Genomic DNA, 54,827 nt, shown 5'->3' with positions numbered 1-54,827 from the left:
GGGTCATTGGACAAAAACAATTAAAAAATAAAAAATCAACAAGGGCATGATTTCAGTAATTAATTATGAAAAGCAAAAAATTACAATTTATCATTAAACCCGAGAAGATAAAAGAAACATTTAATCGGTTGGATCGGCTTAATAAAGGAGACAGGTCTTCTTTGGTGTTTAAAAAAATTCCCATTATTTTTTTCATGGATTTTTTCCCCGGATTCGAGGGCAAAGAAGAAGTCCACGAGAAAGAAGATGATTTTTTATGTGTAATTGAAGGCGAGGGCAATTTATTGATTAATCGGAAAAAGAAATTAAAAATAAGGCAAGGCGATTTGGTTTATATTCCGAGCAGAATGTTTCATAAATTGTCAACCAAAAAAAAAGGAATCAAATATATTGTTGTTAAAATAAAAAATTATAAATAATATTCAAAAAAACAATGTCTTCAAAAATAATATTAAACGATATTATAATAGGGGACGAGCAGCCATGCCTTGTCGTGCCCGACGGGTGCGACAATCACATGGGTTCGCTAGAACGGGCTAAAGAAATGGCTTATGCAGCAAAAATTTCCGGCGCGAAAATAATTAAATGGCAGTTGCATTTGCCGGAAGAAGAAATGGTAAAAGACGAGGCCATAGCGGCTTCGAAAGAAATGCTTGCCAAATGGGGGTCAATTTGGGATTTTGTTAATAAATTCAGATTATCGGTTGATGACCATTATCAATTAAAACAGTATTGCGACAAAATCGGAATACAATATTTTTGCACGCCTTTTTCTTCGCGAGCCGCAGAAATTCTTAATCAAATGGGAGTTTATGGTTTTAAAATCGGTTCAGGAGAAACAGAAGATTTATTAATGATAGAAGAGATTGTAAAAATGAAACGCCCTATGATTATTTCAACCGGCATGAGCGACCTTTCCGAGATTGACTTTATCGCGCAAACTATTCAAAATTCAGGTACGCCTTATGCTTTCGCCCATTGTTTATCGATATATGAAGGACAGAAAGCAAACCAATTGAATTACGGAGTAATTTCCCTGTTTAAAAAACGTTATGGCGTTCCTGTGGGCCTTTCCGACCATACTCCGCCGGATTTTATTAAATCAATAAGTGGAATTGCCGTAAGTCATGAAGCAAGAATATGGGCTGCCGTACATCAAGGTGCAAATTTTATTGAAAAACATTTTACTCTTGACAGGAAACAAGCCGACGCTGACAGTTGTTTTTCGTTAAATCCGCAGGATTTAAAAGATATTATTGAAACCGTTAAAGCAGCAGAAGAAGCATTGGGTAAGGAGCGAAAAGTTTTTAACGAAGAAAAGCCGGTGGCGGAATGGGCAAAGCGGAGCATTGTTTCTTTGGTCGATATCCCCAAAGGTTCAATTATTACAAGAGAAATATTGACTTCAAAACGTCCCGGGACAGGAATACGCTCGAAAGATTATAAACAAATTATTGGTAAAAGAACCCGAATTCTAATTCCTAAGAATACTTTAATAAAATGGGAACAAATTCAAGACTAAAACAAAAATTGCGAGTTGCTATTGTATCGGAAAGAAGAGCCGATTATTCTCGGTTTAAACCAATTTTATCGCTTATGGAAAACGATCCTTTCTTTGATTATAAATTGATTGTTACCGGAATAAGTCTTTTAAAAAATTACGGAGAAGATATCAAAATTATTAAACGCGACGGATTCAAAATTGCATCCGTTATTCCAATGTTTAGAGAAAATGCGCCTGACAGCGGCGCTGAAATGACTCGCGCTTACAGCCGCGTTATGAGTGGTCTTTCAGATGTTTTTGAAGCGTTAAAACCGGATCTTGTTTTAACCGGTTTTGATATCGGCGCTAATTTTTCCGCCGCAGTCGTAGGAGCGCACATGAACATTCCCGTTGCTCACATTCAAGGAGGAGAAATAACGGGAAGCATTGATGAGTCGTTAAGACACGCAACCTCAAAATTTGCCAATATTCATTTCGCGGCGACTAAGGAAGCGGCAAACAGGATTAGAAGGATGGGGGAGGATCCGAGATTTATTTTCGTTGTTGGTTGTCCCTCGATAGATGTTTTGGTCCAATCTCCCGTTATTTCCAGAAAGAATATCATGGGAATGCTTAAGCTTAATTCTGAGCAACCCTATGTTGTCATTGTCCAACATTCGGTAACAAGCGAAATAGACCAGGCTGGATGGCAAATAACACAAACTTTGGAAGCCGTAAAAGAAATTGGAATTCAGGGAGTCATTTTTTACCCTAATAATGATGCGGGAACAAGCGCGATTATTTCAGGAATCCGTAACTCTCATATCAGTTATATAAAAAGCCTTTCTTCGGAAATTTTTATTAATGTGTTGCGTTATTCAGAGGCCTTAATAGGCAATTCTTCCACGGGTATTCACGAAACGGCAACATTACATGTCCCAACGGTTAATATAGGAACGCGTCAACAAGGAAGAGAGCGGCCTAAAAATGTCATTGATAGTTCTTATCAGAAGGAAGAAATTAAAAACGCGATAAGAAAGGCTCTTTATGATAAAAAATTTAAGGAAATTGTGCAGAATGTTAAAAATCCCTACGGAGACGGACACTCCGCCGAAAGAATTATAAAAATTTTAAAAACCATAGACATTAAAAACATTCCGATACAAAAAAGATTTATAGATTAATTAAAATGCATAATTCTAAAAATAAAAAAAGAATATTTATTTGCGGGGGCGCCGGTTTTATTGGGCAAACATTAACAAAAGAACTTCTGAAAGAAGGAAGAAATATTAATCTTTTAATCTACGACAAAACCCCTCCGCCTTTTAAGAATAAAAACCTCAGTTTTTTAAAAGGGAGTATTTTAGATAAAAAAGCTTTAAAAAGAGCCCTTAAGAAGTCAGACATCGTGATAAACTTAGTGGGTTCTTTCAGGAAGGATTTTTACTTGATAAATGTTCTTGGCAGCTCCAATCTTTTGGAGGTTTGCAAGGAGTCCGATATAAAGAAAATAATTTTTATTTCCTCCGAGGCTGTCTATGGAGAATACACGGGCAAACCCCATATTGAATCCGATTGTCCAAAACCAATAACCGAATATGGTTTTTCAAAATACATGGCGGAAAAGATTTATAAATTTTATTCGGATAAATACAAAATCCCGATTATTATTTTGCGTTTATCAAGCACTTACGGACCTGGGCAGAAAATAGGAATAGGGGTGTTATCTGATTCTCTTAATTCAGCGCTTAAAAAAAGGCCGTTAAAAATTCATGGAGATGGAGAACAACACAGAGATTTTTTATATATTGATGACGCAGTAAAGGGAATTATAAAAAGCATTTATTATGAAACAAAAGGATTGGAAATTTTTAATATTCCGGGAAAAAAATCGTATTCTTTATTAGAGCTTACCTCTTTAATTAAGAAGAAGATTGGAAACAAAATAGAGATAAAATTTTTGGAACCCAGAAAGCAAGATATTAAGCGCATGTATTCAAATTACAGCAAAGCGAAGCGCCTTTTAAATTATGAACCAAAAGTAAGCCTGAGGGAGGGAATTACCAGAACAATTGATTATTATAAAAATATAAAAAGTTAAAAATGGAATCAGAGACTTGTCCAAAAATAAAAAAAGTTATTTTTTACACAAATATTCCAAGAGTTTTTCGAACTACCCAAATCGGGCATTTTTATGAAATTACGCATGCTTATCCGACAATTTTATTATCTGAAAAGTTAGATTCTGAAACGGAAAATATTATTGCTGATAAAAAATTATTCCCGAGATTAGAGAAAATCATACCGGTTCATCAATTTACAGGCGAAAAAAAAGGCTTATTTGCTAAAAACAGATATCTTTATAATTTAGCCAAAGACGCTATTTTAAAATGTAATCCGGATATTGTTATATCGCCAAGCGACATACATTCTCTTTTTGAAATGTATTTATTAAGATTTGCCAAGAAAATAGGCGCCCTAAGAATTATTATTCAGCCATCAAACATCGGAGACAGTAAAAACGGCGAGAAATTCGTGGACCTTACCAATGCTTATTTGAGATTTCCTTCTTTTTTGCCTCTTAAATTAAGACTTTTTTTAACAAGATGTAGAAAATATTTAGGCCACTTTCTTTATTATTGGATTTTACCTTTGCTGGTTTTGGAAAGACCTTTTTCGGGAAAAGCAAGTTATATTTTAAGAAAAGGGAATATAGGAATGGGGGACAGCGATTATTTGATTGTTTTTTCGGAAAAAGATCGGCAGTTGTTTCTTAAGGAAGGTGTTCGGCCTGAGAAAATTTATATTTTAGCCCATCCGTTGGCGAGGGAAAGCAGAAAGGTGTTTAAAAATTTTTTTATAAACATATCAGGGGGAAAAAAAGCAAAAAATTTTATTTTAGTTTTATTATCAAGCTGGGTAGAAATCGGATTCAGGCGAGATAATTGTCATTTAATTTCAAGAGAGGAAAGATACAAAAAATGGAAAGAAACAATTGGTTTGATAACCGGATTTTTTCCAGATTGGGAAATAATTATCAAGCATCACCCGAAAGATAAAGATATAGAAAGGTCTAGGTTGGAATTTGAACCGATTTCAAAAAATATTAAAATTATAAATCCGAAAGAACAGTTAGATGAGTATATAGATGGTGCAAAGATTATTATCGGTCTTCCTTTGTCGGCAAGCACAAGCTTGTATATCGCATCTTTGAAATGTCCGAGAAAACCGATATTATCCTTAGATTTTCATCGAGAGATTCTAGGGGATTATTATAAAAATTTTGAAGGAATTGAGCACATTGATAGTGAGTTAAGGTTAAGTAATATTTTAGAACTGATAAAAAAGAATAAATATCAAAAAAAGTTAATAAAAAAAAATAAAGCAAAAAAATTTAAAGACACGGTTGAATTATTAAATTATTTATACAAAATAAAACATGATAACGCTTTTTACGGTACCTAGAGCTTTTCGAGATCCGTTTAATATTCCGCAAAGAAATTCCCTTAAAAGTTGGACGTTGCTCAGACCGAAATGCGAAATTATTTTATTCGGTAACGAGGAAGGCGTAGCTGAGGTGGCAGCTGAGTTTTGCGTTAGGCACGTTCCAGAAATTGAATTGAACGAATTTGGAACTCCCGTTATTGGCGTTACGGTCAATATGGCAAGAAAATTAGCAAGTAATCCTATTATTGGACAGCTTACAAGCGATATTATTTTATTTAGTAACTTTACAAAAGCTGTTTCAAAAATAAACGCAGAAAATTTTTTAATGGTTGGTAGGCGTTGGGATTTAAACGTTGAGGAAGAAATTGATTTTAATGATGATAATTGGGAAGAAAAACTTCAAGAGAAACTTAGAAAAGAAGGAAAATTGCATGGCCCTTCGGCAATTGACTATTTTGTTTTTTCAAAAGATTTTTTCGGAGAAATTCCGCCATTTATCATCGGATCTCCAGGACCTGACAATTGGATGATTTATCACGCAAGATCTGTAAGAATACCGGTTATAGATGTAACCCACGAGGTTACTGTTATTCACCAGGACCACGATCGTCCAAGAAAAGAAACAAAATTTTATAAAATTGAAAGACAAAGAACTTTTGAATTGGCCGGCGGATTTAATTCGATGTGTTCTTTGCAAGACGCCGATTGGATTTTAACTTCCAAGGGTCTTGAAAAACCTCCTTTTCCGAGAAGAATTATTTCCGAATTGACTCTTTTTAAGCCTTGGCGGTATTTAGTCACTCTGAAAAGAAAAATTCAAAAGTATTTTAAAACGAGTTATTACTAAAATGAAAAAAATAACATTAATAATTCCTCCATTTCCCAGATTATTCGATTCCACCATATTTCCACCCTTAGGACTACTATATGTAGCCGCAATTTTAGAAAAAAATAATTTCGACGTTAAAATGTGCGACTTACGAGAGAAATTCGATTTAACTAAAATTCCGGAAGCGGATATCTATGGCACCACAGGGCACGTAACAGAAGTAAATGAGCTTAGACAAATAGGGAAATACTTGGAAGGCAAGGGACTTAGGATAATAGGCGGAGTGCATGCGACTCATATGCCCGGAGATTTTATCGGATACTACGACACTATTTTAAGGGGCGACGGGGAAATAACTATATTGGATATTATAAAGAACGGATTGACCGGTATTATTCAGGGAAAAACAGTAGAAAACATAGATACGGTACCTTTCCCCGCAAGACACCTATTGCCAAGAGATAGAGTTGTATCAAAAGATGTTTTAGGGGGATATGGATATAACAAAGAGTCTCCCGAAGCGATGGTTTTATATACATCAAGAGGGTGTCCCTTTAAATGTGCATTTTGTTCTAATATCCCACAACCAATAAGGTTTCATAGTCCGGAATATGTTTTATCAGAAATTAAATATTTAATTAAAAATTATTCAGTAAATAATTTTAATATTATGGACGATCATTTTACATTGAACAGGTCCAGATTAAAAAAACTTGCTGAATTATTAGAGCCGTTAAATATAAGATTTAAATGCATGGCAAGAATAGATGCGCTAGACGAAGAAATATGCGTATTACTTAAAAAAATGGGTTGTGTGGAAATTCAAATGGGACTTGAGTCTGCCGACGAGAATGTATTAAAGTTAATGAATAAACCCTTGGATTTGGAAAAGGCGAAAGAAGCGATTAAAAGAATTAAATCGCATGGAATCATAGCAAAAACATTCTTAATAGCCGGTCTTCCGGGTGAAACATGGGAAAGCATAGAAAAAACCAAACAATTTATAAGAGAAACTCAACCGGATAAATGCCCGGCAACTCTTTTTATGCCATTTCCGGTATGCGATGTTTGGAAAAACCCGGACAAATACGGGGTGAAGATATTGACAAGAGAATACTCTAAATATTTCTTTAGATATCCGACAGAATCCGTTATAGAAACCAAGGAATGTTCGGCAAAAGAACTGACCGAACATTTTAATCACCTGAGAGATTATATAAACTCCAATGAATGGAGAAATAAAAATTAAAAATAAAAATTATTAACAACATGGCAACAATAAATTTTAAAAAAATAATCATTTTTACGACAGTTTTAATCGGAATTTTATTAATAATAAGTGTTGCTTTTATTTTTTATTTAAAAGTTCCTTTTTTTCAAGAACAAGAAAAAAAATTGCCGGAACAAAACCAGGAAATTATTGAAGAAAAATTGCTACTTGCCATTAACTATGGCGGAGAAAACACCGAAGCTGATTTTAAAGAGGGGATGACCGTTTTTGATTTATTGAAAAATGGATCGGAAAAATTAAACTTAGCGCTGAAAATAAAAAATTACGATATGGGAATTTTTATTGAAGCCATCGGGGGAAAAGAAAACGGAGAAGACGGGAGATATTGGATGTATTATGTCAATGGAGAAATGCCTATGGTTTCAGCCGATAAATATCAATTAAAGCCCGCAGATAAAGTCGAATTTAAATTTGAAAAATCAAAATTTTAAAAATAAAAAATAAAAATATTAAAAATATGAAAAAAATAAACATTTTAGAAATCATTTTCGTCGTTATTTTAATTGCAATTGGCATTACCTTAAGATTGCTTCCTCATTTGCCTAATTTTACTCCAATCATTGCCATAGCTTTATTCGGTGGCGTTTATTTGAAGAGAAAAGCGGCCGTTGTAATTCCGTTATTGACAATGGCAGTTTCAGATATGTTTATCGGTCGTTATGAACTGAGCCTGATGATTTCCGTTTACGGCACTTTTTTTATTTGTGTTTTATTGGGTTTTTGGTTAAAAAATAATAAAAAATGGTACACAATCTTAGGATGTACGCTCTTGGGTTCGGTTTTGTTTTTTACTATTACAAATTTCGCCGTTTGGATTTTTACTCCCTGGTATGCGAAAACTGTTTTTGGATTAATTCAGTGTTATTTAATGGCTTTGCCCTTTTTTAGAAACGCCTTATTGGGAGATTTATTTTATGTAATAACCTTTTTCGGGGCTTATGAGATAGTCGAGGCTTGGATTAGAATAAAATTTAAAGTAACGAAAATTATTGATGTAGTACATTATTAAAATTTTTAAAATGCTTACCGTATTAAAAAATAAAAAAAATATTTTCATTCTAGGCTTTTTATTGGTTCTATTGATTTTACCAAGGATTGCAATTTATCCTATTTTTGGAGTTGGCATTGTAGGCACCGATGCTCAGTTTAGATATTTCCCGCAGGCAAAAGAACTTTCTGAGTCATTTGGTAATTTTTTTAACCAGACAGGCCCTGCTTATTCTTTATTTTTATTGTTTTTTGAAAAAATAAATAACGACATGGTGGCAGGTCCCGTATTAATTCAGCACATTATTGGCATAATTACTGCTCTATTGGTATTTTGCTATTTCAAAAAAATAAATTTACCCTTAGCTTTTTTCGTTACTATTTTTACTTATTCTGCCTGGACAGCTTTATGGATAGAGCACACTATTTTACGGGAATCTTTAGCCTCTTTTTTGATGGTTATTTTAGTTATCCTTGTTTCTTTAGCCGCCAAAGAATTAAAATATTTTAAATTTATTTTTGCTTTTTTGACCGGATTAATTGGTCTTGCACTTGTCTTTATTAGGATAGAATTTGTGGTCCTTTTAATTTTTATGCCCTTGATTTTATTTATTGTAAAGAAAAAAGAGCTTCCTAATTTTAAATTTAAAGACAGAAATTTTTTAAAATGGAATTTTGGATATTTTTGTCCTTTCTTTATTGTCTTTATTGTATATTTTATGTTATTTCGACCAGTTCAAATAAAGACTACTGATTACGGTTCCTTTTTTATCGTATCTTATTATAGTTTAATACCCGAAACATTTTATTATAATAATTCGCGTTACGCCGGACTTTTGAATGAATATCAGGAAATTCTGGAAACCGCCGGAACAAAGAGAGAAGAGACCAGTTTAGCAAAAAGAGAAAGAATGGCAAAATTTGATGAGGTAACCTCAGAATATCTTTCTCGCCACCCTGAAATAAAACTTTCTAAACTTGAAATCATGGATAAAATTTACATTGAGATTATGATAAAAAACACTCTAGTTTATTTGGAATCATTTGGTGTAAATTTGAAAAATCATCTTCTCGGGACAGCCGAGTTGGATACTTTAATATTTAAAGATAAAATAACAGATTCCGGAGTAGAAACAAAGATAGATTCTCCAGTTATTGACAAAATATTCCATTTTCACAATATTGGCATGAAATGGTTTAGCACGGTTCTGTTCTGGCTATTTTTACCGTCGACAGCATTCTTATTTATTAAATGGAAGTCCTTACCTTCTGAAGTAATAATATCGTTTTTTATAACAGTTATTCATATACTTGTTCTGTCTTTTTTGACAAACCCTGCCCATCGTTTTAGATATCCTATAGATCCTTTTATATATTTCTTGCAGTTTTATCTTATCTTAACTTTTTTCAATATGATATTTTTTGGAAAAATTAAGTTACTATATAAAAGACAATGACAGACGTTTTTTATTAGAGTTATTTTAGAGCTTATCAATGTTGTTTGATTTTTGAGAATATAATTAAAAATTAAAAAATAGCAACTTGACTTTTAAGCAAATTTATTAGAAAATAATTTTCTAGAATATGAAAACGATAGTTACCGGCGGAGCCGGCTTCATAGGCAGTCATTTAGTCGAACTTCTTTTAGAAAGGAAACATTCGGTTTTAGTTTTGGATAATTTTGTTACCGGCCGTCAAGAAAATCTTGCTCATTTGAAAAACAATAAGAATTTAGAATTAATTCAGGTTGATATTTCGGATTTTGATAAAATAAAGGATTATTTCAAAGGCGTTGACTGGGTTTTTCATTTGGCTGCCTTGGCAGATATTGTGCCGTCGATAGTAGAACCATTAAAATACCACAATAGTAATATAAACGGTACAGTTTCTGTTTTAGAAGCGTCCAGGCGGGCAAAAGTTAAAAGGTTTATTTACGCGGCCTCGTCTACTTGTTATGGTTTGGCTGAAATATTTCCTACGCCTGAATCCGCTCCAATTAAGCCGGAATATCCATATGCTTTGACAAAATATCTGGGCGAACAAATTGCTTTACATTGGTGTAAGGTTTATAAATTACCAGTTATTTCCCTGAGATCATTTAATGTGTATGGTCCTAGGTCGCGTACTTCCGGAACTTATGGTGCGGTGTTTGGAGTATTTTTAGCTCAGAAATTAGCCAAAAAACCCTTCACCGTTGTTGGCGACGGCACCCAAACCCGTGATTTTACTTTTGTAAAAGATGTAGTCAGGGCTTTTTTGGCAGCAGCTGAATCCGGCGTTACCGGTGAAATTTTTAATGTAGGTTCCGGCGGTACTTACAGTATTAATCGCGTCATTGAACTTTTAGAGGGATCGGTTACTTATATTCCCAAGCGTCCCGGCGAACCGGATTGTACTTTTGCCGATATTTCTAAAATAAAAAAAATACTTCATTGGCAATCGGAAACTTCGTTGGAAGAAGGCATTAAAATCTTATTAGATAATATTGATTATTGGAGAAATGCTCCGGTTTGGACGCCGAAATCTATTGCGGAAGCTACCAAAGAATGGTTCAAAAATTTAGGCGTTAAATAAAAATTTAATATTTTTTTTATGTCCGATTTAATTAATCAAAAAATAAAAAACATTGACGAATTAGCTGAAATAGTTGCTAAACTAAAAAATGAAGGCAAAAAAGTGGTTCAATGTCACGGTGTTTTTGAATTAGTCCATCCCGGCCATCTTTATCATTTTGAATCGGCTAAAAAAGAAGGAGATGTTTTAATTATAAGCATAACAGCGGATGAATTTGTCAATAAGGGACCCGGCCGTCCTATTTTTTCAGCCGCTGTTCGGGCTAAGTCTTTGGCAAACATTCAAATCGTTGACTACGTAATAATTAATCATGATTTTTCGGCAATTGAATTGTTAAAAAAAATAAAACCCAATATTTATTTTAAAGATCAAGAATATAAATCTGCCCTGCAGGATCCGAATAGAAATCTTTATAAAGAAGCCCAGGCCGTAAGGTCGGTTGGCGGTGAAATTAAGTTTAGTTATGAGCCAACTTTTAGCTCTTCCAATTTTTTAAAAAATTATTTCGATATTTATCCGCAAGAAGTTAAAAATTTTTTAAAAGATTTTAACGCTAGATACAGCGCCAAAGAAATAATTGATATTTTAAAAAGTTTACGCGAGATGAAAATTTTACTCATCGGGGAAACGATTATTGATGAATATCATTACTGCAGAGGCATGGGTAAAATTCCTAAAGATAATTTAATAGCCACTAAATATTTAAATAATGAAATTTTTGCCGGCGGTGTTTTGGCTTGCGCTAATCATCTCGCCGGATTTTGCGACAATGTTCACTTAGTAACGACTTTAGGTAAAAAAAATAGCTACGAAGATTTTATTAAATTAAAATTAAAACCAAATATTACCTTTAAATTTTTTTATGACGATGAGGGACAAACAATCGTAAAGAAAAGATTTATAGACCCGATTTTTTTTAATAAAATGTTTGAAATTTATTATTTTGACGACAGGCAATTGTCTGTAAATATTTCTGAACAAATTATTGATTATTTAATAAATATTTTGCCTCGGTACGATTTAGTTATAGTAAATGATTACGGTCATGGTTTTTTTGATAAAAATATTATTGCAACATTAACCGAAAAAGCTAAATTTTTAGCTGTCAATACGCAGACCAACAGTGCTAATACGGGTTTTAATTTAATAACGAAATATTCGCGATCAGATTATGTTTGCATCGATGAACCTGAAGCTCGTTTGGCTACCCATCAAAAGGACGGTGATATTTCCGAGGTGATCGCTCAAATTTTTAAAATGATTAATGTAAAAAAAATGGTAGTTACTCGCGGTCATCTTGGATCAATTGCTTCTGAGGGAGCAAATAAGACTTATAATGTACCTGTTCTGTCTACAAGAGTTGTTGACCGCGTTGGAGCAGGGGATGCTTTTTTGGCAATAAGCTCGCCTTGTGCAGCAAAAGGTGCGCCGATGGAAATAGTTAGTTTTATCGGTAATGTAATAGGTGCGATTAAGGTAACCGTAGTAGGAAATAAATCATCGGTTATGCCCGATCAAGTTTATAGGTTTATTCAAACTTTATTTAAATAATTAAGAATTTAAAGCTTAATAAATTTTATCATGAGTGAAATTGTCTCTAATTATATAGATGATTTGCATAGGATTTTTAATCAGACCAAAGTAACCGATATTGACGGGAAAGAATTGAATTTATCCGACGCTTTGATAAAATCCGCTGAAATGGTAATGAAAGCAAACTCGCTTGGGAATAAAATGATATTTATTGGCAATGGCGGATCGGCAGCTGTGTCAAGCCATAAAGCGCTTGATTACTGGTTTACAGGAAAAATAAGGGGTATTTCTTTTTCTGATCACGTAAATTTAACTTGCGTTACTAATGATTTTGGATACCAAAATGTTTTCGTTAAACAGATTGAGATGTTCGCCGATAAAGGCGATATTTTATTTGCGATCTCCAGTTCCGGTAATTCAGAAAATATTATTTTAGCCGTTGAAGCAGCGCGTCGGCGTGGCTGTCTGGTTTTTACTTTTTCCGGTTTTAAAGAAATAAATCGCTTGCGTAATTTGGGCGATCTTAATTTTTATACTCCAGTCCAACATTTTAATAAAGTAGAGTCGCTTCATCTTTTGCTTTGCGATTGCATTTTAGAAATTATCGTAGAACATAGAAATAATTTTTTGATTAATAATGAGCATAATAAAGAAAATAAAATTAATCATTATATGGATAAGGAACCCTCAAAAAATTTAAGCTTGAATAGTTATTTTTTAAATAATAATCAACCGCAATCAGCGAAGAATATTTTAGTGGCTCTAGACAGAGACGGCACGATTATTTATGACGATGATGGTTATTTTGGCAAGGAAGATAACTGGAGAAATAAGATAAAATTTTATAATGGCGTTGTTGAAGCGATCACGATTTTAAACAGTTTCGCCAATGTTATCGTGAACACCAATCAAATTGGCGTTGCCCGCGGCTTTTATGGGCCAGAAAGAGTGAAAGAAATTAATCATACCCTTAATGTTATTTTAAAAAATCAGGGGGCGATGGTAGACGGTTGGTATTTTTCTCCTTATGTTGAAAAAAGTTGGGCTGAAAAAAATGGCTTGGATTTAAATAGCTCCTGGGTTTTAGAGAGTTTTCCAGAAACCAGAAAGCCACAGATTGGTATGTTGAAATTAGCCGCCATTGATTCTAAAAAAGACCTTTTCTCTTATAAAAAAATTTTTGCCATAGGTGATTCAATCGATGATTTAAAAATGGCTTTAAATGCCGGCGGGATCGGTATTTTTTTTAAAAACGGGAAGAACAATCACTTACTGGATCAAATAAAACCCCTAGAGCTGTCTAATCCGGGGAGAATTTTTTACGTAGACAATTTAGTATCTGCGGCTGAAATAATAAAAAGTTTAAGTATTTAAAAATATGGAGGACAAATATGCTATTGATTATCATAAAATCATATTTCATCCCGAAAGATTGGCAGCTTGGTTAAAAATTCGAGATAATTGGGAAAGAGCTAAGAGAATATATCCTATTTATGTTGAAATTTCGACTTCCGGACTTTGCAACCACCGTTGCAAATTTTGTGCTGTGGATTATTTAAGAAACAAGAGTCAATTTGCGAGTTTCTATAATTTAAAAAAAGCAATCAGAGATATGGCTCGGGGTGGCGTAAAAAGCATTCAATTTGGCGGCGAAGGAGAACCGTTGCTTCATCCTAAAATAAAAGAAATAGTTAAATATACCAAATCTTTAGGAATTGATATTTCTTTTACTACTAACGGAACTTTTTTAAAAGAAAGCCTATTAAAAGATATTTTACCTTTATTGACTTGGGTAAAAGTAAGTATTGATGCCGGTAAACCGGAAACTCACATGAGAATTCACAGACCGAAAATCCAGGATTTTAATATTATCATAAATAATCTTAAAAAAGCGGTTGGAATTAAAAAGAAACAAAAATCCAAATGTACTTTGGGCGGTCAGATGCTTCTATTGCCCGACAATTATAGGGAAGCCGTAATTTTGGCTAAAAAACTGAAAGAAATCGGTTTGGATTACTTGATTATAAAACCCTATTCTCAGCATAAAAAAAGCATTACCAGGGAATATGAAAATATTTCTTATAAAAAGTATTTTTATTTAAAAGATGAATTAAAAAAATTAAACAGTGATAAATTTGAAGTAATCTTCAGAGAAAAAACAATGAAAAAATTGGAGGAAGGTCGAGGTTATAAAGTTTGTCATGCCGTTCCTTTTTTTTGGGCCTATGTTATGGCTAGCGGCGATGTTTACAGTTGTAGCAGTTTTTTAGGAGATGGCGAGTTTAGGTTGGGTAATTATAATAAAAAATCATTTAAAGAAATTTGGGAGAGCGAGAAGAGAAGAAAACACTGGAAATTTATTCGGAATAAACTTGATATTAGTCAATGCAGAGAAAATTGCCGAATGGATGAAGTCAATCGATACCTGGAAAGACTGAATAGTCCACCGGAACATGTAAATTTCATTTAAATATCCAATTGATAAAGAAAAAGAAATATTTTTAAGAAAAAAAGCTAATTATATTGGGGATGAAATTTTGAGAGTTGCTATTCCTAATGGCGCTCATATTATGCGAATTAACACATGCCCATATACCCTAATAAAAATTTAAAGAAAAAAATACAAAAAATATTGCTTGTAAATCCTCCCGGAAAAATTACAGTTACCAAGGAAGGATCAAGAGAAAGAAAGTTGGCAGTGCCTCCTCTTGGATTAGCCTATTTAGCAGCAGGACTTCTGAAGCATGGATTTGAGGTAGAGATTTTGGATATTTTAATTGAAGGTTTTTACAACGAAAGCGTTGTAGAAGATGCAATAATTTATGGATTGAATGATAAAGAAATAAAAGAAAGAATATTAGAAAGTAATCCAGACCTTATTGGCGTCAGTTGTATTATTTCGAATCGCAGTAAAGAAGTAGTTAATGTTTGTAAGCTTGCGAAAGAAATAATTCCTGATGTGCATGTGTTAATAGGCGGGCAGCACCCTTCAGGAATGCCTGAAATGATTTTAGACAAGAACGTTGATTTTATCCTTAGAGGCGAAAGCGATAATTCGTTGATTGATTTGATAAAAAGAATCAACGGAAACAAAGACCTAATAAGCGTGGCTGGTATAGTTTTAAAGGATAAAGAAGAAATATATATTAATAAAATACAGGATTATCCGGATGTCAAAACACTTCCTTATCCTGCCTGGGATATTTTCAAATTAGAAAAATATTGGAATGCCGGTGTCTGCGATTATGAGATAAACCCAGAAGAACAGAAAAGATTTTTGATAATGATGACTTCAAGAGGTTGTCCTCACCATTGTTATTTTTGCACTTCTGAGCTGATGGGAGGAAGAAGATATAGGCAAAGAGATTCAGACGATGTTATAAAAGAAATAAAATTATACAAAGAAAAGTATAATATCGAAAAAATTCATTTTTGGGATGATAATTTCTTTGTTAATAAGGACAGAGCCAAAACACTTCTAAAATTTTTAATAGAGAACTTTAAAGACATAGAGTTTGAAATACCGAGCGGTTCAGAAGTAAATGCCATTGATGGTGAAATGATAGACTTAATGGCCAAAGCAGGATTTAAAAAACTTTTTCTGGCAGTTGAAAGTCCAAACGAAACTATCCAAGAGAAGTTGATTGATAAAAGAGTGAAGCTTTATAGAGTTCCCGATGTAGTCAAAGATGCACAAAACAAAGGTTTGATAGTCGAAGGTTCTTTTATGGTTGGATTTCCCGGAGAAACTAAAGAGCAAATGGATAATACATTTGAGCTCGCAAAAAAAATGGGTTTTGATAGAATTTCAATATCTATTGTAAATCCTTTACCAGGCACCCCTCTTTACGGACAATGTAAAAAAGAAAATTTGCTATACCCCGACTATGATCCAAAAAATATTAGATGGTCTGCGGAAAATATTAAATTGAGCGTTCCAAGAGGATATCTTTCAAAAAGGCGGAGGGAAACTTGGGTGGAATATATGAAGAATAAGATTGACATCAATAAATATGAAAAAGAAAAAGTTAATTCATTAAACAAACAAAAGAAATAGAAAAAAAAACATTCTTAAGAAAAAAAGCGAATTATATCAGGGATGAGATTTTGAGGGTTGCCATTCCCAATGGCGCTGGTCATATTGCGCCTTCTTTATCATGCGTTGATATTCTTGTTGCCTTATATTATCAATGCCTTTCTTATAATCCCAAAAATACTCTTTGGGAAGAAAGAGACAGGTTAATTTTTTCCAAAGCGCATGGCGCTTATGCTCTTTATGCAATTTTGGTTGATTTGGGCATTATACCGAAAGAAGAATGGGATAATTTTTATATAGAAGGAAAGAGTAAATTATGCGGGTGCGCGGAAAGAAGATTAGAATACGGCCTTGAGTCGGGATGCGGTTCTTTAGGACATGGGTTGCCCCTTGCCGTAGGCATTGCTTTTGGTGCCCAGTTGCAAAAAAAGTCCTATTATACGTTTTGCATTGTCGGAGACGGAGAATTAGAAGAAGGAACAAACTGGGAGGCATTACAGTTCGGAGTCAAGCATGATGTAAAAAATCTTATCGTGATTATTGATAAAAACCGATTAGGGGCTATGGATTTTTTAACAAATATTATGGATAGAGATGAGGAAGATTTAGCCAAAAAGCTTTCGGGTTTTGGTTTATCTCCGGTTATCTGTCCCGGCCATGATGTTGTTAAATTGGCTGATTGCATTAAAACGGCTAAAGTTTCTTCGGGGGACGTACCTAGGGTAATTTTAGTAAAAACAATAAAGGGCTTCGGTTTGAAATGCATGGAAAATGTGCCGAAATTTCATTTTCGTATTCCCAATGAAGAAGATTTAAAAAAAGGTAAAACCTATGACTCAGAATTTTAATATGGACAATGATATTTTCAGAAAAGAAATTATTAACTATATTTTGCCGAATTTTCGTAAAGACCAAAGATATTATTTGTTGGTCGGTGACATGGGTTTTGGCGCTATCGATAAATTAAGAAATGAATTTCCCGGTCGCGTTATTAATTGTGGCATGATGGAACAGGGTATGGTCGGTATTGCAGCCGGTATGGCTATGAGCGGTTTAAAGCCCATTGTATATACAATAGTAAATTTTTTGGTTTTTAGGTCAATTGAACAGATTAGAAATGATATTGTTCTTCATGACCTTAACGTGAAATTTATCGGAACGGGGGCTAATGATTATTTTAAATTCCTTGGGAAATCACATTGTTGCGGTCAAGATGATATTGCTTTAATGAAATTTATTAATTTGAAAGTTTATGACCCTTATTCCGCCGAGGAATCCTTTCTTGAGTTAGTCCAGAAATGGATACTTGATGAAAAAGCGGCATATATAAGAGTTTAATTTTATTAATTTCGATTTTATAAAATATTATGACCATATCCGTTATCATTCCGGCTTATAATGAGGAAAAAAATATTGAATCGACCGTTGAGAACGTGATAAAAGCGATAAAAGGCAAGTTTACCGACTACGAAATATTAATATTTAATGACTGTAGCCAAGACAATACGGGCAATATCGTTGAAAAATTAGCGCGGTTGAATGGTCGAATTAAAGTTATTCATAACAAAAAAAATGAGGGGTTCGCTTATAATTATAAAAAAGGCGTAGAGCTGGCTAACAACGACTACATAGCCATTATTCCGGGGGACGACGAAATTTTACCGGAATCAATATCTGAAATATTCAGCTTGGTTGGCAAAGCGGAAATTATCATTCCTTATACAGTAAATTATCGGGTCAGGTCTTTGTCAAGAAGAGTAATTTCTTTTTCTTTTACTGCGGTAATGAATTTTTTGTTCGGATTAAAACTGAAATACTACAACGGGCCGGTAGTTCATAAAAGGGAAATTATTAAGTCCGTTTTAATAAAATCAAAAAGTTTTGCCTTTCAAGCAGAAATTCTTGTTAAATTAATTAAGAAAAACCGCAGTTTTATTGAAATGGGCATGTATATCAAAAATAGAAAATATGGTAAATCAAAAGCTTTACGTTTAACTAATATATTGGGGGTTTTCAAAACAATAATCATGCTGTTCGAAGAAATTTATTTATGGGAGGGATTTAGAATTTTTGAAAACAAGAAACGGTTCGTCCCTTTTACTGTTTTATTTTCTATAGTTATATTATTTGGGCTTTCAGTATTTTTTAATCCTTCTTTAAAATTTAGTGGGTGGATAGGGTATGTCGTAATCTCGCCGTTTTTAAAATTTTTTGAATTTTTGATTTCTTTTATTAATAAATAATCTAATGATAAAAAAAATAGAGGATTTGTTTTGTATTTCAATAATAATACCCTGTCGGAATGAAGAGAAATTTATTGGCAGATGCTTGGATTCCATAATTAACAATGACTATCCCAAAGATAAAATTGAAATTTTGGTTATAGATGGATCGTCTGAAGATGAAACAAAGAATATTATTTTGGATTATTCAAAAAAATATTCGTTTATTAAATTATTAGAAAATCCCAAAAAATTTACTCCTTTTGGATTGAACATGGGGATTAAAGCGGCAAAAGGGGAAATTATTTTGAGGGTTGATGCTCACGCTAGATACAGAAAAGACTATATTTCGAAGTGCGTAAAATATTTGAAAGAATACAATGCTGATAATGTCGGCGGAATAATAAACACTATTCCCGAGGACGATACCGTGGCCGCAAAGTCAATCGCCATTTCTTTGTCTTCTTTTTTCGGAGCGGGAGGTTCTTATTTCAGACTGGGATCAAAAAAGCCGAGAGAAGTAGATACGGTATTCGGAGGATGTTTTAAAAAAGAAATTTTCGATAAGATTGGGCTGTTCGACGAGAGATTAGTTAGAAGTCAGGACATTGAGTTTAATAGAAGGCTAAAGAAATATGGCGGGAAAATAATGCTGGTTCCTGAAATCATCGCCGATTATTATCCCCAGTCGATTCTTAAAAATTTTTTGAAGCATAATTTTAATGATGGAATTTGGACTACTTATCCTTTGAAATTCGGAATAAATATATTTTCTTTTAGGCATTTAATTCCCTTGGTTTTTATTTCCGGGCTGTTTTTTTTGCTGGTTCTTTCTTTATTTTCCAGGATATTTTTTTATATATTTTTGTTTTCTTTTTTATTTTATTTTTTTTCTATAATTTTATTTTCCTTAAAGTTCGTTAGAAAAGATATCAGGTTTTTGTTTTTTTTGCCGGCCGCCTTTTTTTGTCGCCACTTCGGCTACGGCGCAGGATCTATTTTGGGGTTATTAAAAATATTATAAGATAAAACGTATGGAATACAGAAAACAGAAAGAAATTGAACATTACGACGAAAAGGCGGAAGAGCTAATGAAAAAAGGTTATTTAGTCGGAACCGAAGGAGATTTCGAAGGGTTTAAACCCAATGATTTAAGCAGTTTTTCTTTTTGCTATAAATTATTGGAAGAAAATTGCAAAGGAAAAAAAGTTTTAGATTACGGTTGCGGAAATGGCGTCCATACAGTTTTTTTGGCGAGAACGGGAGCCGAAAAAGTTATTGCTATTGATTTATCTGAGAAATCCTTGAAAATTGCCAGAGAAAAGGCAAAAAGAGAGGGGATGGAAGGAAAAATTGAATTTTTGGCAATGGATTGCGAAAAATTGGAATTTGCGGGAAATAGTTTTGACGTTGTTTTTGACGGAGGAAGTTTTTCTTCTTTGGATATAGAAAAGGTTTATACTGAAATTGCCAGAGTCTTAAAGTCGGGCGGAATTTTGATCGGCATTGAAACATTCGGCCATAATCCCGTGGCCAACCTAAAAAGGAAGCTTAATAAGGCGACTGGTAAAAGAACGGAGTGGGCTGAGGGGCACATTTTTAACTTAAACAGTTTAAAACTTGCGAAAAAATATTTTGGAGAAATTAAGGCTTGGCATTTCCACATCGTTTCTTTTTTAGCCATTCCTTTTCTCGAGATTCCCGGTGGTAAAATAATTTTAAAAATTTTAGAAGTAATTGACAGGGCATTACTTTCGATTCCTTTTTTAAGAAAATACGGGTTCAAGGCGGTATTTATTATGAAAAAAACAATAAAATATGTTTAAAAGATTATTTGATATTATATTTTCCTTATTGGGATTAATTTTTGTCTCTCCGTTTATTTTAATTATTGCCATTTTGATAAAGAGAGAATCTCCTGGATCTGCTTTTTATCTCGGCCAAAGAATGGGAAAGGACGGAAAGATTTTTAAGATATTCAAGTTCCGTTCAATGGTAATGAATGCCGATAAAATTGGGGGACCTTCAACTTCGGCCGACGACGCAAGGCTTTTAAAAATCGGGAAATTTTTAAAAAGACATAATTTAGACGAATTGCCTCAATTGATAAATGTATTAAAGGGAGAAATGAGTTTTGTCGGTCCTAGGCCGGAAGTGCCTTCCGAAGTTTCTTTGTATGACGAAGAAACAAAAAAGATAATTTTGAGTGTAAAGCCGGGAATAACAGATTTGGCAACCCTAGAAAATGTTCACGAAGGAGAAATCTTAAGAGGGGCAAAAGATCCCCACGAGACTTACAGATTGTTTATTCAACCAAATAAATTAAAATTAGCGAAAGAATATATCCGAAGAAGAAATTTTTGGCTTGATATTAAAATAATACTTAAAACTTTAAAATCAGCCTTGTTTTAAGTCGGTTCATAGGTAAAAAAATATTCGGCTGTAATTTATTTCTTTTTGATTTTTTTTAAAAATTAATTTAAAATAGATAGATTTAAATACTTCTTGAATTTTTTTAAATTGGAAAAAATGGATTATAATCAAATTTCCAAAAATGTCCGTAGAAATATTTTAAAAATGTTTTTCGAGTCTCAGACCGCCCATCTCGGTTCCTGTCTTTCTGTTGTCGATATTTTATCTGTTCTTTATTTTAAAACGCTTTCTATAGACGTTAAAAAGCCTTTAGATGAAAATAGGGACAGGTTTATTTTAAGCAAGGGGCATGCGGTAGCCGCCCTTTACGCCGTTCTTAGCCAAAGAGGTTTTTTTCCGATAGAAATTTTAGATACTTACTGTAAAGACGGAAGTAAATTGCCCGGCCATTCCACCAAATATTCTGTTCCGGGTATAGAAGCATCAACCGGTTCTTTGGGTCACGGTCTTTCCATGGGAGCTGGGATAGCCATTGCTGCGAAAAAAGATTTGAGAAATTACAGGGTTTTTGTTTTAATGTCAGACGGCGAATGCGAAGAAGGTTCAGTTTGGGAGGCGGCGATGTTTGCAAGCCATCACAAATTAGATAATTTGATTGGAATTGTTGACTATAATAAACTTCAAGCCTTCGGCAGAACGAACGAAATAACGGCCCTGGAGCCGCTTCGAGACAAATGGCTGGCTTTTGGTTGGCAAGTAAAAGAAATAAATGGGCATAATTTTTCTGAGATTCAAAATGCTTTTTCTAAAATTCCGTTCGAAAAGAATAAGCCCAGTTTATTGATTGCCAACACCGTAAAAGGCAAAGGAATTTCTTTCATGGAAGATAAACTAGAATGGCATTATAAAAATTTAAACAAAGAAGATTACAAAAAAGCTTTAAAAGAATTAGATTAAAAATGAGAACAATATTTATTAAAACTTTAGTTGAATTGGCTGAAAAAGATAAAAACATTTATTTTCTAACGGGAGATCTGGGCTATTCTGTTTTAGAGGATTTTATAGAAAAATTTCCAGAACGCTTTATTAACTGCGGAGTGGCCGAGCAAAATATGATGGGCGTAGCTGCCGGACTGGCTCTTTCCGGAAAAAAACCGTATGTTTATTCAATAATACCTTTTGTAACAATGAGATGTTTTGAACAAGTCAGGAATGACGTTTGTTATCAAAAATTAGACGTAAAGATAGTGGGAATAGGGGGAGGAGTTACTTATGGAAATTTAGGGGTTACCCATTATGCCATTGAAGATTTAGCTATTTTAAGGGCATTACCGAATATGACCGTTCTTTGTCCCGCTGATCCCATAGAAACGAAAGAATTGGTTTTAAAATCTTATCAAACAAAAAATCCAACTTACATTAGATTAAATAAAAAAGGAGAAGAGACATTATATGATTTTAATCCCAATATTATCATAGGAAAGCCGTCAATTTTAAAAAATGGAAAAGATGGGGCCATAATTACTACCGGCGTTCTTTTGAAAGTTGGGAGAGACGTGGTTAATAAATTAGAAAAATTCGGTTACAATTTTAAATTAATAAGTATCCATACTCTTAAACCGATAGATAAAAAAATTTTATTGGAAGAAATAAAAGATAAAAAAATAATATTTACCCTGGAAGAACATAGTGTTGTGGGTGGTTTGGGGGCCGCAGTGGCTGAAATTTTAGCAGAATCTGATTATTTAGGTTTTTTCAAAATAATTGGAATACCCGACGAATATTCATTGGAAATAGGAGATACTAAATATCTTCATCAGAAATACGGTTTTGTTCCAGAAGAAATAGTGAACCAAATTTTAAAATATAAAGAAAAAATTAAAAAAATATGAATTATAAGGTTCCTTTTATAAATTATCCTCTTCAATATCAAAAAATAAAGAAAGAAATAGACGCGGTTTTTAAAAGAATAATGGAATCGGGTGATTTAATTTATCGTTCTGATTTAGTGAAGCTCGAAAAAGATATTGCTGATTATGTTGGTAAAAAATATGGTGTTGGAACAGATAGTTGTACGGGTGCTTTATTTTTATCTTTATATGCCAACAATATTGGGCCGGGAGACGAGGTAATTACAGTAGACCATACTTATATAGCTACGATAGATGTTATTGTTCATTGTGGCGCTAAGCCGGTTTTAATCGATATCAGAGATGATTTTAATATGAATCCCGAGTTAATAGAGTCGGCAATTACAGAAAATACCAAAGCCATAATTCCCGTTCATCTCAATGGCCGTTGTTGTGAGATGGACAAGATTATGGATATTGCTAAAAGACATAACCTTATTATAATTGAAGACGCTGCCCAGTCTTTGGGAGCCAGATATAAAAATCAACCAGTAGGCTCCTTCGGTAAAACCTCTTGCTTTAGTTTTTATCCGGCAAAAATTTTAGGTTCTTATGGAGAAGGAGGAATGCTGTGTGTTGACGACAGAGATTTAGCCGAAAAACTTTATCTTTTAAGAGATCATGGAGAAACTCCGTCTTATTTAAAGACCGATGAGCAGAAGAAAAGCAAAAACAGTATAATTTCTTTTTATGGCTTCAATACAATCTTAGACAACTTACAGGCGGCTTTTTTGAACGTAAAATTTAAATATTTTTCCGGCTGGATAAAAAGAAGAAGGGAAATTGCTAATTTTTATAACAAGCAATTATTCGGAGTGGGGGATTTAATTTTACCACCTCCTCCCACGGAAGAAGGTCCTTATTTTGATGTTTTTCAGAATTATGTTATTAGAACTAAAAAACGCGACTTATTAATTAAGCATCTGGAAGAAAATGGAGTAGAGATTCTTGTTAAGTGGGGTATTCCGAATTTTCGCCAAGAGTCATTGGCAAACTTACACTCTTTTAATCTTCAAAAAACAGACCAAATTTCGAAAGAAGTTATATCTTTGCCGATATATCCCGAGTTAACGAATGAACAAACAGAATACGTAATAACTTGTATTAAAAATTTTTTTAATAAAAATTAAAAATGAAGGAATTATTGAAAAAAATAAAAAGAACGCCAACCACTAGAAAGATTTTTTTTCTATTAAATGATTTATTCTTGATACCCTTGGCTGTTTATCTGTCATTTTTTTTAAGATTTGAAGCTGAAATACCTGGTCAATACTTTGGAGCTATCATAATAATGGCCGTTTTGGCTTTATTTTTCTTAATTCCGATTTTTAATTTTAATAAGCTTTATTCTTTTTCTTGGTCTTTTGTTAGCGCCGAAGAGCTTATATCTTTAGCTAAGTCTTCTATTGTAGGATTTTCTATTTTAGGCGCAATTTTTTTTATATTTAAAGATAAAGCTATTTTTTATGGTTTTCCCCGCTCTACTTTTGTTGTGAGCTTTTTTTTGATAATTTTATTTTGCGGAGGAATTCGTTTTGCAAAAAGAGTTTATTTGCAAATTTTTGAAAGAAAATTTTCTGAATTAAAAGAAAAAACTCTGATTGTTGGAGCCGGTGATGCGGGAGAACAAATTGCAAGAAGTATTTTAATTTTAAAATCCAGTTTTTTTTATCCGGTTGGTTTTATCGACGACAATGATATAAAACAAGGGGTTACCATCCACGGATTGAAAGTTTTAGGGAGAATCGATGATATCCCTAAGATAGTTAAAGAAAATCAAATAAAAAATATAATTATTGCTTTATCTTCTGTCGGATCAAGTGTTATTAAAAAAGCGGTAGAAAAAAGCAGAGAATCCGGTATTAAGAAAATTAAAATAATTCCTTCTGTTGCCGAAATCATCGACGGTCAAATTTCTTTAGCCGACTTAAAAGAATTGAAGGTTGAGTACTTGCTTCAAAGGGAGCCTGTTTTTTTAGACCTTTCTTTAATTGAAAATTTTATAAAAAATAAAAAAATTTTAATTACCGGAGCTGCCGGTTCCATTGGTTCTGAATTATCTAGGCAGATTGCAAAATTTAATCCCGCATTGATTATTTTGCTTGATCAGGACGAAACAGGTATTTTTAATATTTCAGAACAATTAAGAGGTAAGTTTCCTAGCCTTAATTTTTCAGCTGAAATTGCCGATATTCAAGATAATGATAAAATTGATTATCTTTTCAAAAAATTTCAACCTCAGGTTTTATTTCACGCTGCTGCTTACAAGCACGTTCATTTGATGGAGGAACATCCGGACGAAGCAGTTAAAAATAATATTTTTGGAACAAAGACAGTTGCAGAGGCGGCAATGAAGTATGGATTGGAAAAATTTATTTTTATATCCAGCGATAAGGCCGTAAAACCTTCTTCTGTGATGGGCGCCACCAAAAGAATAGGGGAAATGGTTTGCCAATTTTTAAACAAAAAAGGCGTTACTAAATTTATATCAGTAAGATTTGGCAACGTTTTAGATAGCAGGGGAAGCGTTATTCCTATTTTTAAAGAACAGATTAAAAAGGGAGGGCCAATTGAAGTTACCCATCCGGAAATGAAGAGGTATTTCATGCTGATTTCAGAGGCTTGTCTTTTGGTAATGCAGGCGGCGGAAATGGGTCAAGGAGGAGAAGTATTTGTTTTAGACATGGGAAAACCGATTAAAATTTTAAACTTAGCCAAAGATTTAATTCGTTTGTCCGGCCTAGAACCCGACAAAGATATTCACATTGTTTTTACAAAACCTCGGCCTGGAGAAAAACTTTTTGAAGAAATTTTAACCGCCGAAGAAGGTGTTTTGGTAACTAAAAATCAGAATATTTTTAGCGCTAAACTTTCTGAAGTTAACGAAGAAAAATTAGAAAACAGCCTAAAGGAGCTGGAGGTTGCCGCAAAAGAAAGAAAAAAAGAAGCAGTCCTGGCAGTTTTTAAAAAATTGATTCCTTATTTCGAAAACCTTTAAATCTTGATTTTTGTATTATTTTTGTATAATATTAAGTATCATTTAAATTTCATTTATGAATAAATTTAATAATATAAAAGAATTAAAAATTGATTCTTATTCTGTTTTTTTAGGAAAATTACTAGAAAGAATGTGCTTATTTATCATAAAAATAGGCACATATTTGATATTATTTACCCCCATCATTTTATCGGGCAAATTCTTTTTTCCTTTTGTAGGGCCTAAAAGTCTTTATTTTTTTGGTTTAAGCGAAATAATTTTTCTTTTTTATGTAATTTTAGCGATTTTCTATCCTAAATATAGGCCGAAATTAAATATTTTATTAATAGCTATAATTGTATTTATAATTGCCTCTATTGTTTCCTCTGTTTTCGGAGCGGATTTTTCTCAGAGTTTTTGGTCAAAATACGAAAGAATGACGGGTCTTTTAATGTGGTTTCATCTTTTTACTTTTTTCATAGTTGTTTCTTCTGTTTTTAAAAGAAAGGACTGGTTTAGAATTTTTGAATTTTCGATAATGGTTTCTATCTTAATAGGTTTTTTAATGCTTTTAGGCCAAACCAAGATTAATCCTCTTGAAAAAATGGGTTTGGGCACTCGAGGAGGGGCTACTCTGGGAAACAGTTCTTTTCTGGCTACTTATTTAATGTTTAACGCTTTTTTTGCCCTATATCTTTTTGTTATTAATATAGGAAAAAAAAATCATAACTTTCAAAATGAATCTTTTTTTTCTTTTATTAAAATAAAAGAATTTGATATTTTTTATCCGGCAAGCTTTATTTTTCTTGTTTTGTGCTTACTTTTAAGTACCGGTCGAGCGGCAGCTATTGCTTTTTTTTGCGGAATGATTCTTATCTTTTTATTAAAAATTATTTTTTATGAAAAAGGAATTTTAAAAATAGCTGCGATTATTATTTTGACGGTCACTTCTTTAAGTTTTGCTGTGGTTTTATTTTTTTCAATCCAATTGCAAGATAATTTTGTTCAAAAGTTTTTACTTGAAAAAGTCGGTCTTTCCGCTAAGGCAAGATTATATGTTTGGGAAACAGGCTGGAACGCTTGGCTAGAGAAACCATTGTTAGGCTGGGGTCCGGAGAATTTTCATTATGCTTATTTTAAAAATTTTAATCCTAAAATGTTATTACCGGAAGCCGGAGCTGATTTGTGGTATGACCGAGCCCATAATATTGTGGTTGATTTATTGGTTTCTAACGGTATTATCGGATTTTTTAGCTATCTTGGAATCTTAGGCGCAGTTTTTTATGTATCTTGGAAAAAATATTTTACCGAAAGAGTTGATTTTTCAATTGCAGTAATATTTTCTGCGGCTTTAATTGCTTATTTTATTCAAAATCTTACTGTTTTTGATATGGTGAACAGTCTGGTAATGTTTTTTTTAATTTTAGGTTTTATAGGAAGTGTTGCCTCTGAAAGAAAAAAAGATTTTGAAAAAAAATTAATCCCTCCTAATCCTCTTATTATATTAATTATTTTTGTTGTTTTTTGTTTTTCTTTTTTTAATTTTGTTATTCAACCTTTAAGGGCCGATAATTATACGGTAGTGGCTCTTAAATCTTCAAATATTGACGAAAGAGTATCTCTTTATAAAAAAACATTAGCTATTTCTTCCTTGGGTAGAAAAGAAATAAGAGAAACCTTTACCCAATATGCATCAATGCTTTCCCAGCAAGAATTATCCCAACAGGTTCCGGAAGATTATCAAAAAAAGGAGCTTGATTTTGCAATTGACGCAATGAAAGAAAATATTAAAGAACAACCCCTACTCTATACTTCTTATTTATCTCTCGGCAGGCTTTATAATATTTACGGACGTTTCGATTCCTCCAAGTTTGACTTGTCAGAAGAGGTTTTAAAAAAAGCAATAGAAATAGGGCCTGGTAATCAACAGGGTTACTGGGCTTTAGCTCAAACAGAGCTTTTTAAAAATAAACCCGAAGAAGCTATGTCTTTAGCTAAAAAAGCCATAGACTTAGAGCCTAGAGCCGAAAGATCTCACTTAGTAGCAATTCAAATCGCTCAAATAATAGCAAGGGTAACCGGCAATACGAGTTTTGTTCAAGAAAGAGTTGATGAGGCCCTTAAAATTAATCCTGATTGGCGGACAGATATTGAGCCTATTTTAAAATCAATATAAAGATCAAGGTTGCCCTTGTAAAGATCAAGGTTGCCCTTGACAATTTTTTTAAATTTGCTAATATTTAAACAGTGAGTGTAATCTGATTTATCGGATTACAATTCTAAAGTTGGCAAAAGACCTCCCTCGAGCGAGGCCTTTTGCTTTTTAAAAGAAATTTTTATATAATTTAAATTGGGCCGGAAGGTACGCACTCACTAAAAAACTTAGAATTGGAGTCAACTCTTCCGGCCCTTTTGTTTTTTTTCTAAAACTGTTATAAATAAAAAAATGGTTCCTAAATTTAAAAAAAATATTAAATTAGCTCCCTATACAACCTTTAAAATTGGAGGCGCTGCGAAATATTTTTTTACAGCTAGAACGAAAAAAGAATTAATCAGAGCGATAGGAGAATCAAAGAAAATGAAAATCCCAGTTTTTGTTTTAGGACAAGGAAGCAATCTTTTGGTTGCAGACAACGGATTTGACGGATTAGTTATAAAAATCCAAAATTCTAACTTTAAGACCAAAGGACTTGAAGTCTTTGCAGAAGCGGGTGTTTCTTTATCGAAAGTGGTCAATGAATCGGCGGAAAAAGGGCTTTCAGGATTAGGGTGGGCGAGAGGAATTTATGGAACCGTTGGCGGAGCAATAAGAGGCAATGCCGGAGCTTTTGGCGGGGAAATTAAAGATGTTATAGGAGAAGTAGAGGCTTATGACGCTAAAACCGAGAAAATCAGAGCTTTTAAAGTAAATGAATGTTGTTTTAAATATCGAGAGAGTATTTTTAAAAAAAGAGAAAATTTAATTATTCTTTCGGCCGTCTTTAAATTAAAAAAAGGTGAAAAAAACAAAATTAAAAAAGATATAAAAGGTTATTTAGATTATCGAATCAAAAATCACCCTTTAGATTTTCCATCGGCCGGGTCTGTTTTTAAAAATCCTCCTCAAAAATCAGCCGGTGAGCTGATTGAGAAATGCGGACTGAAAGGAAAAATCATTGGTAAAGCTCAAATTTCTTCAAAACACGCTAATTTTATAATCAATTTAGGCGGAGCTAAAGCCGATGATGTTTTAAATTTAATTAATTTGGCAAAGAGAAAAGTAAAAGAAAAATTTAAAATTGAACTAAGAGAAGAAATCAAATATTTAGGATTTTAATTTTTAAATTAAATAATCAAACAAAAAAACAATATGAAAATTATTATTAAAACAACCAATATTGACTTGACCCCCTCACTGAAAGATTATGCTGAAAAAAAAATAGGGGAGCTGGAAAAGTTTCTTCAGCGAATTGGGGAAAAAGGTCAAGATTTTGAAAAAGGGAAACCTTCTTACGAGGCTTGGGTAGAGCTGGAAAGGACCACTCATCATCACCATAAAGGAAAAGTTTTTCGAGCCGAATGCCAAATAAGGTTGCCCGGCAGAAGTTTGAGAGCTGAATCAATTAAAGAAGACATGTATTTGGCAATTGATGAGGTCAAGGACGAATTACAGGGAGAAATTGACCGATATAAACAAAAACAGGTTTCAAGATATAAAAGAATGGCCCGAAGAATTAAAAATTTTCTTTTGTTCCGATAAATCGGGACAAAAGAATTTGCTCTAAAGGGGATACTCCGCCCCTAATGAATGGAGTAGTTTATAATATTTTTTACTTCAAGAGGTTAGGTTGGCTTCGATATTCGAAAAAAATCGCCAATTAGGCGATTTTTTGTTTGATATTTTTAAAATATTTTTTTATTTTTTAACTATATTTTCTTCTCTTAATTTTTTAAAAAGGTCGACTGATAAAAACACTAAGATAAAGAAAAGAGCAAACCTGATCGCTTCCTCAAATTCAATATTAAAAATAATTAAAAAAGTAACTAATATAATGGCTAAAAAGAGAATAACGTATATAATGTTTTTTATAATTGATAACGGATTTTTCCTTTGGTTTGCCATAAATTTTTTATTTATTTCTTTATTTAATAATAGTACTTTTAATAGTATTGTTCAAATTATCTGTGGATAAGATTATTTATTTTTACATTATTTATTCCTTGAATATTTGAAAAAAATGTTGTAAAATAAAAAACAATTTTAAACAATCAATTTTATGATTTTTGATAAGATTTTTGCGAACTCTAATGAAAGATATATAAAAAGCATAAAACCCTTGATAGAAAAAATTAACGGTTTTGAAAAAGAAACCGAAAAATTTTCTTTAGATGAAATTAGAGTAAAAACAAAAGATTTTAAAGAAAGAATTGGAAAGGGAGAAAATTTGGATGATTTATTGCCCGAAGCTTTTGCTTTGGCCAGGGAAGCATCCAAAAGAACCCTAAAACAGCGACATTTTGATTGCCAGTTAATGGGCGGAATCGCCCTGCATCAGGGAAAAATCGTTGAGATGAAAACCGGAGAAGGGAAAACCTTAGTAGCTACTTTGGCCGTTTATCTCAATGCTTTGACTGAAAAGGGCGTCCACGTGGTAACGGTCAACGACTATTTATCTCGGAGAGACGCGGTTTGGATGGGTCAAATTTACGATTCTTTGGGTTTGTCGACTTCTTGCTTGAATCATGAGCAGTCGTTTTTATATGACCCAAGTTATAAAAAACCGGACGAAGAGCAAGATAAGGCCAGAGACGAACTCGGCTCCTTTAAAATAGTTCAAAATTTTTTGAGGCCGATTTCTCGGAGAGAAGCTTATCTTGCAGACATTACTTATGGTACTAATAATGAATTCGGCTTCGATTATTTAAGAGATAACTTGGTTTATGATTTAAAAGATCAATCTCAGCGAGGATATAATTTTGCCATTGTTGACGAGGTTGACTCCATTTTAATCGATGAAGCCCGTACTCCTTTAATAATATCTATGCCCGAAACGGCTTTAATGTCGGAAAAAGAATGGAAAGAAGAACAGCAAAGATATTATCAGATTGCTAGAATTGCTGAACAGTTAAAAAAAGAAGTAGATTATTCAATCGATGAAAAACAAAAAACATTTGAATGGACAAAAGAAGGCCAAGAAAATTTTATTAAAATTTTAGGAAAAGACCCTTGGTCAGAAAATGGTCCTTGGTCAGAAAAAGATTTTTTAGATTCACAAAATTTATTAAAAAAAATAGATAATGCCATAAGAAAAAAAGAATTTTTTATTTTAGACAGGGAATATGTGGTAAAAAATGGAGAAATAATTATCGTTGATGAATTTACTGGCAGGTTAATGCCAGGGAGAAGATGGTCTCATGGGTTGCATCAAGCAGCTGAAGCTAAAGAATATATTCAGGGTAAAGGAAATGAAGTACAGCCCGTATCAAAAACTTTAGCTTCTGTTACTTTTCAAAACTATTTTCGAATGTATAAAAAATTAGCTGGAATGACTGGTACCGCCTTAACTTCGGCTGAAGAATTTGACAAGGTTTATCATCTGGAGGCTGAGAATATTCCCACTAATTTACCCCTTGCCAGAAAAAATTTGCCTGACAGGATTTATCGAACCGAAAAAGGAAAATTCAAAGCCGTGGTGGAAGAAATTAAAAAAAGACATTCAATTGGGCAGCCGATTTTGATCGGGACAAGGTCGGTTGAAAAAAACGAATATTTGGGACAGATTTTGGAAAGAGAAGGAATTCCCCATCAAATTTTAAACGCTAAGCACCACGAAAAAGAAGGTGAAATTATTGCTCAGGCCGGAAGATTAGGGGCTGTAACCGTAGCCACAAACATGGCCGGCAGAGGAGTGGATATTATTTTAGGTGGTAATCCGCCAAATCTGGATGAAGCCAAGAAAACAAAAGAAGCAGGAGGGTTGCATATAATAGGAACCGAAAGGCATGAAGCTCGGAGAATTGACAATCAATTGAGAGGAAGAGCCGGCCGGCAGGGAGATCCGGGTTCTTCCCAATTTTTTGTTTCTTTGGATGACGACTTAATGAGAATTTTCGGCGGAGACCGGTTAAAATCTTTAATGGAAAGGTTAAACATTCCCGAAGACCAGCCCATAGAAGCCAAGTTAATTTCCAACGCCATTGAGTCTGCCCAATCAAAAATTGAAGGCATGAATTTTGACATTCGAAAGCACGTTTTGGAATATGATGACGTAATGAACAAACACCGGGAAACGATTTACAGGAAAAGAAAAGAATTTTTAACGGCTTCGCCCCAAGAACTGAAAGAAAAAATTTTAAAAATAGTGCGAGACCAGGGTTTTTCAGAAAAAGATTACGAGGTTAAAGAAAAGGAAATAGGGGAAGAGAATATGAGAAAAATTGAAAAAATAGCCTCTTTGAGAACTTTGGACTCTTTTTGGATGGACCATATAGATTCCATGGAGGACCTAAAGGATGCCGTAGGATTAAGAGCTTACGGCCAGCAGGACCCTTTAGTTGAATATAAAACCGAAGGCCATCAGCGTTTTAAAAATCTTTTAAAAATTATTGAATCAGCAATTATTCAATCTATTTTAAAAGCCGAGATAAGGAAAGAACCAAATCAAAATACCTTAAGGGATAACGCTTCTTCAGCTGCTTATTTTCCCAAAACTAAAGAAACTCCCGGCCGAAACGATCCTTGTCCGTGTGGAAGTGGGAAAAAATATAAGCGTTGTCATGGCGTATGACAACGCGTAATCCCGTAGCGAAGCGAAGCTTCTGCTACTGAGATAAGAAATGTCACGGTATATAAAAAGGTATGAGAGCTTACATTACATCGTCATTTGGAGATAGTAGAGAAACGATAGAACAATTATGTTCCATTGTTAAATCCGCTGGGTTCGAAGACTTTAGTTTTATTCGAGACGTAGAAAATTATCAAAAAGTTTTTGATAATCCCAAGGATCTCATGCAAAGATCAAAAGAGGAAATTCAAAAATCGGATGCCTTGCTAATTGATATGACCGATAAGCCAACAGGACGGGCAATTGAGGCAGGAATAGCATATGCTCTTGGTAAGAAAATTATAGTAATTATGAAACGAGGAACGCGAATTAAGGACACAACTAAGGGAATCGCTGATAAGATAATTGAATATGACAGAATAAAAGATATTATAACAGAACTTAAAGCGTTTTTTATCAAAGGAAAAAAATAAAAACATGTATTTAATTCCCTTCGGTTGTTTAATCATTATTTTGTTAGCTTTATCGCTGCCCCTCTTGTTTATTTTAGTTTTTTTTCGTATTATTAGTTTTGGATTTGGGAATTTAGGTTTTGCAGAGGAAGCCACTTTTTTAATGTTATTGTTGATTTTTGCAGGATCTTTGGTTAATATTCCTTTAACCAGACCAAAGAGAGTTTATATAGAAAAACCTTATTTTTTCAATCTTTTTAAAAAACAAGAAATCGTTTCTCAGGGAATAGCAATAAATTTGGGAGGAGCAATCATTCCCATTTTAATTTCAATCTTCTTTTTAACTAAAGTTCCCTTAAAACCGACCTTACTCGCTACGGCCCTGATGGTTGTTGTTGCTTATTCATTGTCAAAGATAATTCCCGGGCAAGGAATAGCCCTGCCGGCCTTTGTCCCTCCTATTTTTTCCGCTATTATTTCTTTGATTTTAGTACCCGGTTTTTCAGCTCCCGTAGCTTTTATTTCCGGAGTAATAGGCGTTTTAGTAGGGGCTGATATTCTTAAAATCAGAAAAATAAGAAAATTTTATTCCGGAACTTTATCAATAGGGGGAGCGGGCGTTTTTGACGGAATATTTTTAGTGGGGATTGCTTCAGCTTTTTTAACCGGTTTTTAACATGAAAAGAAAAACTAACTTAATTTTAATTTTGATTTTAGCCGGGGCCTTGCTGGCCGGAATTTTTGATTATCCGAAATATTTTAATCAGGGCGTAGATTTTTTTAATCATAAATTTTCTTTTAGCTTTCCTCATTTTCCCGACAAACCCTTCAAGCTCGGATTGGACCTTCAAGGGGGAATCCACTTGGTTTACGAAGCGGACCTGTCCGGCATTGAGCAAAGGGATTTTGACTCGGTAATGGAAGGACTGAGAGATGTTATTGAAAGAAGAGTGAATTTGTTTGGCGTGGTTGAGCCCTTGGTTCAGACGGAAAAAGCCGGAAATTATTATCGCTTAATCATAGAGCTGGCCGGAATAAAAGACGTGAACGAAGCCATTAAAATGGTTGGAGAAACTCCGTTTCTGGAGTTTAAAGAGGTGAAGTCAGATTATGAAAAAATTGTAGAAAATAATCAGAAAATCCAAGGAGGTACGGCAACCGGGACAATGGAAGATCCTTTTCAATCAACTCTTTTAACTGGTAAATATTTGAAAGGAGCAAGGGTTGAATTCAGCCAGGTAACGGGCGAGGCTGGCGTTGCTTTACAATTTGATGAAGAAGGAGCAAAGGTTTTTACTGATCTTACCGAAAAAAATGTTGGCAAGCCCTTGGCTATTTTTATTGACGGCATTTTGTTATCGGCCCCTAAGGTAAATGAAAAAATTTCGGGCGGCCGAGCCCAAATCACGGGAAAGTTTACGGTTCAGGAAGCAAAAGATTTGGCCCAGAATTTGAGCGCCGGCGCTTTACCTGTGCATATAAAACTTATTTCCCAGCAAGTAGTGGGCCCCACCTTGGGAAGCGTTTCTTTAGAAAAAAGTTTGAAAGCCGGAATTCTTTCCTTTTTAATAATTATTGCGTTCATGATTTTGATTTATCGATTGCCGGGTTTTTTATCTTCAATCTCATTATTAATTTATGTAATTTTAGTTTTAGCCGTTTTTAAAGCGGTACCCATAACCCTTACCTTGGCCGGAATAGCCGGTTTTATTTTATCAATCGGCATGGCGATTGACGCTAATATTTTGATTTTTGCCCGGATGAGAGAAGAAAGAAAAGAGCAAAAAAGCTTTGAAACCGTGGTTGAAAACGGATTTAACAGGGCTTTTTCTTCGATCAGGGACAGTAACCTGACCACGATAGTAGTCGCCTTAATTCTTTTTGGGTTAGGAACAGGCTTTGTAAAGGGTTACGCGTTCGCTTTGTTTATCGGTGTTTCCATCAGTTTTTTTACGGCAATTGTTATTACTAAAAATTTAATAAAGGTTTTTGTCGGCACTAAATTTGAAAAATGGGAAAAACTATGGCGATAAATTTTGTTAAACACAATAAACTTTACCTTATTTTCTCCGGAATTTTTGTTTTGCTGGCAGCTTTTTCTCTGTTGATTTTTGGCTTGAAATTCAGCATTGATTTTACAGGCGGCAGTATTTTGGAAATTGAATACCAAAACCAAAGACCTTCCAATCAAGAAATCCAAAATAAATTATCCGATTTAAATTTAGGCGAGATAACCGTTCAGCCGACCGAAGAAAAAGGCGTTATTTTAAGAATGAAAGAATTGTCGCCGGAGGTTCATGCGCAAATATTACAAAGATTGGGAGAAAAACAGGAATTAAAAGAAATCAGGTTTGAGGCCATAGGACCGGTAGTTGGCAATGAAGTTAAAGAAAAAACCAAAAAAGCGACCATTTTTTCTATAATTGCGATACTTTTTTATATCACCGTTGCTTTCAGAAAGGTCTCGGCCGGTCCCGTTAAATCTTGGCAATATGCAATCGCCGCTACCATTGCTCTTTGTCACGATGTTTTCATTGTTATAGGCCTTTTTGCTCTTTTTGGAAGATTTTATCTCATTGAAATTTCCTTGCCCATTATTGTCGCCCTGATTACTGTTTTCGGTTATTCAATTAACGATACGGTGGTTATTTTTGACCGAATCAGGGAAAACGTTTTTAAAAAGAACTTTTCTTTTGAACAAGCGGTTAACGAAAGCTTAAATCAAACTCTTTTTCGTTCAATTAACACCTCTTTAACTGTAGAATTTTGCTTATTGATGATTTTCTTTTTTGGAGGGGAAACTTTAAAATATTTCAGCTTAGCTTTGATTTTAGGAGTGGCTTTCGGAACCTATTCCTCTATTTTTATCGCTCCGCCTATTCTAGTATGGTGGAATAAGAGGAAAAGGTCTTGACATTATTTTTGAAATGTGATTATATAAAGGAATATTTAATATTAAAAATTTAAAAACATGACTGATATTTCTTTTTATTCCCAAAAAATTTATCAAAACTTATTAAATGAATTGCCGGAAAGAACCCGAAATGTGATCGGGCGCAGATTTGGTTTGGGCGGAGAAGAAAGAGAGACCTTGGATTCTATCGGCAAAAGCTACGGTGTTTGTCGGGAGAGAGTAAGGCAGATTGAAGATTCGGGAATTAATTTAGTAAAAAAAGAATTAAAAAAGCCTCTTTATCGGGAAGTTTTTCAATATTTTATCAGCAATCTTAAAAGGACCGGTAATCTAAAAAGAGAAGATTTGTTGCTTTCTAAAATGACTCCCGCCGAATTTCAAAACCAAACTTTGTTTTGGCTGACCTTGGGAGATCCTTTTTTTAGGTTCTCTGAAAACAACGATTTTCATTCTTTGTGGACGATCAATTTGGATTCTTTTGATTTTGCCCAAAAAGTGACTCATAATTTTATTGAACGATTCAATAAAGAAGAAAGATTGATTGCCCAGGATGAAATTTTTAATATTTTTAAAAAAGATTTCGGTCCTAAAGTAAAGTTAACTTCGGAGGCGGTATTATCTTATTTAGAAATTTCCAAAAAAATAGACCAGGACTCTGAAGGTCTTTTTGGCTTGAAAGAATGGCCGGAAGTAAGCCCGAGAGGAGTGAAAGACAAGGCTTTTTTAGCCTTAAAGAAAGCCAATCGTCCCTTGCATTTCAATGAAGTAACCAATTCTATAAATCAATTGGATTTGGTTTCGAAAAACAAAGCCCTTCCTCAAACCGTTCACAACGAGTTAATTAGAGACCAAAGATTCGTTTTAGTGGGCAGGGGAATATACGCCTTAAAGGAATGGGGTTATTTGCCCGGTCAAGTAAAAGATATAATTCAGGGGGTTTTAAAGGAAAATAAAGATCCTTTATCTAAACAAGAAATTATAAAAAAAGTTCTTAACCAAAGATTGGTTAAGGAAAATACTATTTTATTAAATTTACAAAATAAAAAATATTTTTCTAGAAACGATCAGGGAAAATATACTTTAAAAGTTTAAACTAAAATGGATCTTAGCCTTAGTATTTTAACTGCGGGTAATGCCATTTGGTTAATTTTAAAAAATTGGTGGTGGTTGATATTACCGTTTCTTTTATATCGTCACTTTGTTTTTTATTGGCATTGGTATAAAGCTGAAAAATGGGATGCTACGGTTAAAAAAACTATTTTGGAGATAAAAATTCCCAAAGAAATAATAAAGCCGATAAAGGCAATGGAGCAAGTTTTTTCCGGTTTTCACGGTCTTCATGATGTTTTTGACTGGAGAGAAAAATGGTGGAACGGAGAGTTTATGCATTCCATTTCTTTTGAAATAGCCAGCCTTGAAGGAAAAACTCATTTTTTCATAAGAGCTCCGGAAAAATTCAGAACAGTAATAGAGTCCAACATCTACGCTCAATATCCGGAAGCTGAAATTTCAGCAGTAGATGATTACACAAAATCAATTCCTCAAAATATTCCCAATAAAGATTGGGATCTTTTTGGTTTTGATATGGAGTTTACGAAAAAATCTTGCTATCCCTTAATAACCTATAGGTATTTTGAAGAGTCCAAGGAGCTCGTTGAAGAGAAGAGATTGGACCCTTTGGCCGGACTTTTAGATGGCATGTCAACGCTGGGACCTGGAGAACAAATGTGGCTTCAAATTGTTGCCAAACCCGTTCTTAATAAAGAAGAGCCCTGGCAAACAGAAGGCAAGGCGATAGTAAACGAATTAGTTCATCGAAAAGCGCAAAAAACAGTTTGGAAATCAATTCCATCCCAGGTGGCAGGTGTTTATATAACGGGATTGCCGCCTAGCGATGAAGGTGAAAAAATGGAAGAGGAAACAATAATACCTCCCGAAATGAAATTAACTCCCGGAGAAAGGGATATTGTAAAAGCCATTGAAGACAAAATTGCAAAATTCGGTTTTGTTACGTTTATCAGATTTTTATATTTGGCTAAAAAGGATGTTTTTTTCAAGCCAAAAGCCAGAATTCCTTACGGTTACTTTAAATCAGTTTCTTCGGAATATTTAATAGTATTAAAACCTTTAAAAAAAACAATGCATAAGGTTCATTGGCTTTTAAAGAAATCAAGAACATATGTTCTAAAAAGAGTTTTATTCAGAAGGTATTCAAGAAGGTTTTCTACTTATTTTCCAAAATCAGGCGGAACTTATGTTTTGAATACCGAGGAATTGGCCACCCTATATCATTTCCCGGGTTGGAGAGTGGCGCCCGCTCCTTTTGTCCCAAGAATAGAAGCTAAAAAAGGAGAGGCTCCGGCCGAGTTGCCAATTGAAGATTAAACAATTTGTTTTAAAATTAGATTAATCATGAAAGAAGAAATAAATCTTTTTGCTCAAACAACCTTCCGTAATCTTAAAAAAAGATTCGGCATTAAAATTGATGACCGGCGGCGCCATATGTATGTAATTGGTAAAACCGGAATGGGAAAAACCGCTTTATTGGAGAACATGGCGATTCAAGATATTCAGTCCGGCAAAGGAGTTTGTTTTGTTGACCCTCACGGAGAAGCCGCAGAAAGGCTTCTGGATTTTGTTCCTTCAAAAAGAGTGAACGATGTAATTTATTTTAATCCTTCGGATCTTGATTATCCTATTGCTTTTAATGTTATGGAAAAAGTGGATGTTGCTCACCGGCATTTAGTGGCCGGTGGCCTAATGGGAGTTTTTAAAAAGATTTGGCCTGATGTTTGGTCGGCCAGAATGGAATATATTTTAAATAACTGCATTTTATCTTTATTGGAATACCCCGGCTCCACTTTATTGGGAGTTAACAGGATGTTGGCTGACCCTGATTTCAGACAGAAGGTGGTAGAAAAAATTACGGACCCCGTACTAAAATCATTCTGGCTCAATGAATTTGCCCGTTATACTCAAAGGTATGAAATTGAAGCTACTGCTGCCATTCAAAATAAAGTCGGCCAATTTATTTCCGCCCCTTTAGTCAGAAATATCATCGGCCAGGTTACTTCCACGATTAATATGGGAGAAGTGATGGATAAGCAAAAGATTTTAATTTTAAATTTATCTAAAGGTAAAGTAGGGGAGGACGCCTCCCGTCTTTTGGGGGCGCTTTTAATTACAAAAATACAATTGGCTGCCATGGAAAGAGTTGATACTCCCGAAGAAAAAAGAAAAGATTTTTATTTATACGTAGATGAATTTCAAAATTTTGCCACCGAAAGTTTTGTGAATATTCTATCTGAAGCTCGAAAATATAGATTATGTCTGATTTTGGGGCATCAATAAATTAATCAAATGGAAGAAGAAGTGAGGGATGCGGTTTTTGGTAACGTTGGGACGATTGTTTCTTTCAGGGTTGGAGCCGAGGACGCCGAATATTTAGAAAAGGAATTTATTCCCCAGTTTATCGCTGAAGATATAGTTAATTTGGCAAAATATAATATTTATCTGAAATTAATGATTGACGGGTTGGCGGGACGTCCTTTTTCGGCCCTTACTCTTCCGCCTTTTGTCGCGCCCAAGAAATCTTTTTGTGAAAAAATTATTAAAGTTTCTCGGGAAAGATACAGTACTCCCAGAGAAATCGTGGAAGGAAAAATAGCCCGTTGGACCGGAACTTTAAAATCTGCCGTTCCTTTGGTTAAAACCGGGCAATCGGTTCTTTTTGACGCCCAGTGCTCTAATTGTAAAAAATGGGTAAAGGTTCCTTTTCAACCTGACCCCAAGCGACCGGTTTTTTGCAAGCCTTGTTTAAAAAACATGGAAGAAAGAGGCGGGTCTTTTTCCAAAAAGACCGATTTGCCCGAACCCATACCTCCTTCCGGCGGGTCTTTTGAAAGAGAAAGCAAGCCCAAAAGAAAAGAAATAAGCTTAACAGACCTCAGGAAAGTTTTAGAAGATTCTTTGGGAAAGGTTCCTTTTTCAAAGAACAATCAAGAAACAAAAGAAAACAAACAATAAACAACATGAAAACAATAAATGATTTTGAGCTCAAGGGCAAAAAAGTTTTAGTAAGAGCTGATTTTAATGTTTCTTTAGATGACCAGGGTAGAATTTCTGATGATTTTAGAATAAAATCAGCTTTACCCACAATTGAGCATTTGATAAAAGAAGAATCAAAAATAATTTTAATTAGCCACTTAGGAGACCCACAAGAAGATGACCCTCAAAAGTGTACCTTAAAACCGGTGGCTCAAAGATTGGAAAAATTATTAAAAATAAAAATTAAATTTTTACCGGACTGTATCGGTTCTCAAACGGAAAAAGAAATAGAATTAATGAAGCCGGGCGAAGTGGTGCTTTTGGAAAATGTCAGATTCCATCCTGAGGAGAAAAAAAATGATAACGATTTCGCCAAAAAATTAGCGAAATTAGGAGATATTTATTTAAACGAAGCTTTCTCGGCTTGCCATCGTTCCCATGCCTCCATAGTCGGTCTTCCCAAATTTTTACCAAAAGGAGCGGGATTGTTATTGGATAAAGAAATCAAAATTTTATCGAAAATTAAAGAAAAACCGGAAAGACCGTTGGTTATTGTCATTGGAGGTAAAAAATCAGCTAAAATTGAATCTTTGCCGAAATTTTTAGAAATCGGGGACTACGTGCTACTTAATGGTTTTTTATCAAAAAGTCTTTTATCGGCCAAGGGAATTTTAATTGACGAGTCGTTTTCCGATGAAAAAATAACGCGCATTTCTAAAAAAATTAATTTTGCCGATAAAAAGCTTCATTTTCCAAAAGATGCTTTGTTTTCTCTGGCCGGAGATTGGAGCTATCGAAGAATAGGAGGGTTGGGCACTGCTAAAAAAGAAGAAGAAATTTTCGATATAGGGCCGGAAACAATTGATATTTATTCTAAAATAATTGAAAAAGCCAAGACCATTTTTTGGGCGGGCCCGCTTGGCTATTTTGAAGTGGAAAAATTTGAAAGAGGGACCAGGGAAATCGGAGATAAAATCGTCAGGAATTATAAGGCCTTTAAGGTTGCCGGCGGGGGAGATACGATTTTAGCCATTCAAAAATTCGATTGGATGGATAAGTTTGATCATATCTCTACGGGAGGCAGCGCGATGCTTAAATTTCTTTGCGGCGATAAAATGCCGGGAATCGAAGCTTTAAAATAAATTAAATTTATTTTTTAATCATTAAAAAATCACCCTCATTAGTGCGGGGCGATTTTTTTTGGACTTTTTATTTAGTTGATTTTTTGTTAAAATAAAACATGGCGGAAATAAAAAATTTAAAAAAGACGGCCGAAAGGATTTTAAAGGCGATAAAAAATAAAGAAAAAATTATTCTCTTTGCCGACGCTGACCTGGACGGCACTTGTTCAGTTATCATTCTAGAAGAGTCCATTAAGAACTTAGGCGGAAAAATAGAAAAAATTTATTTTCCCGACAGAGAAAAAGAAGGATACGGGATTAACGAACAGGCCTTGGGTAATTTAAAAAAATTAGCTCCCGCTTTGTTGATTTCTTTGGACTGCGGGATAGGAAACTTCAAAGAAGTAAAAATAGCTAAAAAGATTGGGTTTGAGGTTATAATTATTGACCACCACGAAATTCTGAAAAAAATTCCTTCGGTTTCCATCGTGATAGACCCGAAACAAAAAGGGGATAAATACCCCTTTAAAGGTTTTTCTACTACAGGCATTATTTATAAATTAAGTGAAGTTCTTTTGAAAGAAAAATTAAATGGAATTTTGAAGAAAAATTTATTGGAACTTGCAGCATTAGCCACCATTTCCGACATGATGCCTCAGGTTCAAGATAACATGATTTTAATCGAAGAGGGGCTATCCTTTTTACCGGAAACCGTGAGGCCTGGGCTTAAAGTCTTTTGGAAAATAGACGAGGTTAAAGAATCAAAACAAATTAAAATGATGGTTCAAAAAATAATCTCGGTAATGAATGCGGCTGAAACCAAAGACCATTTAACCGAATCCTACATTCTTTTAAACGCCTTAGACGAAGAAACGGCCGAAGATTTAGTCAGAGATTTAATTGTAAAAAGCGCCGAGAAGCATTTAAAAATAAGAGATATCACTTTTGAGGTAGAAAAAATAATTTTAAAAAATTATACTTATCCTATTGTGTTTGAAGGGAAAGAAGACTGGCCCTTAGTTTTGATGGGACCGGTTGCTTCAAGAATTTGTCGGGATTATCAAAAACCGGTTTTTGTTTACAGGAAAGGAGAAAAAATAAGCCGGGGGGCGGTAAGAACTCCCAAGGGCATAAATTCGGTTGACGCAATGAAGAGCTGTGAAAAGCTTTTAGAGACTTTTGGCGGTCATCCTTTGGCCTCCGGTTTTACCGTAAACAATAAAAACTTGGAAAAATTTAAAGATTGTTTAGTGGATTATTTTTCAAAAATTAAAAAATAATTTATTTTATGGAAAAAATTTTTGTCTATACCGACGGCGGTTCCCGGGGAAACCCCGGGCCTTCGGCGATCGGCGTTTTAATTTTAAACGAAAAAAACGAAATTATAAAAAAATATTCTCAATATCTGGGAGATAATTTTACCAATAACGAAGCCGAGTATCAGGCGGTTATCCTTGCTTTAAAAAAAATTAAAGCTCTTTTTGGAAAAAATAAAATTAAAAACCTCGATATCGAGTTAAGAGCGGATTCAGAGCTTTTAGTCAGCCAGTTGAATGGAGAATATAAAATTTTAGATTCAAAAATTCAACCATTGTTTCTTTTGGTTTGGAATTTAAAAATTGACTTTAAAAAAATTAAATTTGTTTTTGTCGGCCGGGAAAAAAACACGGGAGCCCATAATTTAGCCGAACAAGCTCTTAATGAAAAATCATATTCTCAAAAGTTGTTTTAGCTATTGACATTTGTTGTTTTTTTGTTATTTTATAACTAGTCCAACTAGACTAGGTAATCGCTCTCCGATAAAATTGGGGAGAGGAAAGTCCGAACAGCATCCCGGTCATGATCGGGATAAAAAAATAGCGGCTAACAGCCGTCGGTCGCAAGACTAGAGGTGCGAACAGAGACGGTTTAACTCGAAAGAGTTAAACTATTCCCGCAAAGCCCTTTTTTAGGGGAAACGGGAGTAAATCCCGAGAGAAATCTTGGGGGTGAAACGGCAAAATCCTTATTGGCTGCAAGAACAAACTTTTCGACATTCTCCGGATTTGTCGAAAAGGAAAAGTGGTTCGCAAGAACCAAAAAGTAATTTTTGGTCCAGATAAATGATTACCGTTCCCCGCCAACAGCTACGCAGTTGCGAGCGGGGAAAACAGAATTCGGCTTACTGTCTAGTTGGACTTTTGTTTTTTTAAAAAAATGCGTACAATCAATATACGTCATACGTCAAGAATATTAAAAATAAATGATAAAGCGTTTTTTTAATTCTCAAACTAAAACCATAACTTTTGCCGCCGGAATTTTAAGCGCTTCGGCTTTGATCAGCAGATTTTTAGGTTTAATAAGGGATGGTTTGCTGGCGGGTTACTTCGGGGCCGGTTCGGAAACTGATGTTTATTTTGCTTCTTTTTTAATTCCCGATTTTGTTTATAATTTTATAATTGTCGGCGGTCTTACCGTGGCTTTTTTACCTTTATTTGCCGAATATTACGAAAAAGACAAAGAAAAAAGTTGGGAAATGGCGAGCAATGTTTTTAATGTTTTTTTATTTTTTCTTTGTTTTTTAAGCTTGATTTTTTTTATTTTTGCTCCTTGGTTGGTCAAAATTATTACCCCCGGTTTTTCTGAGGAAAACATGGCTTTAGTCGTAAGGCTTGCCCGGTTAATGTTTTTAAGTCCGATTTTATTGGGATTGTCTAACATTTTTTCCGGTATTTTGCAGTATCACAACCGGTTTTTAGTTTATTCCTTGTCTCCGGTATTTTATAACCTGGGAATTATTTTCGGCATTGTAGTTTTATCTCCTCGTTTCGGAATTTTCGGAGCGGCGATAGGAGTGGTTATCGGCGCTTTTTTTCATTTTTTAATTCAAATTCCTTCGGTTTTATATTGCGGTTTCAAATATAAACCAATTTTTAATTTAAAACACAGGGCCCTGAAAGAAATTTTTAAATTAATGATTCCTCGTTGTTTTGCCATAGGCATTCAGCAGATAAATTTAATTATTACGACAATTATAGCGTCTACTTTGATTGTGGGGAGCATTGCTATTTTTAATTTTTCTAACAACCTATATAATATTCCGATAGGCATTATCGGGATTTCTTTTGCCTTAGCTTCCTTCCCTGTTTTGTCTAAATTTTGGGCCCAAAAGGAAAAAGAAGGGTTTTTCGAAAGCTTTTCTTCCGCTTTCCGGCAAATTATTTTTTTGGTAGTTCCTTTTACGGTTTTAATGTTTTTATTGCGGGCCCAATTAGTGAGAGTTGTTTTGGGGGGATTGAACAGAGGAAAATTTGATTGGGAGGATACTCAGCTTACCGCCGCTTGTCTTGGAATTTTTACCATCGGTATTTTGTTTTCAGCCATTTATCCTCTCTTGTGCCGAGCCTTTTTTTCCATAAAAGACACCAAAACTCCGACATTAATTACAATAGTTAGCGTTATTTTGAATATTTTTCTAAGTTTTTCTTTTGTTCAAATTATTAAAACTTCAAACTTGGTTTCAAATTTTATATCTTTTATTTTTGATCTTTCTAAAATCAGCGATATTTCCGTAACCGGTTTGCCCTTGGCTTTTTCTTTAACGGCAATTTTTCAAACTGCATTGCTTTTGTTGTTTTTTTATAAAAAAGTAGGCGATTTTAAAATAAAAGAAATTTTATTTTCTTTTGAAAAAAATTTATTATCCGCTTTTTTTATGGTAATTTCTGTTTATTCAACTCTTTTTTTAATAGGTAGCTTGGTGAACATGAGTACTTTTAAGGGCGTTTTTTTGCAAGGTTTTTTTGCCGGCTTGGCGGGTATTTTAGTTTATGCCGTGCTAAGTTTTCTTTTAAAATCTCCTGAATTGTCAACCATTAAGTCTGCTCTTATGAAACAGTTTAAAAAAAGCTGATAAAAACAAAAAAGAAGGCCAAGCCTCTTTTTTTGATTCAAGAATTTTCTTCTTGCCAGAAAAAGCTAAATTTATTAAGATTCAATTATAAAGCGAAAGCAAAAAGCCAGCCGATCATGCTTATCACGACAAGTGATACTAAAACAATCCAGACGGCCCTAAACAAAGTTTTGGGTTTAATTTTTATCATTTTTTTATGATTAATAATTATCAGAATAAAAAAATTTCCGATAAGAAAATATTTTTTTATTCGTTATTATTTATTATAATACTATCTTTTTTAATTATTTCAAATTGGAGAATAATAAAAGAAAGGACGGCTTTAGGAAAAAGAGTTTTTCAATTAAAAAACGAAGTCCAAGTTTTAGAAGAAAAAAATAAGCAATTGAAGGCCGGCATTTCTAAAACCCTGCAATTGAATTATACCGAAAAGATTCTTAGAGAGAAAGGGCTTTATCAAAAAAAAGGAGAAAAAAGCGTAATTATTGTTTGGCCGGAAAAAAACAAAGAAGATAGAAGCGAGGAGAAGAGTATTTGGGAAAAAATTTTAGGAAAAATTAATCTGCGGGATTAGTTGATCGGCTTAATGATACTTTCCCAAATTCCTTTGTTATAATAGGCGAGAGTAGTATAACGGCATTATGCGACCTTCCCAAGGTTGAGACGCGGGTTCGACTCCCGTCTCTCGCTCTTAAATTTAGATTTTGCCGAGGTAGCTTAATGGCAGAGCAACGGTATCGTAAACCGTAGGTTGGAGGTTCAAGTCCTCTCCTCGGCTCCAAGATTCAAATTCGACTTTTAGTTTTTTAGGTTTACTTTTAAGCTTTTTTTTGTTAAAATAATCTCTAGAATGAAAGAAATTAAAGAAAAAATTGCTGATTTAAAAGATAAAATCCTCTATTTGGAGGAATGTCTTTGACGTTAATAAAAAAGACAAAAAGATTAAAGAGTTAGAGAGATTAAACCAAGGCCCGTCTTTTTGGTCAAATCCGGAAGAGGCGAATAAAACAATAAAAGAACTTTCTTTTCTGAAAGAAGAAACAAACTCTTATTGGAAAATAAAAAATGAAATAAATGAATTGGTCGAGTTGAATCGATTGGCGCAATCAGACCTTAAAATGTTAAAAGAAATAGAAGAAAGGACAGATTTTTTAGAGCAGAAAATTTTAGAAGAAGAATCGAAGATTTTTCTTTCAGGCAAACACGATAAAGGAAATGCTGTTTTGTCTATTTTTGCCGGAGCCGGAGGGCAAGACGCTCAGGATTGGACAACGATGCTCTTAAGAATGTATGAAAGATTTTGCCATAAAAAGCAATTTAAAATTAAATTTTTACACCAATCTTTTGGCGAGGGCGGGGGGCCCGAAGGAAGAATCGGGATAAAATCTGTAACTTTGGAAATAAAAGGAAATTACGCTTACGGAATTTTAAAAAAAGAAGCCGGCGTCCATAGATTAGTAAGAATTTCTCCTTTTTCCGCTCAGAGCCTTCGCCACACTTCGTTTGCTTTAGTCGAGGTTTTACCGGAAATTTCAAAGATTGAACAATCAGAAATTAAGATAAAACCCGAAGATTTAAAATTGGAAGTTTTTCGAGCTTCCGGTCCTGGCGGTCAAAATGTAAATAAAAGGGAGTCAGCCGTAAGGATTACTCATCTTCCCACCGGAATCAAAGTTGCTTGCCAGTCAGAAAGGCTTCAGGGATTAAATCGTCAAAAAGCCACGGACCTTTTATACGCCAAAATTTATCAATTGCAAATTGAATCTCAAAAAAAAGAAATCGCGAAAAACAAAAAAAATTCAAGCTTGGAAAGCTGGGGAAATCAAATCAGGTCTTACGTTATTCATCCTTATAAATTAGTAAAAGACCTGAGAACCGATCTTGAAACTAATAAAGTCGAAGATGTTTTAAACGGCAACTTAGATGAATTCATCAAAGCTGAAATCAAACTTAATAAATAAAGAAGAAGAACAAGAGCAAGGGCAGGGCGGAGAAATTTTGGTTTCTTTCAAGAATATAACCAAAATTTATCCTAAAAATATCCAAGCCCTAAAGGACGTTTCTTTTGATGTTAAGGAGGGCGAATTTATTTGTTTGGCCGGCAAATCTGGGGCTGGCAAGACCACTTTGCTCAAGCTTCTTTTAGGAGAAGAAAAACCCAGTCAAGGCCAAGTTTTTTTTAAAAATATTGAAGTTCAAAAATTAAAATCATCGCACTTACCCTTGATGAGAAGGAGGATTGGGGCTGTTTTTCAGGATTATAAATTAATTTCTTCTAAAACCGCTTATGAAAACGTAGCTTATGTTATGGAATTGATGGGTTTTAGCGATGAAGAAATTAAACGGGACGTTCCCAGGGTTTTAGAGATTGTAGGTTTGGGCAAATTTTTTCATCATTTTCCCAACGAACTTTCCGGCGGAGAAAGACAAAGAGCGGCGATAGCCCGAGCCTTAATTAACAGGCCGGAATTGATTTGCGCTGATGAGCCGACCGGCAACCTGGACCCTTATAATACCAGAGATATAATTAAACTTTTGCTCCAAATTCAGGAAATGGGGACAACCGTTATTTTATCTACTCACGATAAAGAAATAATTAACGGTCTTAAAAAAAGAGTTGTCACCTTAGACAAGGGCGAGTTAATAAGAGATGAACAAAAAGGCAGATTTATATGTTAATTGCAATAAGAAGAATTTTTAAATTTGGCTGGAACGGTTTGTGGAGAAATAAGGGCTTATTTTTTGCCACGGTTTTTATAATGGTAATATCCACCTCTTTAATCGGGGGTTTGTTTTTCGTTAAAGCGCTAACCGCTTCTTTAATAAGTTCTTTAGAAGAAAAAGCGGATATCAGCGTTTATTTCAAATTAGAGGCCCAAGAAGAAGAGATGATAAAGGTAAAAAGTGACCTTGCTGTTATTTCTGAAGTTAAAAATATTGAATATATTTCCAGAGAAAAAGCTTTAACTGATTTTACTCAAAAACACAAAGACAATCCCATAATTATGGGATCTTTAAGTGAAATAGGGGACAATCCTCTTGCCGCCCATTTAAACATTAAAGCTTGGCAGGCCTCTCAATATGAACAAATAGTTAAATTTTTAGAAAACCCGAATTTTAAAGCAATTATAAATAAAATTAATTATTATCAAAACAAAGAAATAATTAACAGATTGTTTTCCATTACCTCTGCCATTGAGAAAGCCTCGATTTTAGCCGTTTTAATTTCAGTTATTTTAGCGATATTGGTAGTTTTAAATACCGTGAGATTGGGAATTTCCAACTCAAAAGAAGAAATTTCTATAATGAGACTTGTTGGCGCTTCCAATTGGTTTATCCGGGGCCCTTTCGTGGTTCAGGGATTAATTTCGGCAGTAGTTGCCACCATTATTACAATTATAATTTTCAGCTTGGGATGTTATTTTCTTTCTTCGAAATTAGCGATTTTAGTCCCGGGATTTAATCTTTTAGATTATTTTGAGGGAAACCTGTCAAGTTTATTTTTAATTCAATTTTTAATCGCTTTGGCTTTGTCTGTAGTTCCTGCCTTGCTTGCCATCAGAAAATATCTTAAAGTGTGATTACTTGTGGTGAGTTTATCGAACCATTGCGGGGTCGTCTAATGGTAGGACTATAGCCTCTGGAGCTATGTATCTTGGTTCGAGTCCAAGCCCCGCAGCACTTCGACTCGTCCTTCATTTATATTCAGGACTCGCTCAGTGCAGGCCCTTCGACTTACTTGTTTAATGTGGTTAAGTGAACGAGGCGAAGTGTCCTGAGCGCAGCCGAAGGACCAAACCTATGTATTATCTTTATTTTCTTCTTTGCGACGATAATAGTATTTATACTGGCGTTACTAACGATATTGAAAGAAGATTTTTAGAACACAAGAATAAAAAAGGAGGACATTACACTAGCAGTCACAATGCAGTGAAGATTATTTACAAAGAATCATACTCAACACAAAAAAAAGCGCTAAGGAGAGAAAGACAAATCAAAGGTTGGCGCCGAAAGAAAAAATTAGCGTTAATAAATAAGTAACTAGCGCTCGGTACTTGTGGTGAGCTAACCCGAACCATCGAGAGACCGAGACGCGTTTATTGATAGAAGAGTAAATCCTCAAAGATATAAATCAAAAAAGAATTAGTGGAATATATGACTGAAGAAATAAAAAGGCGCAATCATTTCATTCCCAAGGTACACCTAGAGAAATTTTTGAATGACGATAGTACTCTTTATGTTTATAAAAAAGGAAAGCAGTTTTTTAAAAAGGGGTTTACTAAAGAAGATAGATTAATCACCGTGGTGGGGAGTGATGGTTTAAATAACATCGCCGTTAAAAATAACTTATATATTCCCAAAGGAAATTTGCCAAATCGAAACATTTTTGAAGATTTTTTTAACGATGAAATTGAGAGTTACTATAATAACCTTATTAACGACATAAATCACATTCCATTTTCGGAAGTGATAAAAAAACACAGATCATATATTATCAATCTTACAGCATCAATGATGGGCAGAACCCTACATAGCAAAGATGAGATAGAGGAAATGTATACCGCTGATTTTCAGATGTTCCAAAAATTTCGTGTTAGAGAAGAAGAACGTATCGAATCTTTAAAGAAAGAATTTGCCAAACGAGAGCCCAACCTTTCTGAGCAAGAAATTTTAAAAATCATTAATAATTATTTAAAACAAGCCAAGGAAGGAAAACTCAAAATTAAGATTGGCGGGAATACGTTGATTAAAAGAATGTTTGAAAAGATGGGGATGATGGCTCAACTTATCTCTGACATGAATATTCATATTCTTAAGAACGAGACGGAATTTTTATTCATTACGAGTGATAATCCCGCAGTTTATTTTGTGCCGCCAGAAAAAGTTAACTTTTTATTTAGGGAAAAAAGCTTAGGCGGTCCCTATACGGAACTGTATTTTCCATTATCGAAAGAGATTTGTATTTTGATGACAAGGAGAGAAAAAAGGGATTTAGACTATGTAAAGATTTCACAGGGATTTTTAGCGAGAACGGTTAATTATAATATTGCCCATAATTCCAAAAGTTTTATTTTTTCTCCGGACAGGAATAAGTTTCTTGATAAATTTATTGAAGAATCTATACCATACCCATTTGAAATGAAAGTAGGATAATAAGACACCTATCTGGTGTCTCATTTGTCTCATTTTAGCTTCAAAACACCCTGACCGAGACGGGTCAACGGGGGAGCCAAAAATAGCCCGAATTTCCTCTTAAAGACTTGGTTCTTGACCGGGGCACACAGCAAATAAAATCGTTAAGCAGGCTATTTTTATTGACAAATTATTATTATAATTATATAATATTAATACAAGGAAATAAGAAATTATTTCTTTTGTTTTCCAGGTAATCTTGGAAAATTATTTTAGAGGTGAAATAATGGATAAAGAAGAATTGAAAGAAATGGAAGAAATAATGGATGGGACAACGAACATTGTAATGAAGATGCTGAAAAAGATAATCTCCGACAAAGGCCTTCCTAAAGAAATGGCAAAATTCACAAAAAGATATTTTGATTCGTTAAAATCGGAAGGCTTTACCGAGAAACAAGCATTTGAAATCGTCACAAGAATGCAATTCCCGAACCCAGGAAATATTCCAAAACAGTAAAAACAAAAACTATCTTAGGAAGGAAAATAATACAATCCTTCCTTTATTTTTTATTTAAACTTCCACCAAACAGGTTCTAACGTCGTCCAAGCTCCGTAGCCATCACACGCTAAGTCAGGTGACTGAGACACATTGGAAATCGCCAATCAGGCGGTTTTTTGGTAAAATAATGATATATGAAAGTTGTTAATACTAATTGGTACGTGATTACCGGAGGGCCTTGCTCAGGTAAGACAACCGTGATTGATTATTTGTCTTTTCTGGGCCATAAAACAGTTCCTGAGGTTGCCAGGAGCATAATAAACGCCGAAGTAGATAAAGGAAAAACAATAGAAGAAATTAGGGCCAATGATGTTGAATTTCAGAAAAATATTTTTCAAATAAAAATTGAGAACGAAAATAAATTGTCGCCCGAAAAGGATATTTTTATCGACGGAGCGGTTGCTTGCAGTATTGCTCATTACCAGATTGTCGGATTAGACCCTGCTCCGATTATTGCAGAGGCTAAAAAAAGAAAGTACAAGAAAATTTTTTTCTTAGAACCGATATTATTTAAAAAAGATTATGCCAGGATAGAAGATGAAAAGATGGCGGAACGCATAGGTCAGATGCATTATAAGGCATATTCAAATTTAGGCTATAATGTAATACGAGTTCCAGTAATACCTATTAAAGAGAGAATAAATTTTATTTTAAACAAAATACAATTAAGTTAAAAAATATGTCAGAAGAAAAAAAGAAAGTTGGCGCGGGATTTGGGGTAATACTTGAGCGCAACGGAAAAATTCTTCTTGGCAAGCGTCATCCCGACCCTGATAAAGCTGATTCGGCTTTTCGCAGCGCGGGAGAATGGTCTTTGCCAGGAGGCAAGCTTGACTGGGGAGAAACGCTTGAAGAAGCTGCTGCGCGCGAAGTCAAAGAAGAAACAGGAATTATAATAAGCAATCCCGAAGTTATTTCCGTTCATAATTGCAAAAACGAACACGCTCATTTTATGACGGTCGGTTTTTTAGTTAATAAGTGGGAAGGCGAAGCGAAAGTTATGGAGCCGGATGAAATGACAGAATGGCGGTGGTTTGACTTAAACGATTTACCATTTCCGCGTTATTTTCCAAGTTTTGAAGTTATTGAAAATTATTTAAAGAAAAAATTTTATATAAAAAGATAGGAACAAGACCCCGACCGAGACCCTTCGGTAAACTCAGGGTAAGCGCGTCGGCGGGGAAGCCAAAAAATCTCTAAAAATACATGAAGATAGATAAAGAAGTACCATTTTATAAAAATCCAGACGATACCCACTGTTATCAGGCGTCTCTAAAAATGGTCATGAAATACTTTTGGCCGGATAAAGATTTTTTCTGGGAAGAATTAGACAGAATAACGGCAAAGGTTAAGGGATTGTGGACCTGGACAATGGCAGGATTAATCTGGCTTCAAGATCATGGCATTGAAGTAAGGGACGTAGAGGTTTTTGATTACGAGAAATTTATCAAATTTGGCGGAAAATATTTGATTGATAAGTATGGTGAAGAAGTGGGAGAGTCTCAAATTGAGCACAGCGATATTGAACAAGAAAGAAAAATAGCCAAAGATTTTATAAAAAAAATTCCAATTGAAAAGAGAATTCCAACAATGAACGATTTAAAAAATTTTCTTTCGCAGGGATATTTGATTATCTGTATAGTTAATTCTCGTAAATTAAATAATGAACCAGGCTATTCTGGTCATTTCGTTGTTTTAAAGGGTTTTGATGATGAATATTTTTTTATTCACGATCCAAGTTTTCCTACTTCTCCGCATCGTTTAGTAAAATTTTCTTTTTTTGAGAATGCCTGGGCATATCCTAATGACGAAGCAAAAACTATGGTAGCTTTAAAATTAAAGAATAAAATGACCTGATTGAGACGCGTCGGTGAGTTATAGTTAAAATCGCCAACAGGGCGGTTATTATGTTTACAATTGACAAATTATAAATTAGTATGGTATAATATAAATACAGAATAATATAGTTCTTTGAGAAAAAATAGAGGGAAAAAATTTGTCTACCTCGGAGAGGAAATTCAGATAGTTTTTTCTCTGAGGTAGATAAAATATGGGAAAATTGATAAAAGCATTAAACAGCGCAATTGCGTTAGAAGTTGAAAAAAAAGAAGGAACAATTCTCTTCACAGCCCATTTTTCTAGAAATGATTCGGAGCAAAGAACAGTACCCATCATCTTAATTTGGAAAAAATGGTTATCAAAGGATTTTAAATCTACGCTTCAAAACGAAATGATCTTCCTTTGTAAACATCCAGAGGTAGCCCAAGAATTATACAGCCTTTGTAATTTTATAAACAAAAAGAAGGCAGAAATAATATATCATGATTATGCGAATACAGATGAGCTAGAATACAAAGAAGATGGCAAATCAATAGCTATTCAGTGGCGCACGGAAGAACCAGAGAGTGGAGTGTTTTTATATTTTGAGCCTATCGGTGAACATCTCCCCGACGGTTTGATAATAGTTTCCCCGTCAGACTTTTTCAACACCATAAAGGAACTTTTAGAGTAAGCTTACTTTTTCTCTCCCTCTTTTTTTTTCTAGTTCGTAATCACTTGTGAACTGGAAAAAGAAAATTAATACAGGGACTGTCTGTAATCAGGCGGTTTTTTAGTTTGACAAAATTTAAAATTAAATTATAATATAGCCAGTTTAGATTAAGGAAACTTGATCTTTTTTAAAATTAAAAAGGAGGTAAAAAAAATGGTGATAGTCTGTGTAGGAAGCATGATTTTAAGAATAGATCTTGGAAAGAAGGCAGAAGGAGAAAAGCTTTATTACGCAATTAAAAAAGCAGTTGAAGAAATGGGACCAAACATAGGTATTCTTGGAGAAGACATAGAGAAACAATACGAATACGAAAAAGAAGAGTTAATCAAAGAAAAGATTAAATCATATAAGATTCAGATAAGCAAGAAAGCTAAAATCAAAAAATCAAAGAGAAAGCTTTTTGGCAAGCCTGTCGTAACGGAAATAGAGAGATTTGTTGGTCCATTGTTTATTTTAGGGGAGGAAAAAACTGACGATTTTTCAGAGTTGTACTTTGGCAAAACATACAGAAATATAGACATAGCAATAATTAAAACTTATAATTTTGCCGGATGTGTCTATAATCCTCTAAAATTTTTTGATCCCGAAAAATTACATGGACTAAGCTACAGTATTGGATATGACGCTAAAGGAGAGGAGTTTAAAAGGGAAGTAGCTCCTATGCTTAATGAATTAGTTGAAAAAATTATTAAAAATCTTAATAAAAACTAAAAAGGATGAAATCATCCTTTTTTTATTATATTTTTATTAAATAAGTTCCAAGCCGGTTCCTTCGGGCATAACCCCTCGGTTGTAATCTTACGGGTGAGACCTATGGGCGAGCTTAACGTCCCTCCTTCGTCTTTCGGACTACGGACGGGCAAGCGTCCAAGCCCCGCAGCACTTCGACTTCGTGAAACGAAGGAGAAGTGTCCTGAGTTTATCGAAGGACCTTCGTTTCACTCCGCTCAGTGCAAGCCATTAAGAAATCGCCAATCAGGCGGTTTTTTGATTTGACAAATTATAAATTAGTATGTTATAATACAGGTGAAAGGAAATAAGAAATTATTTCTTTATAAAGAGGTGAAATTGAAATGAAAAGCAAGATAGAAGAATTATTTGAAGAGGGTTCTCTCTTTTTACATATCAAAGAGAAGTTGCCCGACGCTAACCTTACCGTGGGAGAAATGGAACAGTTAGCAGGTATGTTTTTGGAAAATCGCTCGCCTTGTCCAGCTATTGAGATCTACAACTTTTTAGGAAGACCGGAAAGCTTAAAAGAACTTTTACAAAAATATATAATGCCTTATTTTGAAAATGGTTCGCCGCACTTTGCAGAAACAATTGGCGAAGAGATAAAAGTAGAGATGCCTTCGAAGGAAATCCTCCGAAAAATAGGAGAGGATTATCTTAAAAAAGGATGGTGTGGAGCTGCAGTAAAAATACTAGGTATGGCAGGAGTAGAAAATGAAGAAAAACAAAGGTTGTTTAAACTCTACGGATGTCAGCTCGGGCTCGGATAGGTGCATATTTGCATTATGCTATGGTGGCGCGATAAATAATATCAAACCACTTTTTTATTTTAGAAAATAGGGGATTAGGCGGTTTTTAGTTTGACAAATCAATAATTTAATATAAAAAGAAGTTGGAGGTAGAAATAATGGGATATAAGCCAACTCTTGGCGGGCTAAAGATAGCCCAAGAATACCTTAAAAAAGAGGGATACCCCTTGCCAGTATTCCAGGTAAATATT

55 protein-coding genes, 3 tRNA genes and 1 other RNA gene are annotated in these 54,827 nt (G+C 34.2%); 58 read left to right on the top strand and 1 reads right to left on the bottom strand.

From position 1 onward, the window contains the following. The first annotated feature begins 65 nt into the window (after nucleotides 1-65). The 28 genes from NTU58_00295 to raiA all read left to right on the top strand — a co-directional run bounded on the left by NTU58_00295 (nucleotide 66) and on the right by raiA (nucleotide 29,401). Nucleotides 66-419 (top strand): cupin domain-containing protein, encoded by a 354-nt coding sequence (locus tag NTU58_00295; GenBank protein ID MCX6764140.1) that lies wholly within the window; start codon nucleotides 66-68, stop codon nucleotides 417-419. A gap of 14 nt (nucleotides 420-433) precedes the next feature. Then, nucleotides 434-1,522, top strand: a complete 1,089-nt coding sequence (locus NTU58_00290) for an N-acetylneuraminate synthase family protein (protein MCX6764139.1) — start codon at nucleotides 434-436, stop codon at nucleotides 1,520-1,522. Beyond that, nucleotides 1,501-2,667 carry a UDP-N-acetylglucosamine 2-epimerase gene (neuC, locus tag NTU58_00285; GenBank protein MCX6764138.1) on the top strand — a complete coding sequence of 389 codons (1,167 nt, stop codon included), beginning with the start codon at nucleotides 1,501-1,503 and terminating at the stop codon, nucleotides 2,665-2,667. Before NTU58_00290 ends, neuC begins: the two co-directional genes overlap by 22 nt. Before the next feature lie 5 nt (nucleotides 2,668-2,672). Further along, a complete protein-coding gene (locus NTU58_00280; GenBank protein MCX6764137.1) occupies nucleotides 2,673-3,584 on the top strand; it encodes an NAD-dependent epimerase/dehydratase family protein in 912 nt (303 codons plus the stop codon). A 2-nt stretch (nucleotides 3,585-3,586) separates the two neighbouring features. Next, on the top strand, nucleotides 3,587-4,948 hold the full coding sequence (locus NTU58_00275) for a hypothetical protein (protein ID MCX6764136.1): 1,362 nt from the start codon (nucleotides 3,587-3,589) through the stop codon (nucleotides 4,946-4,948). After that, nucleotides 4,923-5,777 carry a hypothetical protein gene (locus NTU58_00270; GenBank protein ID MCX6764135.1) on the top strand — a complete coding sequence of 285 codons (855 nt, stop codon included), beginning with the start codon at nucleotides 4,923-4,925 and terminating at the stop codon, nucleotides 5,775-5,777. Before NTU58_00275 ends, NTU58_00270 begins: the two co-directional genes overlap by 26 nt. Before the next feature lies 1 nt (nucleotide 5,778). Further along, nucleotides 5,779-7,008: a radical SAM protein gene (locus NTU58_00265; protein ID MCX6764134.1), complete on the top strand. Its 1,230-nt coding sequence runs from the start codon at nucleotides 5,779-5,781 to the stop codon at nucleotides 7,006-7,008. Between the two features lie 20 nt (nucleotides 7,009-7,028). Then, nucleotides 7,029-7,481, top strand: a complete 453-nt coding sequence (locus NTU58_00260) for a DUF4430 domain-containing protein (protein ID MCX6764133.1) — start codon at nucleotides 7,029-7,031, stop codon at nucleotides 7,479-7,481. A 26-nt stretch (nucleotides 7,482-7,507) separates the two neighbouring features. After that, the gene (locus NTU58_00255) at nucleotides 7,508-8,059 is read left to right on the top strand and encodes a hypothetical protein (GenBank protein ID MCX6764132.1); all 552 of its coding nucleotides are present in this window, start codon (nucleotides 7,508-7,510) and stop codon (nucleotides 8,057-8,059) included. 10 nt (nucleotides 8,060-8,069) lie between these two features. Continuing rightward, the gene (locus NTU58_00250; GenBank protein ID MCX6764131.1) at nucleotides 8,070-9,494 is read left to right on the top strand and encodes a hypothetical protein; all 1,425 of its coding nucleotides are present in this window, start codon (nucleotides 8,070-8,072) and stop codon (nucleotides 9,492-9,494) included. 127 nt (nucleotides 9,495-9,621) lie between these two features. Then, a complete protein-coding gene (locus NTU58_00245) occupies nucleotides 9,622-10,611 on the top strand; it encodes an SDR family oxidoreductase (GenBank protein ID MCX6764130.1) in 990 nt (329 codons plus the stop codon). Between the two features lie 18 nt (nucleotides 10,612-10,629). After that, nucleotides 10,630-12,162 carry a PfkB family carbohydrate kinase gene (locus NTU58_00240; protein MCX6764129.1) on the top strand — a complete coding sequence of 511 codons (1,533 nt, stop codon included), beginning with the start codon at nucleotides 10,630-10,632 and terminating at the stop codon, nucleotides 12,160-12,162. A 30-nt stretch (nucleotides 12,163-12,192) separates the two neighbouring features. Beyond that, nucleotides 12,193-13,518, top strand: coding sequence for an HAD-IIIA family hydrolase (locus NTU58_00235; GenBank protein MCX6764128.1), 1,326 nt, complete (start codon nucleotides 12,193-12,195; stop codon nucleotides 13,516-13,518). A 4-nt stretch (nucleotides 13,519-13,522) separates the two neighbouring features. After that, nucleotides 13,523-14,614, top strand: a complete 1,092-nt coding sequence (locus tag NTU58_00230) for a radical SAM protein (GenBank protein MCX6764127.1) — start codon at nucleotides 13,523-13,525, stop codon at nucleotides 14,612-14,614. Nucleotides 14,615-14,728: 114 nt separating this feature from the next. Further along, nucleotides 14,729-16,201 (top strand): radical SAM protein, encoded by a 1,473-nt coding sequence (locus NTU58_00225; protein MCX6764126.1) that lies wholly within the window; start codon nucleotides 14,729-14,731, stop codon nucleotides 16,199-16,201. Continuing rightward, complete coding sequence (locus tag NTU58_00220; GenBank protein ID MCX6764125.1) at nucleotides 16,198-17,028, top strand: transketolase; 831 nt, start codon at nucleotides 16,198-16,200, stop codon at nucleotides 17,026-17,028. The genes NTU58_00225 and NTU58_00220 overlap by 4 nt, the downstream gene beginning before the upstream one ends. Beyond that, nucleotides 17,012-17,518 carry a transketolase gene (locus tag NTU58_00215; protein MCX6764124.1) on the top strand — a complete coding sequence of 169 codons (507 nt, stop codon included), beginning with the start codon at nucleotides 17,012-17,014 and terminating at the stop codon, nucleotides 17,516-17,518. Before NTU58_00220 ends, NTU58_00215 begins: the two co-directional genes overlap by 17 nt. Nucleotides 17,519-17,547: 29 nt before the next feature. After that, on the top strand, nucleotides 17,548-18,423 hold the full coding sequence (locus NTU58_00210; protein MCX6764123.1) for a glycosyltransferase family 2 protein: 876 nt from the start codon (nucleotides 17,548-17,550) through the stop codon (nucleotides 18,421-18,423). Between the two features lie 4 nt (nucleotides 18,424-18,427). Next, on the top strand, nucleotides 18,428-19,426 hold the full coding sequence (locus NTU58_00205; GenBank protein ID MCX6764122.1) for a glycosyltransferase family 2 protein: 999 nt from the start codon (nucleotides 18,428-18,430) through the stop codon (nucleotides 19,424-19,426). 10 nt (nucleotides 19,427-19,436) lie between these two features. Continuing rightward, the gene (locus tag NTU58_00200) at nucleotides 19,437-20,228 is read left to right on the top strand and encodes a class I SAM-dependent methyltransferase (GenBank protein MCX6764121.1); all 792 of its coding nucleotides are present in this window, start codon (nucleotides 19,437-19,439) and stop codon (nucleotides 20,226-20,228) included. After that, nucleotides 20,221-20,814 carry a sugar transferase gene (locus tag NTU58_00195; protein MCX6764120.1) on the top strand — a complete coding sequence of 198 codons (594 nt, stop codon included), beginning with the start codon at nucleotides 20,221-20,223 and terminating at the stop codon, nucleotides 20,812-20,814. The genes NTU58_00200 and NTU58_00195 overlap by 8 nt, the downstream gene beginning before the upstream one ends. Nucleotides 20,815-20,907: 93 nt before the next feature. Then, nucleotides 20,908-21,732, top strand: a complete 825-nt coding sequence (locus NTU58_00190) for a transketolase (GenBank protein ID MCX6764119.1) — start codon at nucleotides 20,908-20,910, stop codon at nucleotides 21,730-21,732. Nucleotides 21,733-21,734: 2 nt separating this feature from the next. Next, complete coding sequence (locus NTU58_00185) at nucleotides 21,735-22,667, top strand: 1-deoxy-D-xylulose-5-phosphate synthase (GenBank protein ID MCX6764118.1); 933 nt, start codon at nucleotides 21,735-21,737, stop codon at nucleotides 22,665-22,667. Beyond that, nucleotides 22,664-23,815, top strand: a complete 1,152-nt coding sequence (locus NTU58_00180) for a DegT/DnrJ/EryC1/StrS family aminotransferase (GenBank protein MCX6764117.1) — start codon at nucleotides 22,664-22,666, stop codon at nucleotides 23,813-23,815. The genes NTU58_00185 and NTU58_00180 overlap by 4 nt, the downstream gene beginning before the upstream one ends. Before the next feature lie 2 nt (nucleotides 23,816-23,817). Next, nucleotides 23,818-25,683, top strand: a complete 1,866-nt coding sequence (locus tag NTU58_00175; GenBank protein MCX6764116.1) for a nucleoside-diphosphate sugar epimerase/dehydratase — start codon at nucleotides 23,818-23,820, stop codon at nucleotides 25,681-25,683. 55 nt (nucleotides 25,684-25,738) lie between these two features. Beyond that, on the top strand, nucleotides 25,739-27,838 hold the full coding sequence (locus NTU58_00170; protein ID MCX6764115.1) for an O-antigen ligase family protein: 2,100 nt from the start codon (nucleotides 25,739-25,741) through the stop codon (nucleotides 27,836-27,838). A gap of 270 nt (nucleotides 27,839-28,108) precedes the next feature. Beyond that, nucleotides 28,109-28,978 carry a UDP-N-acetylmuramate dehydrogenase gene (murB, locus tag NTU58_00165; GenBank protein MCX6764114.1) on the top strand — a complete coding sequence of 290 codons (870 nt, stop codon included), beginning with the start codon at nucleotides 28,109-28,111 and terminating at the stop codon, nucleotides 28,976-28,978. 33 nt (nucleotides 28,979-29,011) lie between these two features. Further along, the gene (gene raiA / locus NTU58_00160; GenBank protein MCX6764113.1) at nucleotides 29,012-29,401 is read left to right on the top strand and encodes a ribosome-associated translation inhibitor RaiA; all 390 of its coding nucleotides are present in this window, start codon (nucleotides 29,012-29,014) and stop codon (nucleotides 29,399-29,401) included. 156 nt (nucleotides 29,402-29,557) lie between these two features. Here raiA and NTU58_00155 read toward each other — a convergent pair whose 3' ends face one another. After that, entirely contained in the window at nucleotides 29,558-29,764 is a 207-nt protein-coding gene (locus tag NTU58_00155) for a hypothetical protein (GenBank protein ID MCX6764112.1), read from the bottom strand. Nucleotides 29,765-29,918: 154 nt separating this feature from the next. Between NTU58_00155 and secA the strand changes: the two genes are divergently transcribed. From secA to NTU58_00005, 30 genes are all read left to right on the top strand, one after another. Next, on the top strand, nucleotides 29,919-32,429 hold the full coding sequence (secA, locus tag NTU58_00150) for a preprotein translocase subunit SecA (GenBank protein MCX6764111.1): 2,511 nt from the start codon (nucleotides 29,919-29,921) through the stop codon (nucleotides 32,427-32,429). Nucleotides 32,430-32,500: 71 nt separating this feature from the next. Further along, complete coding sequence (locus NTU58_00145) at nucleotides 32,501-32,899, top strand: nucleoside 2-deoxyribosyltransferase (GenBank protein ID MCX6764110.1); 399 nt, start codon at nucleotides 32,501-32,503, stop codon at nucleotides 32,897-32,899. Between the two features lie 4 nt (nucleotides 32,900-32,903). Then, entirely contained in the window at nucleotides 32,904-33,554 is a 651-nt protein-coding gene (locus tag NTU58_00140; protein MCX6764109.1) for a DUF1614 domain-containing protein, read from the top strand. Between the two features lies 1 nt (nucleotide 33,555). Beyond that, on the top strand, nucleotides 33,556-34,911 hold the full coding sequence (gene secD, locus NTU58_00135) for a protein translocase subunit SecD (GenBank protein MCX6764108.1): 1,356 nt from the start codon (nucleotides 33,556-33,558) through the stop codon (nucleotides 34,909-34,911). Beyond that, entirely contained in the window at nucleotides 34,902-35,792 is an 891-nt protein-coding gene (gene secF, locus NTU58_00130) for a protein translocase subunit SecF (protein ID MCX6764107.1), read from the top strand. Before secD ends, secF begins: the two co-directional genes overlap by 10 nt. A 57-nt stretch (nucleotides 35,793-35,849) precedes the next feature. Next, the gene (locus NTU58_00125; GenBank protein MCX6764106.1) at nucleotides 35,850-36,884 is read left to right on the top strand and encodes an HTH domain-containing protein; all 1,035 of its coding nucleotides are present in this window, start codon (nucleotides 35,850-35,852) and stop codon (nucleotides 36,882-36,884) included. A gap of 6 nt (nucleotides 36,885-36,890) precedes the next feature. Beyond that, complete coding sequence (locus NTU58_00120; GenBank protein MCX6764105.1) at nucleotides 36,891-38,177, top strand: hypothetical protein; 1,287 nt, start codon at nucleotides 36,891-36,893, stop codon at nucleotides 38,175-38,177. 27 nt (nucleotides 38,178-38,204) lie between these two features. Beyond that, nucleotides 38,205-39,143: a type IV secretion system DNA-binding domain-containing protein gene (locus NTU58_00115; GenBank protein MCX6764104.1), complete on the top strand. Its 939-nt coding sequence runs from the start codon at nucleotides 38,205-38,207 to the stop codon at nucleotides 39,141-39,143. A 9-nt stretch (nucleotides 39,144-39,152) separates the two neighbouring features. Further along, nucleotides 39,153-39,818 (top strand): hypothetical protein, encoded by a 666-nt coding sequence (locus NTU58_00110; GenBank protein ID MCX6764103.1) that lies wholly within the window; start codon nucleotides 39,153-39,155, stop codon nucleotides 39,816-39,818. A gap of 5 nt (nucleotides 39,819-39,823) precedes the next feature. Further along, the gene (locus tag NTU58_00105; protein ID MCX6764102.1) at nucleotides 39,824-40,981 is read left to right on the top strand and encodes a phosphoglycerate kinase; all 1,158 of its coding nucleotides are present in this window, start codon (nucleotides 39,824-39,826) and stop codon (nucleotides 40,979-40,981) included. A 98-nt stretch (nucleotides 40,982-41,079) separates the two neighbouring features. After that, entirely contained in the window at nucleotides 41,080-42,240 is a 1,161-nt protein-coding gene (locus NTU58_00100) for a DHH family phosphoesterase (GenBank protein MCX6764101.1), read from the top strand. Between the two features lie 8 nt (nucleotides 42,241-42,248). Further along, nucleotides 42,249-42,692, top strand: a complete 444-nt coding sequence (locus NTU58_00095) for a ribonuclease HI family protein (GenBank protein MCX6764100.1) — start codon at nucleotides 42,249-42,251, stop codon at nucleotides 42,690-42,692. Between the two features lie 40 nt (nucleotides 42,693-42,732). Further along, nucleotides 42,733-43,140, top strand: an RNA gene (gene rnpB, locus NTU58_00090) — RNase P RNA component class A. A gap of 62 nt (nucleotides 43,141-43,202) precedes the next feature. After that, nucleotides 43,203-44,852 carry a murein biosynthesis integral membrane protein MurJ gene (gene murJ / locus NTU58_00085; protein ID MCX6764099.1) on the top strand — a complete coding sequence of 550 codons (1,650 nt, stop codon included), beginning with the start codon at nucleotides 43,203-43,205 and terminating at the stop codon, nucleotides 44,850-44,852. A 196-nt stretch (nucleotides 44,853-45,048) separates the two neighbouring features. Continuing rightward, on the top strand, nucleotides 45,049-45,426 hold the full coding sequence (locus NTU58_00080; GenBank protein MCX6764098.1) for a hypothetical protein: 378 nt from the start codon (nucleotides 45,049-45,051) through the stop codon (nucleotides 45,424-45,426). Nucleotides 45,427-45,471: 45 nt separating this feature from the next. Then, nucleotides 45,472-45,542 (top strand) — tRNA-Gly (locus NTU58_00075). Nucleotides 45,543-45,558: 16 nt separating this feature from the next. Then, nucleotides 45,559-45,633 (top strand) — tRNA-Thr (locus NTU58_00070). A 160-nt stretch (nucleotides 45,634-45,793) separates the two neighbouring features. Then, nucleotides 45,794-46,813, top strand: a complete 1,020-nt coding sequence (gene prfB / locus NTU58_00065; GenBank protein MCX6764097.1) for a peptide chain release factor 2 — start codon at nucleotides 45,794-45,796, stop codon at nucleotides 46,811-46,813. Nucleotides 46,814-46,850: 37 nt separating this feature from the next. Continuing rightward, nucleotides 46,851-47,531, top strand: coding sequence for a cell division ATP-binding protein FtsE (ftsE, locus tag NTU58_00060; protein ID MCX6764096.1), 681 nt, complete (start codon nucleotides 46,851-46,853; stop codon nucleotides 47,529-47,531). After that, nucleotides 47,525-48,433 carry a permease-like cell division protein FtsX gene (locus NTU58_00055; GenBank protein MCX6764095.1) on the top strand — a complete coding sequence of 303 codons (909 nt, stop codon included), beginning with the start codon at nucleotides 47,525-47,527 and terminating at the stop codon, nucleotides 48,431-48,433. Before ftsE ends, NTU58_00055 begins: the two co-directional genes overlap by 7 nt. 27 nt (nucleotides 48,434-48,460) lie before the next feature. Continuing rightward, nucleotides 48,461-48,531 (top strand) — tRNA-Gln (locus NTU58_00050). Nucleotides 48,532-48,653: 122 nt separating this feature from the next. Beyond that, a complete protein-coding gene (locus NTU58_00045) occupies nucleotides 48,654-48,893 on the top strand; it encodes a GIY-YIG nuclease family protein (protein ID MCX6764094.1) in 240 nt (79 codons plus the stop codon). A 114-nt stretch (nucleotides 48,894-49,007) separates the two neighbouring features. Beyond that, complete coding sequence (locus NTU58_00040) at nucleotides 49,008-50,006, top strand: DUF4238 domain-containing protein (GenBank protein MCX6764093.1); 999 nt, start codon at nucleotides 49,008-49,010, stop codon at nucleotides 50,004-50,006. 265 nt (nucleotides 50,007-50,271) lie between these two features. Further along, nucleotides 50,272-50,502, top strand: coding sequence for a hypothetical protein (locus tag NTU58_00035; GenBank protein ID MCX6764092.1), 231 nt, complete (start codon nucleotides 50,272-50,274; stop codon nucleotides 50,500-50,502). A 176-nt stretch (nucleotides 50,503-50,678) separates the two neighbouring features. After that, nucleotides 50,679-51,218 (top strand): ATP-binding protein, encoded by a 540-nt coding sequence (locus NTU58_00030; GenBank protein ID MCX6764091.1) that lies wholly within the window; start codon nucleotides 50,679-50,681, stop codon nucleotides 51,216-51,218. Nucleotides 51,219-51,223: 5 nt separating this feature from the next. Then, nucleotides 51,224-51,670: an NUDIX hydrolase gene (locus tag NTU58_00025; GenBank protein ID MCX6764090.1), complete on the top strand. Its 447-nt coding sequence runs from the start codon at nucleotides 51,224-51,226 to the stop codon at nucleotides 51,668-51,670. Nucleotides 51,671-51,750: 80 nt separating this feature from the next. Then, entirely contained in the window at nucleotides 51,751-52,401 is a 651-nt protein-coding gene (locus NTU58_00020) for a peptidase C39 family protein (GenBank protein MCX6764089.1), read from the top strand. 193 nt (nucleotides 52,402-52,594) lie between these two features. Further along, the gene (locus tag NTU58_00015; GenBank protein MCX6764088.1) at nucleotides 52,595-53,056 is read left to right on the top strand and encodes a hypothetical protein; all 462 of its coding nucleotides are present in this window, start codon (nucleotides 52,595-52,597) and stop codon (nucleotides 53,054-53,056) included. Nucleotides 53,057-53,272: 216 nt separating this feature from the next. After that, nucleotides 53,273-53,806 (top strand): hypothetical protein, encoded by a 534-nt coding sequence (locus NTU58_00010; protein MCX6764087.1) that lies wholly within the window; start codon nucleotides 53,273-53,275, stop codon nucleotides 53,804-53,806. A 362-nt stretch (nucleotides 53,807-54,168) separates the two neighbouring features. Then, nucleotides 54,169-54,597 carry a hypothetical protein gene (locus tag NTU58_00005; GenBank protein MCX6764086.1) on the top strand — a complete coding sequence of 143 codons (429 nt, stop codon included), beginning with the start codon at nucleotides 54,169-54,171 and terminating at the stop codon, nucleotides 54,595-54,597. Nucleotides 54,598-54,827: the final 230 nt, after the last annotated feature.

The organism is Candidatus Nealsonbacteria bacterium, from assembly GCA_026396195.1.
Classification (GTDB): Bacteria; Patescibacteriota; Minisyncoccia; order Minisyncoccales; family JAGGXC01; genus JAPLXH01.
Note: the sequence above shows the minus strand (reverse complement) of the source record. Positions and strands in the feature narration are given on the sequence as shown.

Excerpts from the sequence above, each read along its gene's own strand:
- NTU58_00215 (MCX6764124.1), top strand. The coding sequence starts at position 17,012 with ATGACTCAGAATTTTAATATGGACAATGATATTTTCAGAAAAGAAATT.
- NTU58_00100 (MCX6764101.1), top strand. The coding sequence starts at position 41,080 with ATGGCGGAAATAAAAAATTTAAAAAAGACGGCCGAAAGGATTTTAAAG.
- murB (MCX6764114.1), top strand. The coding sequence starts at position 28,109 with ATGGTTCCTAAATTTAAAAAAAATATTAAATTAGCTCCCTATACAACC.
- NTU58_00260 (MCX6764133.1), top strand. The coding sequence starts at position 7,029 with ATGGCAACAATAAATTTTAAAAAAATAATCATTTTTACGACAGTTTTA.
- secD (MCX6764108.1), top strand. The coding sequence starts at position 33,556 with ATGAAAAGAAAAACTAACTTAATTTTAATTTTGATTTTAGCCGGGGCC.
- NTU58_00255 (MCX6764132.1), top strand. The coding sequence starts at position 7,508 with ATGAAAAAAATAAACATTTTAGAAATCATTTTCGTCGTTATTTTAATT.
- NTU58_00275 (MCX6764136.1), top strand. The coding sequence starts at position 3,587 with ATGGAATCAGAGACTTGTCCAAAAATAAAAAAAGTTATTTTTTACACA.
- NTU58_00290 (MCX6764139.1), top strand. The coding sequence starts at position 434 with ATGTCTTCAAAAATAATATTAAACGATATTATAATAGGGGACGAGCAG.
- NTU58_00210 (MCX6764123.1), top strand. The coding sequence starts at position 17,548 with ATGACCATATCCGTTATCATTCCGGCTTATAATGAGGAAAAAAATATT.
- NTU58_00270 (MCX6764135.1), top strand. The coding sequence starts at position 4,923 with ATGATAACGCTTTTTACGGTACCTAGAGCTTTTCGAGATCCGTTTAAT.
- NTU58_00185 (MCX6764118.1), top strand. The coding sequence starts at position 21,735 with ATGAGAACAATATTTATTAAAACTTTAGTTGAATTGGCTGAAAAAGAT.
- NTU58_00020 (MCX6764089.1), top strand. The coding sequence starts at position 51,751 with ATGAAGATAGATAAAGAAGTACCATTTTATAAAAATCCAGACGATACC.
- NTU58_00205 (MCX6764122.1), top strand. The coding sequence starts at position 18,428 with ATGATAAAAAAAATAGAGGATTTGTTTTGTATTTCAATAATAATACCC.
- NTU58_00235 (MCX6764128.1), top strand. The coding sequence starts at position 12,193 with ATGAGTGAAATTGTCTCTAATTATATAGATGATTTGCATAGGATTTTT.
- NTU58_00195 (MCX6764120.1), top strand. The coding sequence starts at position 20,221 with ATGTTTAAAAGATTATTTGATATTATATTTTCCTTATTGGGATTAATT.
- NTU58_00095 (MCX6764100.1), top strand. The coding sequence starts at position 42,249 with ATGGAAAAAATTTTTGTCTATACCGACGGCGGTTCCCGGGGAAACCCC.
- secA (MCX6764111.1), top strand. The coding sequence starts at position 29,919 with ATGATTTTTGATAAGATTTTTGCGAACTCTAATGAAAGATATATAAAA.
- NTU58_00005 (MCX6764086.1), top strand. The coding sequence starts at position 54,169 with ATGAAAAGCAAGATAGAAGAATTATTTGAAGAGGGTTCTCTCTTTTTA.
- NTU58_00295 (MCX6764140.1), top strand. The coding sequence starts at position 66 with ATGAAAAGCAAAAAATTACAATTTATCATTAAACCCGAGAAGATAAAA.
- murJ (MCX6764099.1), top strand. The coding sequence starts at position 43,203 with ATGATAAAGCGTTTTTTTAATTCTCAAACTAAAACCATAACTTTTGCC.
- neuC (MCX6764138.1), top strand. The coding sequence starts at position 1,501 with ATGGGAACAAATTCAAGACTAAAACAAAAATTGCGAGTTGCTATTGTA.
- NTU58_00115 (MCX6764104.1), top strand. The coding sequence starts at position 38,205 with ATGAAAGAAGAAATAAATCTTTTTGCTCAAACAACCTTCCGTAATCTT.
- NTU58_00040 (MCX6764093.1), top strand. The coding sequence starts at position 49,008 with ATGACTGAAGAAATAAAAAGGCGCAATCATTTCATTCCCAAGGTACAC.
- NTU58_00015 (MCX6764088.1), top strand. The coding sequence starts at position 52,595 with ATGGGAAAATTGATAAAAGCATTAAACAGCGCAATTGCGTTAGAAGTT.
- NTU58_00025 (MCX6764090.1), top strand. The coding sequence starts at position 51,224 with ATGTCAGAAGAAAAAAAGAAAGTTGGCGCGGGATTTGGGGTAATACTT.
- NTU58_00030 (MCX6764091.1), top strand. The coding sequence starts at position 50,679 with ATGAAAGTTGTTAATACTAATTGGTACGTGATTACCGGAGGGCCTTGC.
- NTU58_00180 (MCX6764117.1), top strand. The coding sequence starts at position 22,664 with ATGAATTATAAGGTTCCTTTTATAAATTATCCTCTTCAATATCAAAAA.
- NTU58_00120 (MCX6764105.1), top strand. The coding sequence starts at position 36,891 with ATGGATCTTAGCCTTAGTATTTTAACTGCGGGTAATGCCATTTGGTTA.
- NTU58_00200 (MCX6764121.1), top strand. The coding sequence starts at position 19,437 with ATGGAATACAGAAAACAGAAAGAAATTGAACATTACGACGAAAAGGCG.
- NTU58_00170 (MCX6764115.1), top strand. The coding sequence starts at position 25,739 with ATGAATAAATTTAATAATATAAAAGAATTAAAAATTGATTCTTATTCT.
- NTU58_00225 (MCX6764126.1), top strand. The coding sequence starts at position 14,729 with ATGCCCATATACCCTAATAAAAATTTAAAGAAAAAAATACAAAAAATA.
- NTU58_00240 (MCX6764129.1), top strand. The coding sequence starts at position 10,630 with ATGTCCGATTTAATTAATCAAAAAATAAAAAACATTGACGAATTAGCT.
- NTU58_00105 (MCX6764102.1), top strand. The coding sequence starts at position 39,824 with ATGAAAACAATAAATGATTTTGAGCTCAAGGGCAAAAAAGTTTTAGTA.
- raiA (MCX6764113.1), top strand. The coding sequence starts at position 29,012 with ATGAAAATTATTATTAAAACAACCAATATTGACTTGACCCCCTCACTG.
- secF (MCX6764107.1), top strand. The coding sequence starts at position 34,902 with ATGGCGATAAATTTTGTTAAACACAATAAACTTTACCTTATTTTCTCC.
- NTU58_00080 (MCX6764098.1), top strand. The coding sequence starts at position 45,049 with ATGATTAATAATTATCAGAATAAAAAAATTTCCGATAAGAAAATATTT.
- NTU58_00145 (MCX6764110.1), top strand. The coding sequence starts at position 32,501 with ATGAGAGCTTACATTACATCGTCATTTGGAGATAGTAGAGAAACGATA.
- NTU58_00250 (MCX6764131.1), top strand. The coding sequence starts at position 8,070 with ATGCTTACCGTATTAAAAAATAAAAAAAATATTTTCATTCTAGGCTTT.
- NTU58_00055 (MCX6764095.1), top strand. The coding sequence starts at position 47,525 with ATGTTAATTGCAATAAGAAGAATTTTTAAATTTGGCTGGAACGGTTTG.
- NTU58_00045 (MCX6764094.1), top strand. The coding sequence starts at position 48,654 with ATGTATTATCTTTATTTTCTTCTTTGCGACGATAATAGTATTTATACT.
- NTU58_00140 (MCX6764109.1), top strand. The coding sequence starts at position 32,904 with ATGTATTTAATTCCCTTCGGTTGTTTAATCATTATTTTGTTAGCTTTA.
- NTU58_00010 (MCX6764087.1), top strand. The coding sequence starts at position 53,273 with ATGATTTTAAGAATAGATCTTGGAAAGAAGGCAGAAGGAGAAAAGCTT.
- NTU58_00125 (MCX6764106.1), top strand. The coding sequence starts at position 35,850 with ATGACTGATATTTCTTTTTATTCCCAAAAAATTTATCAAAACTTATTA.
- NTU58_00110 (MCX6764103.1), top strand. The coding sequence starts at position 39,153 with ATGGAAGAAGAAGTGAGGGATGCGGTTTTTGGTAACGTTGGGACGATT.
- NTU58_00245 (MCX6764130.1), top strand. The coding sequence starts at position 9,622 with ATGAAAACGATAGTTACCGGCGGAGCCGGCTTCATAGGCAGTCATTTA.
- NTU58_00280 (MCX6764137.1), top strand. The coding sequence starts at position 2,673 with ATGCATAATTCTAAAAATAAAAAAAGAATATTTATTTGCGGGGGCGCC.
- NTU58_00175 (MCX6764116.1), top strand. The coding sequence starts at position 23,818 with ATGAAGGAATTATTGAAAAAAATAAAAAGAACGCCAACCACTAGAAAG.
- NTU58_00155 (MCX6764112.1), bottom strand. The coding sequence starts at position 29,764 with ATGGCAAACCAAAGGAAAAATCCGTTATCAATTATAAAAAACATTATA.
- NTU58_00035 (MCX6764092.1), top strand. The coding sequence starts at position 50,272 with ATGGATAAAGAAGAATTGAAAGAAATGGAAGAAATAATGGATGGGACA.
- NTU58_00230 (MCX6764127.1), top strand. The coding sequence starts at position 13,523 with ATGGAGGACAAATATGCTATTGATTATCATAAAATCATATTTCATCCC.
- NTU58_00265 (MCX6764134.1), top strand. The coding sequence starts at position 5,779 with ATGAAAAAAATAACATTAATAATTCCTCCATTTCCCAGATTATTCGAT.